Raw genomic sequence first — 56,090 nt, forward strand, 5'->3', positions numbered from 1 at the left:
CGAGGAACGCGACTACATGTACGCGGAGTACGCCAAGGACCCGCGGATGCGCGCCAACATCGGCATCCGCAGGCGGCTGGCCCCGCTCCTCGACAACGACCGCAACCAGATCGAGCTGTTCACCGCGCTGCTGCTGTCGCTCCCCGGCTCGCCGATCCTCTACTACGGCGACGAGATCGGCATGGGCGACAACATCTGGCTCGGCGACCGCGACGCCGTCCGCACCCCCATGCAGTGGACCCCCGACCGCAACGCCGGATTCTCCTCCTGCGACCCGGGACGGCTGTTCCTGCCCACGATCATGGACCCCGTCTACGGCTACCAGGTCACGAACGTCGAGGCGTCCATGGCGTCGCCGTCCTCGCTCCTGCACTGGACCCGCCGCATGATCGAGATCCGCAAACAGAACCCCGCCTTCGGACTCGGCACCTACACGGAACTCCAGTCCTCCAACCCGGCCATTCTCGCCTTCCTGCGCGAATACGAGGACGACCTCGTGCTGTGCGTGCACAACTTCTCCCGTTTCGCACAGCCGACGGAGCTGGATCTGCGCGAGTTCAACGGGCGGCATCCGGTGGAGCTGTTCGGCGGGGTGCGATTCCCGGCCATCGGTGAGCTGCCGTACTTGCTGACCCTCGGGGGCCACGGCTTCTACTGGTTCCGGCTGCGCAAGGACGCGGCCTGAGAGCCGGGGGGGGGGGGGGGGGGGGGGCCCCCCCCCCCCCCCCCCCCCCGAAACCGCTCAGCTCGTGGCAGCGTTACGCGTCGACCTTCTCCATGATCTCGTCGCTGACGTCGAAGTTGGCGAAGACGTTCTGCACGTCGTCGCTGTCCTCCAGAGCGTCGATCAGCTTGAAGATCTTCTTGGCGCCCTCCTCGTCCAGCTCGACCTGGACGGACGGGACGAAGCTGGAGTCGGCGGAGTCGTAGTCGATGCCGGCCTCCTGGAGGGCGGTGCGGACCGCGACCAGGTCGGTGGCCTCGCTGATGACCTCGAAGGACTCACCGAGGTCGTTGACCTCCTCGGCGCCCGCGTCCAGGACGGCGGTGAGGACGTCGTCCTCGGTCAGCTCGCCCTTCGGGACGATGACGACGCCCTTGCGGCTGAACATGTAGGAGACCGAGCCCGGGTCGGCCATGTTGCCGCCGTTGCGGGTCATGGCGACGCGGACGTCGGAGGCGGCGCGGTTGCGGTTGTCGGTGAGGCACTCGATGAGCACCGCGACGCCGTTCGGGCCGTAGCCCTCGTACATGATCGTCTCGTAGTCGGCGCCACCGGCTTCGAGACCGCCACCGCGCTTGATCGCGGAGTCGATGTTCTTGTTGGGAACCGACTGCTTCTTCGCCTTCTGGACGGCGTCGTAGAGAGTCGGGTTCCCTTCGAGGTCGACGCCGCCCATCCGCGCCGCGACCTCGATGTTCTTGATCAGCTTCGCGAAGAGCTTGCCACGCTTGGCATCGATGACGGCCTTCTTGTGCTTCGTCGTGGCCCATTTAGAGTGGCCGGACATCTGCCTGTCTCCTTCGCGTAACCCATCTATGAACGAACGCCAGAGATCCTACAAGGACTCCGCTGTCCGGTTCGCGCGCACCATGTCGGCGAACAGGCCGTGCACGCGGTGGTCGCCGGTCAGTTCCGGGTGGAACGACGTGGCCAGCGCGTTGCCCTGGCGGACCGCGACGATGTGACCGTCGTGCTCGGCGAGGACCTCGGTCTCGGCGCCGACGGACTCGACCCAGGGGGCGCGGATGAAGACGCCCTCCACAGGATCGCCCGCCACGCCCTTGATGTCGACCGCCGCCTCGAAGGACTCGTTCTGCCGTCCGAAGGCGTTGCGGCGCACGATCATGTCGATGCCGCCGATCGTCTCCTGGCCCGAGCGCGGGTCGAGGATCTTGTCGGCGAGCATGATCATGCCGGCGCAGGTGCCGTAGACGGGCATGCCGCTCCGCACGCGCGCGCGTAGGGGCTCCATCACGCCGAACAGGACGGCCAGCTTGGAGATGGTCGTGGATTCGCCGCCGGGGATGACCAGGCCGTCGATCTCGGCGAGCTCTTCGGGGCGCCGCACCGGCCTGGCCACGGCGTCGACCGCGGCCAGGGCGATGAGGTGTTCCCGTACGTCGCCCTGGAGGGCCAGGACGCCTATGACAGGAGTGTTCATGGGGCGGGTTACCTGTGCTTACCAGCCGCGGTTGGCGTAGCGCTCGGCCTCGGGGAGGGTGTCGCAGTTGATGCCGACCATGGCCTCGCCCAGGTTGCGGGACGCGTCCGCGATGATCTTGGGGTCGTCGTAGAAGGTGGTGGCCTTCACGATGGCGGCGGCGCGCTTGGCCGGGTCGCCGGACTTGAAGATGCCGGAGCCGACGAAGACGCCCTCGGCGCCGAGCTGGCGCATCAGGGCGGCGTCGGCCGGGGTGGCCACGCCACCGGCGGAGAACAGCACGACCGGGAGCTTGCCGAGCTCGGAGACTTCCTTGACCAGCTCGTACGGAGCGCGCAGCTCCTTGGCGGCGGCGTACAGCTCGTTGTTGTCGAAGCCGCGCAGCTTGGCGATCTCGTTCTTGATCTGGCGCAGGTGGCGGACGGCCTCGACGACGTTGCCGGTGCCGGCCTCGCCCTTGGAGCGGATCATGGCCGCGCCCTCGGCGATGCGGCGCAGGGCCTCACCGAGGTTGGTGGCGCCGCAGACGAAGGGGGTCGTGAAGGCCCACTTGTCGGAGTGGTTGACCTCGTCGGCCGGGGTGAGGACCTCGGACTCGTCGATGTAGTCGACACCGAGGGACTGCAGGACCTGGGCCTCGACGAAGTGGCCGATGCGGGACTTGGCCATGACCGGGATGGAGACCGCGTCGATGATGCCCTCGATCATGTCCGGGTCGGACATGCGGGCCACGCCGCCGTCCTTGCGGATGTCGGCGGGGACCCGCTCCAGGGCCATGACGGCGACCGCGCCCGCGTCCTCGGCGATCTTCGCCTGCTCCGGAGTGACGACGTCCATGATGACGCCGCCCTTGAGCTGCTCGGCCATGCCGCGCTTGACGCGGGCGGTACCGGTCTCGGGAGCCTGGTTTTCGGAGATGGACACGGGTGACCTCACACGGTGTAAAGAGGGTTACTGCAAGCACCGAGGAAACGGGAGTGGACCAGGCCACAGCAAGGGCCAATGGAAAGCCGGTGGATCCTTTTCCCGTTGCGTGGCGCGAACGTGCTGGTCAGGCGGCCCGGTCGACCAGTGCCGCGGGCGGCTCGTCGTCCATCTCGAAGGCCATCGGGAAGGGTGCGTGACCGGCCAGCCGGAACCAGCGGACCTTGCGGTGCCGGCGCAGTGCGCGGGCCGCGCGTACGGCGTCGTTGTGGAAGCGCCGGGCCATCGGCACCCGGCGGACCGCCTCGGTCAGCTCGCGCGCGGCCTCCTCTCCCCCGGGTGCCTCCCGTACGACCTCCACCTGCGGCGTCTCGGCGAACACGGCGCGCAGCGCCTGGCTCAGCTCGCTCTCGGAGACCTCCCGCTGCTCCTCCTCGGCCTGCCGGGCGGCGTGAGCGGCCTCGTACAGGACGATCGAGGCCGCCGGATCCAGTACACCGGAGGTGGCCAGCTCCTGGGCCACGGAGGCGCGGCGCAGCAGCTGGGCGTCGAGCGCGGCGCGCGCCGCGTCGATCCTGGCGTGCAGCCGGTCGAGGCGGCCCGCGGTCCAGCTGAGGTAGAGGCCGATCGCGACGAGGGCGACGAGGATCCAGATGAGAGTTGCGGTCACGGGCCGCACACTAGCGACGCGGGGTCAGCCCCGTGTCGCGCGGGGCGGTCGGTGTGGCTGTCGCCGACGTGGCTGCCGCCCTCGGACGGGCCGAGCGATGCCGACCGGCACCGGGTGACACGAGCCGGTGCGGCGGCGGCGAAGCCCTCTGGGGCGAGGCCTGTCGAGGCTCTCCGGCCTCAGTCCCGCGCCAGCCCCAACCGGGCCCGCAACCCGCTCCCGCCACCCCCGGCGCGCTCGTCGGCCGCCACGGCCGCCGCGCCCGCCGTCACCGTCTCGTACACCGACAGGATGTCCGCGCCCACGGTCGACCAGTCGAAGCGGCGCACATGCACGCTCCCGCGCTCCCGCAGCTCCGCCAGGCGGGCCGGGTCCTCCAGGAGGCGTACGGCGGCCTCGGCGAGGGCGTCGGCGTCCTCGTTGGTGAAGAGTTCGCCGGCCGCGCCCTGGTCGAGGACCTGGGCGAAGGCGTCCAGGTCGGAGGCGAGGACCGGGGCGCCGGCCGACATCGCCTCGACCAGGATGATCCCGAAGCTCTCGCCGCCGGTGTTGGGGGCGACGTACAGGTCGACGCTGCGCAGGAAGCGGGCCTTGTCCTCGTCGCTGATCATGCCGAGGAACTCGACCCGGGAGCGGAGCTCGGCCGGGAGGGACGCCACCGCCTCCTCCTCGTCGCCCCGGCCGGCCACCAGGAGCCTGGTCTGCGGGCGGGCGGCGAGGATCTTGGGCAGGGCCCGCATCAGCACCGGCAGGCCCTTGCGGGGCTCGTCGATGCGGCCGATGAAGCCGATCGTGTCGCCCTGCCACTCGGGGTTGGGCTCGGCCTTGGCGAAGAAGTCGACGTCGACGCCGTTGGGGATGACGACCGCGTCGCCGCCCAGGTGCTCCACCAGCGTGCGGCGGGCGTACTCGCTCACCGCGATCCGGGCGCTGATCTTCTCCAGGGCCGCCTGGAGGATCGAGTACGCGGCGATCATCGCCTTGGAGCGGGGGTTGGAGGTGTGGAACGTGGCGACCATCGGGCCCTGTGCCGCCCAGCAGGTCAGCAGGCCGAGCGACGGCGAGGCCGGCTCGTGGATGTGGACCACGTCGAACCGGCCCTCGTGCAGCCAGCGGCGCACCCGGGCCGCCGACAGGAAGCCGAAGTTCAGACGGGCCACCGAGCCGTTGTACGGCACCGGGACGGCGCGGCCCGCCGAGACCACGTACGGCGGGAGCGGGGTCTCGTCGTCGGCGGGGGCCAGGACGGACACCTCGTGGCCGAGCCGGATGAAGTACTCGGCGAGGTCGCGGATGTGGAACTGGACGCCGCCCGGGACGTCCCAGGAGTACGGGCAGACGATGCCGATCCTCACGGACGCTCACCTGCCGGGCCGTCGGACGGCCGTGGTTCGAGGTCGGCGAGCCACAAGCGCTGGAGCATGTGCCAGTCCTCCGGATGTTCGGCGATTCCCGAGGCGTAGGCATCGGCCAGCGCCTGTGTCATGACAGACGTCTTCTCGGCCCGGGTGCCTGTCTCGGGTACCTCCACCGGGGGGTGGACGCGGCCCTTCATGACGGGTGAGTCGTCGTACCAGAGCGTGACCGGCAGCAGCAGCGCGCCGGTCTGCTGGGCCAGCAGGGCGGGTCCCGCGGGCATCCGGGTGGCCTCCCCGAAGAACTTGACCTCGACGCCGGAGGCGGACAGATCGCGTTCGGCGACCAGGCAGACCAGGCCGCCGTCGCGCAGCCGCCGGGCCAGCGTGCCGAAGGCGGTGCCGCCGCTGTGCGGCAGGACCTCCATGCCGAGGCCCTCCCGGTAGGCGACGAAGCGGTCGTAGAGGGTCTCGGGCTTGAGGCGCTCGGCGACCGTCGTGAACGGCGTCCGGAGCTTGGTCGTGACCCAGGCGCCGGCGAGGTCCCAGTTGGCCATGTGCGGCAACGCGAGGATGACGCCCTGGTCGGAGGCGATCCCGTCGGTCAGGTAGTGCACGTCCTTGGGCTCGAAGCCGCCCTTTATCCGCTCGGCGCTCCACGCCGGGAGCCGGAAGGACTCCATCCAGTAGCGCAGGTACGAGCGCATGCCCGCGCGCGAGAGCTCGGCGAGGCGCTCCGGGCTCGCGTCGGGCACCACGCGCGCGTAGTTGCTCTCCAGGCGCTGGACGCCCTTGCCCCGCTGCTTCCAGGCGAGGTCGGCGATGGTGCGGCCGAGCCGTACGGCGGCGGGCTCGGGGAGCTTCTTGACGGTGCCCCAGCCGAGGCCGTACAGCGCGTCGGTGAGCCGCTCCTGGGCACTCACTTCGCTGCCTCGCTCCCATGAGAGGCGTTCTGCTGAGAGGCGTTCTGCGACTGCTCCTGCGCGGCCGCGGCCTCCGCCTCGGCCGACTCGCGGCGGACCGTGACGACGCGCTGGATCAGTGTCACCAGGCTACCGACCGCGACGATCCACAGGGCGACGGGCAGCAGGTACTGGATGCCGGGTACGCCGAACTTGTGCAGGCCCGCGAAACCGGCCGCGACCAGCGAGATCACCAGCCGCTCGGCGCGCTCCACGAGGCCGTTGACGGCGACCGGCAGGCCGATCGACTCGCCCCGGGCCTTGGTGTACGACACCACCTGGCCGCTGACCAGGCAGAAGATCGAGACGGCGCACAGCACGAGGTCGTCGCCGCCGCCGGCGTACCAGAGGATGAAGCCGCCGAAGATCGCGCCGTCTGCGACCCGGTCCAGGGTGGAGTCCAGGAAGGCGCCCCAGCGGCTGGAGCGGCCGAGCTGGCGGGCCATGTTGCCGTCGACGAGGTCGGAGAACACGAAGAGTGTGATCACGACCGTGCCCCAGAAGAACTCGCCCATGGGGTAAAAGACCAGCGCGCCCGCCACCACACCGGCCGTGCCGAGGAGCGTGACGGTGTCGGGGCTGACGCCCCGCCGGATCAAAAACGCGGCGAACGGTGTGAGGACACGCGTGAAGAATGCACGCGCGTACTTGTTCAGCATGGCCTTCCCGAGGGTCGGTGTGGCGCCGTGCGGCCCTGCTGGCCACCGGCTGGCCCATCGTAGCCACGCGCGCGTGAGTGCGACCGCCGGGCACTCGTACACAGGCTGAGCGGCCTGTTCCACCGGCGCCGGAAGGCAGGATCACGTCCGCCGTATGGACGCACCGTGACGGGAGTGGAAAGCTCGAAGGACCGCGGGCGTCACCGGAGCCGCCATCGCACGCGGATCGGTATGTCCGCGCCCACAGTGACCTCACCGTGCACGGGAGGCAGGATCATGGGCGACAAGGCGAACGCACACCCCGGAGCCGCCGGCAGGGCTACAGCGGCCGACCACCCCGCGTCCGTACGGAATGTGGTGCTGGTCGGCCACTCCGGATCGGGCAAGACGACCTTGGTGGAAGCTCTCGCGCTGACCGCGGGGGCAGTGAACCGGGCGGGCCGGGTGGAGGACGGCGGCACCGTCTCGGACTACGACGAGATCGAGCACCGGCAGCAACGTTCGGTGCAGCTCTCCCTGGTGCCGGTCGAATGGGACGGCATCAAGGTCAACCTTCTGGACACCCCCGGATACGCCGACTTCGTCGGGGAACTCAGGGCCGGTCTGCGAGCCGCGGACGCGGCCCTTTTCGTCGTCTCGGCCTCGGACGGCGTGGACGGCTCGACCCGCATGGTGTGGGAGGAGTGTGCGGCCGTCGGCATGCCGCGCGCGATCGTCGTCACACACCTGGAGGCCGCGCGGGCCGACTACGAGGAGATGACGCGGATCTGCGCGGAGGCCTTCGGCGGGGACGACCCCGACGCCGTGCTCCCGCTGTATCTGCCACTGCACGGCCCGCAGGGCCCGGACGGGCACGCGCCCGTGACCGGACTGACCGGGCTGCTGTCGCAGAAGCTGTTCGACTACTCGTCCGGGGAGCGCAAGGAGGCCGAGCCGGGCGACGACCAGCTGCCGGAGATCGAGGAGGCCCGTAACCGGCTGATCGAGGGGATCATCGCGGAGAGCGAGGACGAGACCCTCATGGACCGGTATCTGGGCGGCGAGCAGGTCGACGTCAAGACGCTGATCGACGACCTGGAGCGAGCCGTCGCGCGCGGCACGTTCTTCCCCGTCCTGGCCGCCGCCCCCGCGGCCGACGGTGCCCGCCACGGCCTCGGCACGGTCGAGGTGCTGGAGCTGGTCACGCGGGGCTTCCCCACCCCGCTGGAGCGCGAGGCGCCCCGGGTCACCACGGTGGACGGCAAGCCGCGCGAGCTGAAGCCGTGCGATCCGGACGGGCCGCTGGTCGCGGAGGTCGTGAAGACGGCGTCCGACCCGTACGTCGGCCGGGTGTCGATGGTGCGCGTCTTCTCCGGCACGCTGCGCCCCGACGAGACGGTGCACGTCTCCGGGCACGGGCTGGCCGACCGCGGGCACGAGGACCACGACGTCGACGAGCGGATCGGCGCCCTGTCCGCGCCCTTCGGCAAGCAGCAGCGCACCCTCACCCACTGCATCGCCGGTGACCTCGCGTGTGTGGCGAAGCTGAGCCGCGCCGAGACCGGGGACACGCTGTCGGCCAAGGACGACCCGCTGCTGATGGAGCCCTGGCAGATGCCCGACCCGCTGCTGCCGCTGGCCATCCAGGCGCACAGCAAGGCGGACGAGGACAAACTGTCGCAGGGTCTGTCCCGGCTGGTCGCCGAGGACCCGACGATGCGGCTGGAGCAGAACCAGGCCACCCACCAGGTCGTGCTGTGGGCCCTGGGCGAGGCGCACGCGGACGTCGCCCTCGAACGGCTGCGCAGCCGGTACGGCGTGCAGGTCGACGTCGTACCGCACAAGGTCTCCCTGCGGGAGACGTTCGCGAGCAGGTCGGCGGGCCGCGGGCGGCATGTGAAGCAGTCCGGCGGGCACGGACAGTACGCGATCTGCGAGATCGAGGTGGAGCCGCTGCCGGGCGGCTCGGGCATCGAGTTCGTGGACAAGGTGGTCGGCGGGGCGGTGCCGCGGCAGTTCATCCCGTCGGTGGAGAAGGGCGTGCGGGCGCAGGCGGCGAAGGGGGTCGCGGCCGGCTATCCGCTCGTCGACGTCCGGGTCACGCTGCTCGACGGCAAGGCGCACTCGGTGGACTCCTCCGACGCCGCGTTCCAGACGGCCGGTGCGCTGGCGCTGCGGGAGGCGGCGGCCGACGTGAAGATCCATCTGCTGGAGCCGGTCGCCGAGGTGTCCGTGCTCGTCGGTGACGACTACGTGGGCGCCGTGATGAGCGACCTGTCCGGGCGGCGCGGCCGCGTCCTGGGCACCGAGCAGACCAGCGGTGGCCGCACCCTCATCAAGGCCGAGGTGCCCGAGATCGAGGTCGGCCGGTACGCCGTCGATCTGCGGTCGCTGTCGCACGGCACCGCGCGGTTCAGCCGGTCCTACGCCCGGCACGAGCCGATGCCGCCGCAGATCGCGGAAAGGATTCGTGAAGAGGCGTGCGACGCCTCGTAGTTGGCGCCCGGCGCCACCAAGTGACGTTTGGCGACGTCACCCAGCAGCTGTTGCGGAATGCTCCCCTCCGCGTCGGCGGGCGGCTTCGGCCGTCCGCCGACGGTTGTCGGTGGCGGAGGATACTCTGATCATTGATCAACAGGTGTGCACAGCGCGGAAGTCGGGAAGGCCGCAGAAGCGACAGTGCGGCGATCGGGGGCGGGAATGACCGTTGAGGGCGGTTACGCGGACATCTTCGGTCCGCAGGTGCCTCGTACGGCCGGCGAGGGCCAGACGGCGACGTTCGCGCTGGCCTCGGCGGCCTATCGGGACAACCCGTACGAGGACATCAAGAAGGCCGACAACGAATGGCACAAGACCGACGTCAAGGCCGGCCGCAAGTGGGCGAAGATCTTCCGGCCCAACCTGGGTGAGGCCTACTCGCGGGCCGTGGTCGACCGCATGCTCGGCCCCGGCCGCAAGCCCCTGATCCAGTCCTTCGGCACCGAGCCGCAGGTCGTGGTCGAGCACGCCCTGGCCGCCAACAACATCCGCAAGACCCGCGACCGGATGCTCAGCGCCATAATGGTGATCTGCGGCGTGCTGTTCCTGCCCGGCCTGCTGGTGTGGCTGCTGATCTTCCAGCTGCGCACCATCGTCGCCAAGGCGGACCAGAAGCGGGGCGGCGCGCTCGCCTCCGCGCTGCTCATCGGGGCAGGGGCGCTCGCCGTGCTGTTCCTGGTCCGGATGCCGTTCACCGGCTTCTGGGCCTGGTATGCGCGGGCCTGCGTGGTCATGCCCGTGATCGGCTGGTTCTGGGCCAAGCAGGTCTGTGAGCGCACCGCGAAGGACCTGCGGGGCCGGTGGGACAGTCTGCTGGCCGGCAGCAGCGTCGGCGCGAAGGTGCCGGAGGCGGTGCCGACCAGCCCCACCGAGACCCAGGCGGAACAGCTGCGCCAGTCCCTCGCCAAGCTGAGCGCCGAGCAGCAGTCCAACTCCGTGTTCTACGCCGGGCCCAAGGGGATACTCGGCATGGGCACCCGCTGGGGCAGCTGGCAGCTGGCCGAGGACCTGGTACCGGCCGATCCCACCCGGGAGATCCACCCCTTCCGCAGCTGGGACGTCATCCGCTCGATCCACGACCAGCTGCGCATGCTGGAGCGCGGTCCCCTCAACACCGGTGGTTTCCCCAAGCCTTCGATACGGCACTGGGTCGTCACGCCGATCGCCGAGGGAGCGAAGGCGGTGTCCCGGCCGGAGGGCACGGACGTCGAGGCGTACCAGGTCAAGTCGCACGCGATACAGGACATCTGCAACAAGCAGCAGTTCGGCAGCGGTGACCGGCACTACCTGGGGGTCCAGTGGACGCTCTGGGACGGGCAGTTGATCATCACGATGCTGATCACGGTGACCGTGCTGCACGAGACGCTGCGCATCGAGGTGACCGGGCATGCCCTCGGTCCGGTGAACGGGCTCTTCCAGGAGAAGCCCGAGGCGCCGACCAAGGAGGTCTCCAAGTCGCTGAAGCCGTGGGAGACCCGCAAGATCAAGCTCCCGCTGGTCAACAGCGACGAGGTGGTGCGGCTGGCGGTCCGGGCCCCGATCTCCTGGTATCCGCCGCTGCTCAACTGGCTCGGCGGGACGATTGGGCTGCCCGAGCCGTTCGGCCTCCGGCACGCCTGGGCGGATCAGCCGTGGCGGCACCGGTTCATGGCCGACGACGCGCTGCGGGCTGCTACGCCGGTGCTGCGGGTCGTGCACGCTGCCGCGATCAAGGTCCTGGACGAGAACGGCGTGAACACCGAGAAGTTCGGTACCCGGTCGTCGTTCCTGAGCACGGCCGTGCAGGATGCGTCGCCCCGGAAGGCAGACGTGTACGACGCGTAGGGCTCCGCCGGTCGAGCCGCATGAGGTGGGTCTGGGCGACCGTCCCTGGGGGCTGTGCCCCCAGACCCCCCATCGGCCTCAACGGCCTCGTCCTCGAACGCCGGACGGGCTGATCACCGGCTTCTCAAGCCGTCGGCCAAGCCTCCGCCAGCATCTTGCGTGTGTCGGCGAGGAGCTGCGGCAGCACTCGTGTGTGCCCCACCACCGGCATGAAGTTCGTGTCGCCGCCCCAGCGCGGAACGATGTGCTGGTGCAGGTGGGCCGCGATGCCGGCGCCGGCGACCGTGCCCTGGTTCATGCCGATGTTGAAGCCATGGGCGCCGGAGGCGGTGCGCAGGGCCGTCATCGCCTGCTTGGTCAGCGCGGCGAGCTCGATGGTCTCCGGCTCGGTGAGGTCGGTGTAGTCGGCGACGTGACGGTAGGGCACCACCATGAGGTGGCCGCCGTTGTAGGGGTACAGGTTGAGGACCGCGTAGACCTGCTCCCCGCGCTTGACGACCAGGCCGTCCTCGTCGGACTTGGCCGGGATCGAGCAGAAGGGGCAGCCGTCGTCGGCGCCGGGGCCGGTCGGCTTGTTCTCACCCTGGATGTAGGCCATCCGATGGGGCGTCCACAGGCGCTGGAACGCGTCCTGGATCCCCACTCCCCACTGCTGCTCCGGCTCACTCGTCATGCGTGCAGCATATGGCTTCGTCCGTTCGTGGCGTGTCGCCGGGGCTCGCACTCGGTCGGCCGGGGCCAAGCTGGGTCGGTGGACGATGACGCTCGTTTGGCCCGCTGGCGGCGGCACACCGAGATCCCTCTCGTCGTGGCGTCGTTCGTCTTCCTCGCCTCGTACGCGGTCCGCGTGCTGGGCGACGGTCATCTGTCGGAGAGCGCACTCGACCTCTGTCTCGCGCTGACGTTCACCGCCTGGGCCCTGTTCGGCGTCGACTACGCCGTGTGCTGGCGGCTCAGCGGGCAACGGCTGAGCTTCGTACGGACCCATCTGCTGGACACCGTCGTGGTGCTGCTGCCGCTGCTGCGGCCCCTGCGGATCGTGAAGCTGTACGAGACCGTCCAGCGCCGGCACGGACGACCCCGCCTCAGTCTGTACGCGCGGGTGATCGTCTACGCCGGGATGGCCGCCCTGCTGCTCGGCTTCACGGGTGCCCTCGCCCTCTACCAGCAGGAGCGCGGGGCGCCGGGCGCGACCATACGGACCTTCGGGGACGCGGTGTGGTTCACCTGCTCGACCCTCTCCACGGTCGGCTACGGCGACGTCACCCCCGTCACCGAGCGTGGACGCGTGATCGCGGTCGGGGTCATGGCCGTGGGGCTGGGCCTGCTGGGCGCCGTGACCGGCACGTTCGCCTCGTGGCTGCTGCAGGTCTTCTCCCGGGAGGACGACAAAAGGCCCCCGGGGAACTGAACTCCCCGAGGGCCTTCGACGATCAGGGCGCCGGATCAGACCTGCGCCCGCTCCTCGACGACCTGCGCGATCTTCGCGATGGCGTCGTCGAACGGGATGCCGTTCTCCTGCGAGCCGTCGCGGTAGCGGAAGGAGACGGCGTTGTTGGCCATGTCCTCGTCGCCCGCGATGACCATGAAGGGCACCTTCTGCTTCTGGGCGTTGCGGATCTTCTTCTGCATACGGTCCGAGGAGGAGTCGACCTCGACACGCAGGCCCTTCTTCTTCGCGGCCGCGGCGAACTTCTCCAGGTAGTCCACGTGCCCGTCGCCGATCGGGATGCCGATCGCCTGGACCGGGGCGAGCCAGGCCGGGAAGGCGCCCGCGTAGTGCTCCAGGAGCACCGCGAAGAACCGCTCGATGGAGCCGAACAGCGCACGGTGGATCATGACCGGACGCTGCTTGGAGCCGTCCGCGGAGGTGTACTCCAGGTCGAAGCGCTCCGGCAGGTTGAAGTCGAGCTGGATGGTCGACATCTGCCAGGTGCGGCCGATGGCGTCCTTGGTCTGGACGGAGATCTTCGGCCCGTAGAAGGCGGCGCCGCCCGGGTCCGGGACCAGGGGCAGGCCCTGCTTCTCGGCGACCTGGCGCAGCGTCTCGGTCGCCTCCTCCCAGACCTCGTCTGAGCCGACGAACTTCTCCGGGTCCTTGGTGGACAGCTCCAGGTAGAAGTCGGTCAGGCCGTAGTCGCGCAGCAGGCCGAGGACGAAGGTGAGCGTCTTGTCGAGCTCCTCCGACATCTGCTCACGCGTGCAGTAGATGTGCGCGTCGTCCTGCGTGAAGCCACGCGCACGCGTGAGACCGTGCACGACACCCGACTTCTCGTACCGGTACACGGTGCCGAACTCGAAGAGGCGCAGCGGCAGTTCACGGTAGGAACGGCCGCGCGCGTCGAAGATCAGGTTGTGCATCGGGCAGTTCATGGGCTTGAGGTAGTAGTCCACGCCCTCGTCGAGCTGCATGGGCGGGTACATGCCCTCGGCGTACCAGTCCAGGTGCCCCGACGTCTCGAAGAGCTTCCCCTTCGTCGCGTGCGGGGTGTAGACGAACTCGTAGCCCTCTTCCTCGTGCCGGCGGCGCGAGTAGTCCTCCATGACCCGGCGGATGATGCCGCCCTTGGGGTGGAAGACGGCGAGGCCGGAGCCGATCTGCTCCGGGATGGAGAACAGGTCGAGCTCGTTGCCCAGCTTGCGGTGGTCGCGCTTCTCGGCCTCGGCCAGGAAGTCCAGGTACGCCTTGAGCTCGTCCTTGGACGGCCAGGCGGTGCCGTAGATGCGCTGGAGCATCGGGTTCTTCTCGCTGCCGCGCCAGTAGGCGGCGGCGTTGCGCATCAGCTTGAACGCCGGGATCGCGCGGGTCGACGGCAGGTGGGGACCGCGGCAGAGGTCCTTCCAGCACAGGTCGCCGGACTTGGCGTCCAGGTTGTCGTAGATCGTCAGCTCGCCGGCGCCGACCTCGACGTCCGCGCCGTCGTCGGACGAGGCGGAGCCCTTGAGGCCGATCAGCTCCAGCTTGTAGGGCTCGTTCGCGAGCTCCTCGCGGGCGGCCTCGTCGGTGACGACGCGGCGGGCGAACTTCTGCCCCCGCTTCTGGATCTCCTGCATCTTCTTCTCGATGGCCTTGAGATCCTCGGGCGTGAACGGCTTCTCGACGTCGAAGTCGTAGTAGAAGCCGTCCTTGACGGGCGGGCCGATGCCCAGCTTGGCCTCGGGGAACAGCTCCTGCACGGCCTGTGCCATCACGTGCGCGGTGGAGTGGCGGAGGATGTTGAGACCGTCCTCGGAGGAGATCTCGACACCCTCGACCTCCTCGCCGTCGGCGAGCACGTAAGACAGGTCCTTGAGCTCGCCGCCCACGCGCGCGGCGATGATCGAGCGCTCGCCGGCGAAGAGGTCGGCGGCCGTAGTGCCCGTCGTCACCACGCGCTCTTCCCGCTCGGAATCGCGTTGGATGATCACACGGACGTCTGACACCGGTCTCTCCTGACTGAAGGTGGGCCGCACTACCCCGTACGGCATGGCACTGCGATGCCTAAGGATCCTACCGAGCGCAGCACACCCTCCGCGAAACCGCTGCTGTCAGTCCCCGTCGTCCTCCCCGCCGCAAGCCTCCTCGAAGAAGTCCAGATCCTCCTGCAGCGACTTCATCAGCCGGTCCCGCTCGGCCTCGTCCACCTGTACCGGTACGACCCCGCAGGCCCCGGTGACCTTGCGGAAGCCGCCGCGGCTCTCCAGTCGCCCGTGCACGCGCACCGGCAGTCCGACGAGGTGGGCGTGCCCGGCGATGCGGTACGCCTCCTCGTCCAGGGTCAGCCGGACGTGCGGAATCTCGGCGCCGGCGAGGACGCGCAGCCGTACGCTGCCCTCCCCGCGCGGCCCCGACCTGCGCATCCGTACGACCGTGCCGGTGATCCGGACCGGCACGGACGGTTCCTCGCGCAGATAGCGGGCCCCTGCCTCGCGCAGCACGGGCAGGTCGCCCGGCGAGAACTCGACGGGCTCGACACCGGCCGCGCAGTCCTCGGGCACCCCGGCGGCGGGCGCCCACTCGACGGCGATGCGCGCGCCCTCCGTACCCCGCACCAGGGCGATCAGCGCCTCGGTGAGCTCGCGGCTGACGCCCGCCTCGACGGCGCCGTCGAAGGCGTCCATGCCACCGGTGGCCCGCTGGTAGTCGATGGCCTCGCGAGCGGCGTACAGGGCCTGATGGAGGCGGACGGCAAGCGGGCGCCCCGCGCCGACGGGCACGAAGGCGGCGAGTCGGCGGCCGCCCGCCCCGGAGCCGACGAGGACGCTCTCCAGCATCGCGGCGGCCGAGCGGCGGTGCCGGGCACCGTGATAGCCCGCACGCGCCCGCGTGGCGAGCGCCGCGGCGAGAAGCATCTGGCGGGCGGCGGTGCGCAGTTCCTCCTCCACCGTCCAGGGCGCGGCGCCGGCAGGCCCGCTCGGCGCGTCCCGCCACCAGCGGACCTCGTCGCTGGGCACCGCGAGCCCGACCAGCACCTCACGCGCGGAGGGCATGCCGCTGCGGGAGAGGGCGACGAGCGCCTCGCCGAGCAGGTCGTCGCTGTCGGGGAAGGCGCGGGACTCGGGGACCAGCAGGCTGGTGCCGTTGCCGCCGGGCCCGGGCGGGGTCCAGCGGCCGTAGCGACCGGCCGCTCCCCCGCGTCGCTGCCAGCCGTGCCGGCGCAGCAGGGCGCTGAGCACGGCGGGGTCGACGTCGCCGGGCTCGGGAGGACGGTCCCAGGACGCGTCGACCGGGTGCGGGCGCACTGGCCGTACCGGTTCCTCCAGGGGGCGGTGCGTCATGGTCTGCCTCCCGTCCCGACCCGCGTCATGATCTCGCAGAGCGCCCGGTCGTCGAAGATGCGTGAGGTCGGTATCCGCACGCTGGTCCGCCGCCGCCCGGTGATCGCGTGGCCGGCCAGGTTGACCCAGTAGCAGCAGTGCCGCAGGTCGAGCCGGTCGTGGCCGGCACGCAGCCACTGCTCCTGCGACCGGGGAACGATCATCACGACCAGGATCTTGTGCACGGAGACAGGGGTACGGGCGAGCTTCGCCAGGTGGTCGTTGTCCAGCGTGAAGGAGAAGAAGCGGCCGGGCGGGTTCGGCGGGAGCTGGTACGTCGCCTTGAGCTGCACCTTGATGGTGACCTCGTCGTCGACGGTGTGCCCGGGCGCGCTGTGGCTGACGTGCCAGTCGATGCCGTTGTCCGGAAATGGCTGGGACAGCGAGCATCCCGCCGCCGCCGCGACGGCGTGCAGATAGCCCACCTGCAGTGTCTCCATGCAGGCGGTGGTGGCGAGTGAACCGCGATGGGGGCCCGTGCGCTCGGGCAGCAGCCCGCCCCGCTCGGGCTGCGCTATCGCCATGACCAACAGCCTTCCAAGCAAAGTGAATCCCCGAACCGGGCCGCTGAACTGCAAAGACCCGCACTCCTGTTGTGTCCTTCCGGCGTACGGCGCAAACGGCCCGGGTATCACCAAACGGGCAGAAGACGGTACGTCAGCTGCCGTGGGTGAACGAGGGGTTGTGTGGATATGGCGTGCTGGTACGAAGGCCCGCTGGCGGCATTCGACACGGAGACGACAGGCGTGGACGTCGAGACCGACCGGATCGTTTCGGCGGCCGTCGTCGTCCAGGACGCGCCGGGCACCCGGCCGCGGGTGACCCAGTGGCTGGTGAACCCGGGTGTGCCGGTGCCGGAGGCGGCGACGGCGGTGCACGGACTGGCGGAGGATCATCTTCAGCGCAGTGGCCGCTGGCCGGCGCCGGTGATGCAGGAGATAGTCGAGGAACTGGCGGCGCAGGCCACGGTGAACCGGCCCATAGTGGTGATGAACGCGCCGTTCGATCTGACGCTGCTGGACCGCGAGTTGCGCCGTCATCGCGCCTCGTCCCTGGACCAGTGGTTCGAGACGACGCCGATGCGGGTGCTCGACCCGCGTGTTCTGGACAAGCATCTGGACCGCTATCGCAAGGGCCGCCGCACCCTGACCGACCTGTGCGCGCACTACGGCGTCACGCTGGACGGCGCGCACGACGCGGCGGCCGACGCGCTGGCCTCACTGGAGGTCGTCCGGGCGGTGGGCCGGCGTTTCGCGGCCCGCCTGGAGCGGCTGTCCCCCGCCGAACTGCACACGCTCCAGGCGGTGTGGCACGCGGCACAGGCACGCGGCCTGCAGGCGTGGTTCGCGCGCAGTGGCAGCGAGGAGGCGGTGGACCCGGCGTGGCCACTGCGCCCGGATCTGCCGGCGGCGGCTTGAACAGCGGAAAAGCCGGTCCGCATCAAGCGGACCGGCTTTCTCCCGGTGGGCGATACTGGGTTCGAACCAGTGACCTCTTCGGTGTGAACGAAGCGCTCTCCCACTGAGCTAATCGCCCGGGAACGCACTGAACAATACAGGTCCCCGCGCGTTTCCTTCAAACCGCTTGATGACCGTCGGCCAGGTACGCCAGCAGGCCCCGCCGCCCGGCGCGCATCATCAGCCAGTGGTTGGCCCGGAAGACCGGTCTCCCGGGAACGGCAAACCGCCTGAGCAACGGTTTGTTCACATCGACGACCTGGTCGTAGCGAGCCAGGGTCCCGCCGCCCTGCGGGGTGACAAACCACCGCGCCCACCCGTCGATGTCCCCGGACATGGCGATCTCCAGCACTCCGGCCTCCCGGTCCCGCCGCACCTCCCGCGCGGTGAAGACGATGTCGTACGGCAGGACGGAGCGGATCCGGATCACACCGGTGGTGTCGCTGAGCTTGGTCACCTCGCGCACCTGGGGCCACCAGCGGGGGTAGTCCTCGGGCTGTTGCAGCACGTCGTAGACGGTGGTCGGCGGTGCGGGCAGCGCCCACAGGCTGCGGAAGCGGTAGTGGCTCCAGTCCATGGGCCGAGTCTGCCCCGGGGCAGCGGGTTTCCCCCGCATCTGAGTACGTTCTGAGTACGTGCACTCATGCCGTGCGGCGTGACGCGGACCACACTCCAGGCATGACGCACTTTCCGCCGCCGGCCGAGGAGTTGCGGCTCCTCGACCTGGAGCTGCACCAACTGGACACCCGCCGGGCCCAGTTGCTGCATCGCCGAGCCTGGCTGGTCACCGCCCTGCAAGCGGCGTCGGCCCAGCCGGCCCCGTCCCCCTTCGCACCGCCGCATCCCGAGACCGCGCCGCGCCCCGAGACCTCGGCGCCGCGGGTCCAGAACGTCCTGCTGGTGCTCGGCGGCGTCCTGCTCACCATCGCCGCGATCGCGTTCACGCTGGTCAGTTGGGGGCACATGGGGATCGCCGGGCGGGCTCTGGTGCTCGGCGGGCTCACGGTGACGGTGCTCGCCGCGCCGGTCGCGCTGCTGAAGCGCGGGCTGCGGTCGACGGCCGAGTCGGTGGCGGGCCTCGGTCTGGCGCTGACCGTGCTCGACGCGTACGCGCTGCACGAGGTCCGGTTGGCCGACGTCGACGCGACGGGCTACATCGCGGCCGTCTCGGCGGTACTGGCTGCCGTGTGGGCGGCGTACGGCCTGCTGCCGCGCGCCTCCGAGCTGCGTCTCCCCCTGCCCGCCGCACTGGTCGCCGCCCAACTCCCGCTCGTCCTGTGGGCGGTGGCGGCCGACGCGGACCTGTTCGGGATCACGGCCGCCCTGCTCGCGACGGCCGGGATCGACACGGGTGTGGCACTCCGGGTGCCCGTCAGGACCGTACGGATCACCGCCATGATCGGTGCGTACGGCATGGGCGCCTGGGGTGTGTGGGCCGCCGGCTGGCTGTCCTGGACGGCCACCGGCCCGAGCGCCGCCGCCGGGGCGGCGGCGCTCCTCCTCTTCGCCGCGGGCATCGCGGTCACGGCGGCCTGGCAGCAGGTCGCCGAGAAGCAGGCGGGCGGCCTCGCCGTCGCCGCCGGTCTCCTCACGGTCGCCGCGCTCGGCGGCACGGCCCGCTCCGTGCTGCCGGAGGCGTGGACGGTTCCGGCCTATCTGGTGTGCGGGATCGCCCTGCTGGCGGCGGTGCGGGTGGACCGGCTGCCGCAGGCGGTGCGGAGCGGACTCGTCCGGGCCTCCGCCGCCGTACAGGGGCTTGCTCTGCTGTGGACGTTGCCCCTGGTGGGGATCGCGCTGCTGGGTCCGGTCGGGTGGGTGGAGCGGGTGTGGTCCGGGGTGCCGGGTGACGTGCGTCAGGCGGTGACGGTGGACGCGCCGTGGCCGTCGGATGCGGAGACCGTTCCCGTCGTCCTGGCACTCGTCGCCGTCGTACTGCTCCTCGCGGCACGTGACACGGTCTGGCGGCCGCGGGCCCTGACCGGTGTGCTGGTGCCGGCCTGGGCGACGGCGCTGGTTCTTCCGGCGGTGCTCGAAGTCCCGTACGCCGTGGGCCTGGTGGCGCTCGGCATCACGACGGCCGGCGCCCTGGCGGCGGCCGCGTGGATACGACCGGCCGAGCACCCGGAGGCGGAGGAGCCCTCAGAGGCAGCGGCCTCACCTCAGGCACGGCCCCCCGTCGACTTCCCCACCGCCCGCCTGACCGCCACGGTCCTGGCCCTCCTCACCTCCCTCCCCCTCGCCTTCCTCTCCCTGACCGCCGAGCCCGCCACCCTCACCGTGCTCTGCGCCCTCACGGCGCTCTTCGCGGCGGCCTCCTGGAAGCCGCATCTGGCCCCGGCCACGGCCCCGGCCACGCTCGCGTACGCCGCCGCGCTGGCCTGCGCGACAGGTGCCGCGGCCGGTTGGGGACCGCAGTACACCGCCCTGCTGGTCCTGGCGGTCCCGGGGGCGGCGGCCCTGCTCGCGGCACGGCTCGGTGACGCGCGGGCGACGATCCCGGTCGAGGTGGCGGGCGCGCTCGCCGCACTGCCGGCCGTCGGGCTGGCGGCGGCCTCGGCCGACCTGCCGATGGTCGCCCTGGTCCTGGCGCTGTGCGGCGTGATCACCGCCGGGGTGGCGATCCGCCCCGACCGCCGCCCCGTCGCCTACGCCTCCGCCGCGCTGTTCGTGCTGGCCACCTGGGTGCGCCTGGCGGCCTGGGACATCGGGACGCCCGAGGCGTACACGGTGCCGGTCAGCGTCCCGGCCCTGCTGGTCGGCGCCCTGCGCAGGCACCGCGATCCGGAGACCTCGTCCTGGACGGCGTACGGCCCCGGCCTCGCCGCCACCCTCGTCCCCAGTCTCCTCGCAGCCTGGAGCGACCCGCACTGGACGCGCCCCCTCCTGCTGGGCATGGCCGCCCTGGCGATCACCCTGCTGGGAGCCGGCCACCACCTCAGGGCACCCCTCCTGCTGGGCGGCACGGTCCTGGCCCTGGACGCCCTGCACGAACTGGCCCCGTACATCGCCCAAGTGACCGACGCACTCCCCCGCTGGGTCCCCCCGGCCCTGGCCGGCCTCCTGCTGCTCGCTCTCGGCGCAACGTACGAGCAGCGCCTCAGGGATGCCCGAAGGATGCGGAACTTCTTGGGCAACATGCACTAGAACGCCGCCCAGGGGCGCGGGGAACTGCGCGACCAGCCACAACCGGCCCGCAGTTCCCCACAAACCGTCACAGCCCGTTACGGCATTCGATCCCCAAGCAGCGCCAGATTCTCGATAGCAGCCAGCCCATACAGCGCCGTGTCGTTGGTGGACACCCAACTCGCCTCGCTCCCCGCCACAAGCGCCACCGGCCCGCTCAGCTTCTGGGTCGTCCAGGGCGCCGACTCCTTGTAGCCGTCGGAGTTGTAGAACTTCTCCCACGCACGCTTGGCCAGCTTCTCGTCCCCCGTCTTCACGGCGGCGTACGCGTCGAGCCGCGAATGCCCCTGGAAGAGCAGCAGCGAACCGAAGTCGGCCCCGTACCGCGCCGCCTGCTCCGCCTTCGTCGCGTTGAAGTAGCGGCAGTAGTCGAAGTACGCCGCGTTGAACTCGGGCATGTCGACGAGATCGATGAGCTCGGCGCACAGTTCGTTGAGACCGAACACGGCGGACAGGTGCGAGACCCCGACGACCGCCTTGTCGGCGATGGCGAACTTGCCCGTGTCGAGGTCGTAGAGCCCGTTCCCCTGCACGAATCCATTGGGCTGGGCGGCGATCGTCTCCATCGTGGACAGCACACGCGCGCGTGCCTTCTCCCACTTCGGCCCCTTGCGCTCCCACTCCGTCAGCCACGCCGACACCAGTCCGCTCCAGTCCGTGCCGAAGCCGATCGACAGCGCGTGCCGGTCGGGCGTGTACGGCTCGGTGCGGATCTTGCGGATCGGGTCGAGGACGAGGAAGGTCTCGTCGGAGTCGACGTTGGCGTGCATGAGGTCGCCGACCCGCTCGTCCGCCGTGAGGAAGTAGTAGTAGCGCCGGTACGTGGTGTTGGCGATGCGCTGCTGCTTGGCGCTGTCGGCGTAGTGCTGGACGCCGTGCCGGGTGCCGAGGCCGGCCCACTTGCCCAGGTGGTAGACGTCGACCTCACCGGTGTGCCGGGTCATCGCCTCGGCGAAGCGGAAGATGTCCGCGCGACCGGAGCGCAGATACGCGAACCACAGCCACAGATCCGGCGAGAGCTCGGAGTTGTCCCAGGCGTAGCCGCCGACGTCGTACCGCCACTGGTGCCTGACGGTGTCGTAGCTGTGCATGATGTCGCCGTAGTCCCAGAAGCCGTACCAACGGCGTTGCTCCACCTGGTCCTTGTAGTAGGTGAAGAGGAAGTCGAGATGGTCCTCGATCTTCGCCTTGGCGGGCGTGGACCGGTCCGGCTCGGAGTACAGACCCGGCCCGAACACCTTCGCCTTGATGAGCTGCCTGGGCGGCGCGGCGAGCTGCGGCAGTACCCGTACGGCGTCGACCTGTCGGGCGAGCGCCTCCGCCGAGGGCGTCGACTCGTTGGCCCAGAACAACAGCTCCGACGTACGGGCGATGCCGTAGGGCGTGCCGAACTCCGGCTCGTAGTCCTCATAGGTGATGTTGAGGCCTTCGAGTTGCTCGGGGTAGGTGTCCTGGCCCATGCCGTCGTGGTAGAAGCGCAGGTCCATGGGCTGCGCCTCGGGCGACCAGAGCCACATGGTGACCTCGGCCGCGTCGGTGTGGGCGCCGCGGATGTCGAGCTGGGCGGGGAACTTCTCCCAGAAGTCCCGCAGCCCGAACGAGAGCCCGCCGCCGACCCCACCGACGTAACCGAATCCGGAGGCCCGCCTGCCCCCGCCGGCGCCGATCCAGCCGTGGCCCTTCTTGGTGCGCTTGCGCAGGGTGAAGCCGTCGGCGGAAAGCTGGGAGAGGGTGTAGTCGCCCCACTCGGGGATGTACTGCAGCCGGGTCGTCACCCGCTGGTCCCAGGTGGCCGGGTCGGGCAGCTTCTCCCCCGCGAACTGCGCCGCCTGTACGGCAGCCCCCGGGTCGCGGCGCAGTCCGGTGATGCCCTTGACGGCCTCGCGGAGCAGGCCGGTGCCCTCGCCGCCGATGCGGATGTGACGGTCGTAGGACTCGTCGCGCATCGGCACGGTGAAGCGCACGCCGATGCCCCGGATGAAGTCGCCGCTCGCCCTGCCCGGCTCCTGTGTGCCGTCGTAGGTGATGGTGTGCACCATGCGGAAGGAGTCGGCGCCCGCGTAGAAGTAGAGCCGGATGGAGAAGGGCAGCCAACTGCGGCTGCCCTTGCGGTGCTTGCCGTCGATGCGGACGACCGCGCGGACCGGGCCCTCCTGCTCGACCGTGACCTCGGAGATCGCACCCTCGAAGCGCTCGGTCTTCACGGCGCCCTGGTCCTCGTCCTCGATCTCGGGCTGCCGGATCAGCACGAGCCGCCCGTTCCTGGCGATCTCCGTGGAGCCCCGGGTGACCGACTTGACGAGGGTCGCGCCCGACTTGCCGATCTTCGCGGTGATGACACCGGTCGAGACGTCGATGGTGCCGCCGCTCTTGTCGACGGTGACCTTCCTGTCCGGTACGGCGGCCTCACCGGCGGCGAGCGTGAGCTTGCCGCCGCCCGAGCTCACCGCGTGGGCCGTCCACTTCAGGGAACCGTCCGGCCAGTAGGCGATCGGCCAGGACTGCACGGGCACGGCCTTGCCCCCCGCGTCCGTCACCGCGAACTTCTGGTCCGCCTGGTACACGCCCTTCGGCCAGGGGACACCGACGGTGGAACCGGGCGCGGCGCCCAGACCGCCGTCCTCCAGCCAGTCGAGGGTCACGGGATCGGCGTCGGCCGCCTCGGCTCTCGGCGCGGCAGAAGCGTCCTTCGCCCCCAGCGCCCAGCTGAACTGCGCTGCGGCTCCGGCGACCGCGGCCGCCTTGAGGAGGGACCTTCGGGGGATGGGAGACATGAGAGTTCAGCCTTTCCTTTCCGTGCGGGAAACATTTCCTTGCAACCGGGCAGGGGCATGACAGACAGAGGTGCGGCGCTCAGGGCGCCGGCCTGGAGAAGGAGCACCGCCGGTCAACGGTGCCGGTACCGCTCCTCGACGGCGACGGCCGCCGCCGCGACGGCCCCGAGCACGGGGACCGCCAACGGCGCGGCGAACCAGGCGGACGCGGCCACGACCGCCAGTCCGCCGATGATCAGGAAGGACCCGGCGGGGTCGAGCACGGCACGCCGCCCGGCACCGGCGAGCAGCGCCCGCCAGTCGGCGTCCGGTGTCCAGGAGGCCGCCGCCCGCAGCAGTGCCACGACGCCCCCGATCAGCGCGAACAGCCCGATCGCCCCGACGAGCGGCCCACCGGGAATCCCGGCCTGCGCGGCCTGGACGTCCACCCGGACCGCGGCGGCCACGGCCCATCCGGCAAGCCCGACGAGCCATCCCCGACGCACGGCGACCCGGAAGTCGGCGACGAACTCCCGCAGACCACCGCCCTCATGAGCGATCCGGCGACGCAGATGCCGCGCCCCGGCGGCGAAGGCCGCCGGCCAGGTCACCACGCCGAGGGAGGCCACGCCGATCCACACCCCGGTGAGCAGGCACTCGGCGAACACACCGAACCGCTCGGCGAACACCGACTCCCCCCGAGCCGTACGAGCCTTCACCCGCGCTTCGGCCATCGTGACCGCCCCTCAGCCCTTCAGTCCGGACGTCGCCATACCGTCGATCAGATACCGCTGGAAGGCCAGGAAGAAGGCGAGGACCGGCAGCAGGGCGACGAGCGACATGGCGATCATGCCGCCGTAGTTCGCGAGCCCCTCCTGGTCGACGAACATCTTCAGGCCGAGGGAGACGGTGTACTTGTCGGGCTCGTTGAGGTAGATCAGCGGGCCCATGAAGTCGTTCCAGGAGTTGATGAAGGTGAAGATCGCGCTGGTGATCAGGGCCGGCCGGCACAGCGGCAGCATGATCGACCAGTAGATCCGGAAGTGCCCGCAGCCGTCGAGACGCGCGGCCTCGTCCAGTTCCTTGGGCAGGTTCCGCATGAACTGCACCATCAGGAAGACGAAGAACGCCTCCGTGGCGAGGTACTTCCCCAGCAGCAGCGGGGTGTAGGTGTTGATCATCTCCATGTTGCGGAACAGCACGTACTGCGGGATCAGCAGCACGTGGTACGGCAACAGGAGCGTGCCGATCATCAGCGTGAACAGCAGGTTCCGTCCCGCGAACCGGATCCTCGCGAAGGCGTACGCCGTCAGCGAGCAGGACACCACGATCCCGATGACCGAGCCGACCGCGAGGAAGAGCGAGTTGAAGAAGAAGGTGGAGATTGGGATGTCGGCGATGCCGTCGGCGAGGCTCGTGTAGTTGGAGAAGGTCGGGTCGCCCGGGAGGAGATCCAGGCTGCCGACGATGTCCTCGCTGCTCTTGAACGAGCCGCCCAGGACCCACATCACCGGGTAGAGGATCACCGCGAGAATCAGCAGGGACCCGATGTGCCAGGCGACGGATCCGGGCAGCCTGCGGCGCAGTGCCCCGGCCCGGGCGGAGGGGGACGGCTCGATGTCGGTCGCGCTCATCAGGCGCCCTCCTCGTAGTGCACCCAGCGCTTCTGGGACCAGAACAGCACCGCCGTCACCAGGGCGACCGCGACGAGCAGCATCCAGGCCATGGCGGAGGCCAGACCCATCCGGCTGTTCTCGAAGCCCTGGACGTACAGATAGCAGGTGTAGACCATCGAGCCGTCGGCCGGACCGCAGGCGTTGCCTCCGGCGCCGCCGCCGACGATGTACGCCGAGCTGAAGATCTGGAAGGAGTGGATGGTCTCCAGCAGGACGTTGAAGAAGAGGACCGGGGAGATCATCGGCAGGGTGATGTTCCAGAACCGCCGGAACTTGCCCGCCCCGTCGACTTCGGCGGCCTCGTACAGCTCGCGCGGGACCTGCTTGAGCCCGGCGAGGAAGATGACCATCGGGGCGCCGAACTGCCAGACGGTGAGTGCCACCAGGCTGTAGATGATCAGGTCCGGGTCGCCGGTCCAGCCGCCGACGCCGATCCCGAAGATCTTCTGGGTGCGGTCAACGATCGCGTCGTCCGAGAAGATCGCCTTCCACACGATCGCGATGGAGACGCTCGCGCCGATCAGCGACGGCGCGTAGAAGGCGGCCCGGTAGAAGGCCTGCCCCCGCCGCTTCTGGGCGAGCAGCAGCGCCACACCGAGCGCCGCGAGCAGCTTGAGTGGCGTGCCGACGACGACGTACCAGAGCGTCACCTGCACCGAGTGGCGCCAGCGCGGGTCGCCGAACATCTCGGAGAAGTTGTCGAGCCCGATCCACTTGGGCGCGTCGAAGAGGTTGTAGTCGGTGAAGGCGAAGTAGAGCGAGGCCACCATCGGGCCCGCTGTGAGCAGCAGGAATCCGGCGATCCAGGGGGACATGAAGAGATAGCCGGCCAGGTTCTCCCGACGGACCCGCCGCTTGAGGGCGGGGGGCCGCTCGGGCTTGACCGGTCCGTGCCGCGGCTCGGAGTCCTTGGTCATGCCCTCCATCGCGGGGGCGTGTGTCACGGCGGTTCCCATCAGCTCGCGAGAGCCGTCTTCGACTCGGTGAAGAACTGCTTGACGGCGTCGTCGACCGAGCGCTTGCCCAGGCCCAGCTCCTCACCGATGCGCAGGAACGCGGACTCGCAGATGTCCGCGCCCGCCGGGTGCGGGGTGATGGGCTCCAGGACGCCCGCCTCGACAAGGGACGTCTCATAGGCGGCGATCGCCTTGTTGACCTCGTCCGTGGGCTGGAAGGCGTCGAACTGGGCCTGCGTCGCGGGCACCCCGCGGTCGTAGCCCATGATCTTGGCGACCTCGGGGTCGTGCACCATGAAGTCGATGAACTGGGCGACTTCCTTCGCGTGCTGGGTGCGCTTGGAGGCGCTGAGCATGAGGGAGCCGAGGTACTGGCCGGTCTTCTTGCCGTCCGTGGTCGGGATGGGGGCCAGCCCGTACTCGCTCTTGCCCTCCGACGTGTAGCGGATGGTGAAGTTGTCCCAGGTGAACTCACCGGCGGAGAGTTCCCCGGTGACGGCCGACTTGGGCTTGATCTGAGCGACCTTCTTGACGTCGGCGTAAAGACCTTCGTCCACGCTCTTCTTGGCCTTCGTCCACCAGTCCGTCAGATCCGCCTCTGTGAAGCCGAGTCCGTCGACGGTGAAGAACGCCTTGCCGTTCTGACGCAGGAAGAGATCGTAGAGATACATCACGTTGTACGGGCCGGTGTCCCCGGCGCGCCCCGCCTTGTCGCGGATCTTCTGCATCGCCGCGTGGTAGTCGTCCCAGGTCCAGCCCTGTTCCGGCTTCACACCCGCCTTGGTGTAGACGGGCTTGTCGATGACCAGGGACATCGAGTTGGAGCCGACCGGGACACCGAGGAGCTTGCCGTCGATCTCGCCGAACTTCTCCAGGCCCGCGCGGAAGCCGTCCATGGAGAGGTTGCCGGCCTTGACCTGCTCGCCGAGATCGAGCAGCACATTCCTCGCGTCGTATTTACGCAGAAATCCAATCGCATTCTGGAAGACGTCCGGCGGATTCCCGCCGGAGGCCTGGGTGTTGAACTTCTTCCAGAAGTCGAGGTACGGCTGAAAGTCCGTCTTGACCTTGATCTTCGGATACTTCTTCTCGAAGAGCGCGATGGTCTTGTTGATGCGCTGGGCGCGGTCCTCGGCACCCCACCATGCGTAACGGATCGTCACCGTCCCGTCGGCGGAGGTCCCTCCGTCGCCCCCGCATCCGGTGGTCGCGGCCAGCCCGAGCGTGGCCGCCGAGACGCCGGCCGCCTTCAGGATCGTGCGCCTGTCGACATTCCTGTTGGTTCCCACAGTCGGGCCCTCCCCGCAGCGTCGATGCCGTCTGCATGAATCGTTTCAAGTAAGCGCTTGCTGGCACAAGTTACGGAGGGCCTCGGAGTGCGTCAATGATTCGGACAGGAATTTCTTGTGGGCCTGCGCGGCGAGTTGACGACGTGTGAGGTCAGGTCGACCGGCACGGCTGGGCGATGTCGCAGGTGAGGGGCGCGCGGTCGGCGGACCGAACGGAGAGCTGCCATCCGCGGGGGTGCGTGGTCGACGCGGAAACGACGGCGGCCCGCCTGCGCTGTCGCAGGCGGGCCGCCGGTCCGGGTGGGCGATACTGGGTTCGAACCAGTGACCTCTTCGGTGTGAACGAAGCGCTCTCCCACTGAGCTAATCGCCCGGACGCAGGAAGAACATTACCCCATGTCAGGGGGTGCGTGTGACCAGCGCGAACCCGCACCGGCCGACGCCCGCACCCCCGTCGCGGATCACTGGTCCTTGATCTTCCAGGGCATCACGATGCCGAACTTCCACACATAGATACCGACGAGCACGGCCACGATCACCAGGCCGATCGACGTCAGGATGATGTTGCGGCGGCGCACCCTCGGATCGAGCGCCTTCTGGGCGGCCTCGGTGACCTTGCGCTTGGTCCAGCGAAGCACCAGCTGGGCCCAGACGAACTCGGTCGCCCAGACCGCCATGCCACCGAAGATCACGACCCACCCGGGGCCGGGCAGCGGCAGCATGATGATGCCGGCCACCACGATCGCCAGGCCGATGATGAAGACACCCACCTGCCAGCTCAGATGCAGGGCCCTGCGCGCCTTGATGAACTCCGGCGCTCTTGAGCCGAGCCCCTGCTCGCCGTCGTCCTTCACACCGTCCACTTCGGTCTCGTCAGTCGCCACGGCAACCTCGCCAGGCTCGTTACTCCCCGTGTTCATACGGCCAAACCCTACCGGACCGAAACCAGTCACCGGAATGGGCGTACCTCGCGAACAGGTTCTCGGCCGGAAGAGTTACGTAAAGACACGCAAAACACTCAGAGGGGTTTACAACGGCACCGTAGGTGGCATGTCGATTTCGCCGACGTGCGAATCCCCGAGCGCACACTGAGCGAAAGGCCCTGGCGCTTATGAACACCACGGTCAGCTGCGAGCTGCACCTGCGCCTCGTTGTGTCGAGCGAGTCCTCCCTGCCTGTCCCCGCAGGCCTGCGGTACGACACGGCCGACCCCTACGCCGTGCACGCCACCTTCCACACCGGAGCCGAGGAGACCGTCGAGTGGGTGTTCGCCCGCGACCTTCTCGCGGAGGGCCTGCACCGGCCCACCGGAACCGGCGACGTCCGCGTCTGGCCGTCGCGCAGCCATGGCCAGGGCGTCGTCTGCATCGCCCTGAGCTCTCCGGAGGGCGAGGCGCTGCTTGAGGCCCCGGCCCGGGCTCTGGAGTCGTTCCTGAAGCGGACGGATGCCGCTGTGCCTCCCGGCACGGAGCATCGCCATTTCGATCTCGATCAGGAGCTCTCGCACATCCTGGCGGAGAGCTAGGGCGAGACTCCCGCAAGCCGCCCGGCGCCGTCGACTCGGGGTGACGGCTCGGGCCAGGACAACCGCATACGGCATGCATCAGCGCCGCCTCCGCACCACCGGAGGCGGCGCTGATGTGCGCGCGTGTGCGGCGACCCCGGGACGGCGGCGGAACGGACCCCGTGGGTCGGCCCACGCACACCGGGCCGTCGGGCCCCGCGGGAACCGTCGGCCCTCCCCCGGCGTTGTAATCGACGTCACCAGCGGGGGCGGGGACGGTGCGGCCCCGGCGGATGGCACTACCATCGGCCAGCATCGGCGGGCGCCCGCCCGACCCCCCAGGCCAGGGAGCGAAACGTGCTGATCACCCATGACGCCCGGTGTGCGCTCGATGCCGTGGTGGATCTGGTGAACACCGCACCGGAGGCAGACGAGACTCCGGACGGGCTGCCGGACGTCGCGGCTCTCGAAGGTTTCGTACAAAAGCACGAAATCAGCGATGTCGGGGTTCTCTCGGAGTTCGATCTGTCGGCGGTCCGCAAGGTCCGCAGCCGGTTCTCCGCGATCTTCGCGGAGCCGGACCCCCGGCGCGCGGCCGGACTGATCAACGAGCTGGTCGCCAACGCGGGCACCACGCCCCGTCTCACGGACCACGACGGCTACGACTGGCATGTGCACTACTTCGCCCCCGGTGCCTCCGTGGCCGACCATCTGGCGGCCGACTGCGGCATGGCCCTCGCGTTCTTCGTGGTGGCCGGGGAGCAGGAGCGGCTGCGGCGCTGTGAGGCGCCGGACTGCCGGCATGCCTTCGTGGATCTTTCCCGCAACCGGTCGCGGCGCTACTGCGACAGCCGCACCTGCGGAAACCGTCTGCATGTGGCCGCCTACCGAGCGCGCCGCAAGGAAGCGGCCGGCTGAGCGACGTTCGTCGGCGGGCCGACACGACAGGTCCGTCAACGCGGACCCCGGCGGGTGGCGCCGGGGACCGCGGGTACGGCTCACAACAGCAGCAGGTCGTGCAGCGCAGCCATGAGCAGCAGACACCCGATCACCGCAAGGAAGATCATCAGCGGTGGCTGGGAAAGGGCGAAGAGGCACCCGCGAGGCTCGTCCTGAGGTGGAGCGGCCTCGCTTTGAGTCGTGTCCAGCATCTCGCGCCGATGATGGCGCAAATACCGCTTGCCGCGCGATCAACACGCCCGGAATGAGCGGGAGTTCGCCGGATTCCGCGATGTCCGGTTCGAGTGATGATCACTTACGGACGTGCGGCGACCCACTGTGTCGTTTCAGTCCGGCACACGCAGGTCATATGCCGTGCTTCTTCAGGATGGCCTCGATGTCGCTGAAGTCGTCGCCGGCATCGGCTCGGGGTGCGGTCGCGGGCCGGGTCGACCGCCGGGAGCCCGGACCCAGCGAGGGCGCCGAGGCCTGCGGGGCCACCGCGTCGCGCTGCGGGGCGGAGCGGGTCCCCTTGCGCTCCTTGCCGGTGCCGCCCCGGCGGCGCTCCACGGCGCGGGTGGTCGAGAACAGCAGCCAGGACAGGCCGAGGACACCGAAGCCCGCCCAGGCGGTCGGGCTGAAGGCGGTGTCCGCCAGCCAGTCGACGACACCGGTCATCACCAGCCCCAGAGGGACCAGCGAGTACGCGGCGATGCGCGTGGCCGCGAGGAAACGCTTGCGGTACGCCGTGACCGCCGCGATGCCCAGGCCGGCCGCGGCGACGGCGGAACAGACGGTCTCGGCAATCATCCGGTCCTCCAGGCAGGCTGGGTCGGGTCAGGGGCACTTCGTCCCTTCCATCCTGCACCGTGGCAACCCCGCGCGGCCATGCCTGGCCGGGACATCAGGGACATCTCCGGGTCGCCTCCTCCGAAGGTGCCGGTGGAAGGCGTACGCCCCGGGCGACGCGCACCGAAGCCGGGAGCCCCTCTCGCCTCGAACCCGAACCCTGAACCGAAACCGACCGAACCCGAACCCGACAGCGACGGCGACGGCGACGGCGACGAAGTGCCAGGTCGGATTGGGGCGTGCGCGCCGGGGCTGGGAGACTTGGGCCATGAGCGACTCCTCCCCCGACCGTCCCGCCGCCGTCCTCGACGTCTGGTGCGAGCTGCAGTGCCCCGACTGCCGCGCCGCCCTGGACGATCTCCGTGCCCTGCGCGCCCGCTACGGCGACCGGCTGGAGCTGCGGCTGCGGCACTTCCCGCTGGAGAAGCACAAGCACTCCTTCGCCGCCGCGCAGGCCGCGGAGGAGGCGCTGGAGCAGGGGCAGGGCTGGGCGTACGTCGAGGCCGTGCTGGGCCGGGTCGAGGAGCTGGACCGTAAGGGGGAAGCCTTCCTGGTCGAGGCTGCCCGGGAACTCGGCCTGGACGCCGAGGAGTTCGACACCGCGCTGATCGACGGCCGGCACATCCTGATCGTCGACGCCGACCAGGCCGAGGGCAAGGCGATCGGCGTGACCGGCACCCCGACCTATGTGATCGGCGGCGAGCGCCTCGACGGCGGCAAGAGCCAGGAAGGGCTGCGCGAGCGCGTCGAGGAGATCGCGGACCGGCTGCTGGCCGAGCAGCCGGGCTCCTGACCGTCCGCTACAGCAGCGTCTTGTAGAAGGCGTACAGCGTCGTCTCGTAGCCGAGCGACTCGTAGAGCCGCTCGGCCGGGGTGTTGCCCGCGAAGACGTTGAGCCCGATGTCCCGGTGCCCGGCGAGGATCGCCTGCACCTCGGCCAGCAGCATCAGGGTGCGGCCGTGCCCCTTGCCCCGATGGGCCGCGGCGGTCTCGACGTCGTAGACGTAGGCAAGGTCCTCGCGTGCGCCGACCCACAGGGTACCCACCGGCGTCGCCTCGTGTTCGAGGACGCTCAGGAACGTGTCCGGCGTGCGAAGGCCCTCCGGCAGCAGCGCTGCATGGTCCCGCTCGGACTTGGCCCGGGCCTCGGCCTCCGGAACCCCGCGCTCGACCCAGCTGCGGATGTAGTCCTCATGGCTCTTGTCCAGCCAGGCCCCGTACTCCGCCTCCGTCATCGGCCGCGCCCGGCTGCCCGGCGGAAGATCGGGCGGGGTCTCACCGAGGGCCTTCGCCATGCCGCGGTTGCGTACGGCGTACCCGAGCGCCGTGACGAGACGCAGCGCGGGTACGGCGTCACCGGGCACGGTCGCCTCGATGCGCCGGCAGCCCCAGCCGCGCGCCACCTCCTCCGCGGCGAGGGCGGCCACGGTGCCCCGGCCGCGACGCCGGTCCGGTTCCTCGATCCGCAGCTGCGCTATCCGGGCCACCCCGTCACCGAAGACGGGATGCGTCCCGAGGTGAAGATCGCCCACGGGACGGCCGTTCACGCACACCTGATAGCGGCGCGAACGTGTCCCGTCGTCATTGTGCTGAAGCGGCTCGGTCGGCCGCAGGGTCGTGGTCATCAGGGGTGTTCTACCCACCGCGCCCGGCCTACGGCAGCTGATTTTCCCCCGCTCCTACGGATCCAGGTCCTCCCCGGACCGCTCGTCGAAGATCCGCATCGCCTTGGCGGTCACCGGGCCCGGCGCGCCCGGCAGTTCGCGCTCGTCGACACGGTGCACGGCCTGGACGTCCCGCAGGGTGGAGGTGAGGAAGACCTCCTCGGCCCGCGCCAGCACGTCCAGCGGCAGGTCGGTCTCCTTGGCGCCGGTCCACTCGATCGCCAACGCGCGCGTGATGCCCGCGAGGCAGCCCGAGGGGAGCGGCGGGGTGTGGATCTCGCCGTCCAGGACGACGAAGACGTTCGAGCCGGTGCCCTCGCACAGCTGCCCGACCGTGTTGCCGAACAGGGCCTCGGTGGCGCCCTGTTGGCGGGCGCGGGCGAGGGCGACGACGTTCTCGGCGTAGGAGGTGGTCTTCAGGCCGCTGAGCGCGCCCCGCTCGTTGCGCGTCCAGGGGACCGTGACCACGGCCGTGGAGTCGGGCCGGCGGGTGGTCTCGCCGAGGGCGACGACCAGGGTCGGGCCGTGTTCGCCGCGGTCGGAGCCGAGCGGGCCGTGGCCTCCGGTGTAGGTGATGCGCAGTCGGCCGAGCGGCATCGGATTCGCTTCCAGGACGGCGGCGCAGGCGCGGCGCACCTCGTCGTGGTCGGGCTCGGGCAGCCCGAGGCCGTGCGCCGAGCGCGTCAGCCGGTCGAGGTGCCGGGTCAGCGCGAACGGACGGCCGTCCACGGCCTTCACCGTCTCGAAAATGCCGTCCCCCACGGTCAGCCCGTGGTCGAAGACGGAGACACGGGCGGACTCTATGTCCTGCAGCCCGCCGTCGAGCCAGATCCTCACGATTGCAGTCCCTCTCCACTCACCACGTTCACCCCCGACGCTACCGCGAGCAGTCGCGACGCCTTCAGTTCGGTCTCCCGCCACTCCCCCTCGGGGTCCGACCCCCAGGTGATCCCCGCGCCGGTACCGAACCGCAGCACGCCATCGCCCCGGTCGATCCAGAAGGTACGTATCCCGACGGCCAGCTCGCCGACACCCCGGTCGGCGTCGACCCACCCGACGCCACCGCAGTACGGCCCACGGGGCGCCGTCTCCAACGCGTCGATGATCCGCAGGGCACTGGACTTCGGCGCACCGGTCACGGACCCCGGCGGGAAGGCGGCGTCGAGCAGCTCGGGCCACCCGGCGCCGGAACGCAGCTCGCCGTGCACGGTCGACACCAGATGGACGAGCCCCGGATGCTTCTCCACCGCGCACAGATCGGGCACGGTCACAGTCCCGGTGGCACACACCCGCCCGATGTCGTTGCGCACCAGGTCCACGATCATCACGTTCTCGGCGTAGTCCTTCTCCAGCAGGTCCGCCTCGGTGCGTCCGGTGCCCTTGATCGGTCCGGACTCGACGACACGCCCGTCACGCCGCAGGAAGAGCTCGGGAGAAGCGGTGGCGATCTCGACGCCGTGTTCCGGTAGCCGGATCGTTCCTGCGTACGGCGCCGGGTTGCCCCGGGCCAACAGCGCGGTCAGGGCGTCCACGTCGGCGCCGGGCCCGATCGGTGCGCTCAGCACCCGGCACAGATTCGCCTGATAGACCTCGCCGGCCGCGATGTACTCACGGATGCGCCTTACGCCCGCCGTGTACGCGGCGCGGTCGAGCGAGGACGTCCAGTCACCGGCCGCCGGGCCCACCCACTCCCCCGGCACCGGGGCGGGCACGGGCTCCTCCCGTACGTCCTGGAAGCGGGCGCAGGTCAGACCGCCCTCGAAGTCGGCGCAGACAGCCCAGAAGCCGCCGGAGTCCAGTGCCGCGGGGTCGCTGGTGACATCGAGGAGGCCGGTGGCGACTCGGGCGCCGAATCGGGCGAGAGGAGGGAGGTCGAGCACGCAGTCGAGTCTATGGCGGGTGTCCCGCGAGTGACCTGGCCATGTCCCTTCGAGGACCTTCATCGGGTCCCTGAGCAGGTGCAGCGCAGCACGCTGCACAAACGCGTTTTTGTGCTGGCCCCGGAATCCGCTAGAGTTCAACTCGTCGCCGGGCCGCGGGAGCGGATCGAAACGACAAGCGGACGTAGCTCAGTTGGTAGAGCGCAACCTTGCCAAGGTTGAGGTCGCGAGTTCGAGCCTCGTCGTCCGCTCGATGGAAACAGGGGATCTTCCCGAGCCCCTGCACTCCTGGTGGAGTGGCCGAGAGGCGAGGCAACGGCCTGCAAAGCCGTCTACACGGGTTCAAATCCCGTCTCCACCTCCAAGGACGATTAGCTCAGCGGGAGAGCGCTTCCCTGACACGGAAGAGGTCACTGGTTCAATCCCAGTATCGTCCACTGGATCTTCGACAGATCATCGAAGGTCTGACCCGCGCGATTAGCTCAGCGGGAGAGCGCTTCCCTGACACGGAAGAGGTCACTGGTTCAATCCCAGTATCGCGCACGCAGCATCCCGTGATCGTCCGCTCGACGGTCGATCACGGTCCCGAGGACGATTAGCTCAGCGGGAGAGCGCTTCCCTGACACGGAAGAGGTCACTGGTTCAATCCCAGTATCGTCCACACACCGAAGCCCCCGGTCGATGACCGGGGGCTTCATCGTGCCTGGCGCGGCTCAGCTGGAGAACAGCATGTGGCCGAAGCTCTTGTGACGCTTGTGGCCGTAGTGACCGCCGTGGTGGCCGCCGTGCTGGGCACCCCAGGCCGGGGCCTGCGGAGCGGCCGGGTACGCCTGCGGGGCTGGCGGGGGCGGCGGGGCGGGCTGGGACCACTGGGACTCCATACGGGCCAGCGCCTCCAGCTCGCCGTAGTCGAGAAAGATCCCGCGGCAGCCACTGCACTGCTCGATCTGAACGCCGTTGCGGTTGTACGTGTGCATCGGCGCATGGCACTTCGGACACTGCATGGTCGGCTCAACTCCTCGCCGGTCGGTCCTGCTTCGCGTATCGCCAGGACAGACTCTGTCCGGCGGCAGTCGGTTGCACCCTACTTTGCGTATCCGTGAGCCAACTCAGGGGGGACGGACCGCATTCGGTCACAGGCGTCGACGAGAGACTGCTCGACCTCGTCGAGGAGCCGGCCCTCCGCCGCCGCCTTGGTGATCGCCCGGGCCGCGGTCTGCACGGTCAGCGCGCGGGCCGGCACGTCCAGCGCGGGCCAGGGGTCACCCTCGGCGGGGACAGCCGGACCTCCGGCGGCACGGTACGCGGCCAGGAAGCGGTCCCACTCCTCGGGCGAGAGCAACCCACAGGCGTACCAGGCGGCCGGTCGGCCCAGATCCCAGGCCGGTACGCCTACGCCGAGATCGTCGACGTCTATGAGCAGCCAGGGTCCGTCCGGGACCGGGTGACGGACGAGTTGGCCGAGGTGCAGGTCGCCGTGGCAGAGGGTGACGGCGTCGGGCTGGGGGGCCTCGGCGCGGGCCCAGGCGGGGAGGTCGTCCCAGGCGCGGAGCACGGAGGCGGTGCCGACGGTCCCCGCTGCGTCGGCGGCGGCCCGGAGACGGGAGACGGCGAGGGCGGCCTTGACGGGGCCGCGCATCGGGGGCAGCGGAGCGGGGGCGGGGGTTCGGTGGAGGCGGGCGAGCAGGGTTGCGGCCGCTTCCCAGGGGGCCGCGTCGGGATCTTCCGGGTCCACCGGGGTGCCGTACGGCCAGAAGGTCACCAGGCGGCCGTGCAGGTCGACGGGGTTCGGGCTGAGCGGGGGCAGGAGGAGGCCGGGGAGGTGTGCGGCGGCGGTGAGGCGGGGGGTGAGGTCGGCGGCGGTGACGTCCGGGGCGTGAGCCTTGGCGACCGTGTCGACGTGCCGGACGACGGTGACGTCGGGGCGGTCGGCGAGCGTGACCGTTGCTCCGCAGGGACAGGCGGACGTGCGTGAGTGGGCCGCGACCTCGGCTCGTGCGGTGAGGTCGGGCAGGAGGGGGTTGGGGGTCACTGGGGTCCCTTGGGTGCGGATGCTTTGCGGCGAGAGTACGCGGGGCCCACGACCGGCGGGATGACTCCGTCGACCGGGGTGGATCACCAGGCGCCGCTCTCGGGCACTCCGGCGTTGAGGCGGGCGCAGCCGGGGCCTGCAGCCCTCGGCCTCCCCGCTTGGGCCCTGATGGGGCCCCGCCCTCAAACGCCGGACGGGCTGAATGATGCAGGCCGCCGCCAAGACATGCTCGTAGCATGAGCGGCCCCCGCGGACAGGAACGAGCGCCCGCAGGCATCCCCGGCCCAAGCGCCGGAGGCACCCGCACAGGCGCCGCCGGACAAAAACAATGCCGGCGCAGCTCCCCAGCTGCGCCGGCATCTGTGCCGTCCGCCGCACCCCCGTCCCCACGGGGTTTCATGGGTGGATGTCCCCGCCCGGACCGCTCTTCCGGGCCTGGGGTCGCCGCTCAGCGCCCCAGCATCACGCCCACGGACGACGCCTGTGTGGCCACTGTCTCCCAGCCGTCGAAGACGAGGAGGAGAAGGGCCGCCAGGGGAAGGGCCATGAGCGTCGCCACCAGGGGGTGGCGGCGTCCCTGACGGCGGGGGCGCAGCAAGGTGCGCTCCTGCATGCGGATCATCGTCCGCGGTGCCGTCTGAGCCATGGTCCCTCTCCTGACCTGTGTCAGTTGTCGTTGGCAGCGGCGGGTGTCTGACCTCGGGGGACGAGTGCTGCACCCGCCGCTTGACTTCAAATCTAGGCGTGCGACCACCCCGGCACGTCATGCCCTCGTACCGATTACCGGGCCTCCCGGAGGATGAGCCGTCACCTGCGAAGTACTCCCCTGGGTGGAGACGAGGTCCTAGGTCTCGGGGTCTTCCCGGAGGGGAAGCCCGGTGTGCCCTGCTTTCTCCGGGATCCCCTCCGGGCCCTCTCGGCGCTTCTCTAGGCGCCGGTTTCCGAGCTGTCCTCCCGCGGCACGGGCTGCTCGACCAGGGCCAGCACCCGGTTCGCCATGAAACGGGCCGTACGCACGACGGACCCGTTTCTCGTGACTTCGCTCACTTCCACGACACCACGCCGTACCGCCGTCTCCACCCGGCGGCCCGCCCTGCTCGCCACCACCTCATAGGTACGCGTCGTGTCCCCGGCGTCCACCACTATCTCCACGCGATCACCCTTCACGGGCCCAATCCCCCTTCTGTGACGGCTGGTTGGGAGCCCGAACAGGCATAAGTCGCCCTGCTCACCCACCCTCTGACCACCCTTCAAGTCTCCCACCCACCACTGACAATCCATCGGCCCGAGAGGGCGCGGCCTCTGCGCACGGCGGCCCGTGGAAACGTAAGCTGTGGCTCGTCAGACGGACCGGGCAGCGGGGATGAACATGGCGATGATGCGCCTGAGGCGCGAGGACCCGCGCGTCGTCGGCTCGTTCAGGCTTCACAGACGGCTGGGCGCGGGCGGCATGGGCGTCGTCTACCTGGGCTCCGACAAGAAGGGGCAGCGGGTCGCGCTGAAGGTGATCCGGCCCGACCTGGCGGAGGATCAGGAGTTCCGGTCGCGCTTCGCCCGTGAGGTCTCGGCGGCGCGGCGGATTCGCGGTGGCTGCACGGCCCGGCTGGTCGCCGCCGACCTGGAGGCGGAGCGTCCCTGGTTCGCCACGCAGTACGTGCCCGGCCCCTCACTGCACGACAGGGTCGCCGACGCGGGTTCGCTCGGCGCGGCGGAGGTCGCCGCCATCGGCGCCGCCCTGTCCGAGGGGCTGGTCGCGGTGCACGAGGCCGGCGTGGTGCACCGGGATCTGAAGCCCTCCAACATCCTGCTGTCCCCCAAGGGCCCGCGGATCATCGACTTCGGCATCGCCTGGGCGACGGGGGCCTCGACCCTCACCCACGTCGGCACGGCGGTCGGCTCCCCCGGCTTCCTCGCCCCGGAGCAGGTGCGCGGCGCCGCCGTCACCCCGGCCACGGACGTCTTCTCCCTCGGCGCCACCCTCGCCTATGCCTCGATGGCCGACTCGCCCTTCGGGCACGGCAGTTCAGAAGTCATGCTGTACCGCGTCGTACACGAGGAACCTCAGCTGAACGGCGTACCGGACGCACTGGCTCCGCTGGTACGGGCGTGTCTGGCGAAGGACCCGGAGGAGCGGCCCAGCACGCTGCAGCTGTCGCTGCGTCTCAAGGAGATCGCGGCCCGGGAGGCGCAGGGCCTCTCCGACGTACGCCCGCCCGCGCCGCGCTCCGCCGAGACGGACCGCCCGACCGGGCGGCTCGCCGACACGTTCGGGGACCAGCAGCGCGTCCAGCGACGCGGTCAGGGCGCTCCCCCGCAGCGCGGCATCGGCATGCCCCGCAACGGCGGCGCCTCGCGTGGGCCCGGTCCCGCGCGCGACGCGGCGGCGTCCAGGGGCGGTGGCCCTCCGCAGAGCGGTACGGCGTCGTCCCGGTCCGGGACCCGGCCGGTGCCCCCCGCACGGTCCGGCCCGCGCTCGGGCAACGGCAACCGACCCGCCCCGCGCAGCGGCACCGCCCGTCCGGCGCCCCGGAACACGGGGACCGGCCGACGGCCCGCCAACCCGCAGCTGCTGCGGCAGCGGCTGTTCGTGTTCGTCGTGGTGACCCTGCTCGTGGCGCTCGGCATCGCCGCTGCTCAGGGCTGCCAGGGGCCGGACCGTGGGCTCGGCGACGACAAGGATGTCGTGCGGCGGCAGGAGAACGTGGAGCAGGGCTACTCGCCGGCGGACGGGGATCTGAAGTCCGATCGGTACGAGACGACGTTCGACATCTCGGATTAGCCGTCATCTCCGAGTAGCCGCCATCTGCGAGTGGCCGTCCGGCCGCACAGCCGCCCCGGCGTCACAGGGCGGGCAGGATCCGTTCGAAGAACTCCCGGTCGCCGTCGAAGACGGGGTCCAGGGTCTGGAACTCCTCCGGTGTGACCCAGCGGGCCTCGGCGACCTCGTGCGGGTCGGGGACCAGCTCTCCGGTGTCGGCGCGGGCCGTCCACCAGTGGAGCCGGAAGCGGCCGTCGTCCGTCTCGGACTCCCAGACCTTCGCCAGGGGCACCACGGTGAGGCCGACCTCCTCGTGGACCTCGCGGACGACGGCCTCCCGCTGGGTCTCCCCCGGCTCGACCTTGCCGCTGAGCGGCTGCCAGTAGCCGGGGCGTGCGACGGCGGGGCCGCGGCGGATGGCGAGGACGCGGTCGGCGCGCAGCAGGACCGCGACGATCGCCTCGCGCTGCGCCATCGCCGCGGGCCCTAGATCTGGGGGCGGCCGGTGGCCACCGCGTAGAAGGCGACCGCGGCCGCCGCCCCGACGTTGAGGGAGTCGACGCCGTGGGACATCGGGATGCGCACCCATTCGTCGGCGGCGACCAGGGCCTGGGTGGAGAGGCCGTCACCTTCGGCGCCGAGCATGAGGGCGACCCGGTCCATCCGGTGCGGGGCGGCCTCGTCGAGGGTCTTGGCCTTCTCGTCGGGGGTGAGGGCGAGAAGGTTGAAGCCTGCCTCGCGGACCGATTCGAGGCCCTTGGGCCAGGTGTCCAGGCGGGCGTACGGCACGGAGAAGACCGCGCCCATGGAGACCTTGACGCTGCGGCGGTACAGCGGGTCGGCGCAGTCCGGCGAGAGCAGGACCGCGTCCATGCCGAGGGCCGCCGCCGAGCGGAAGATGGCGCCGATGTTGGTGTGGTCGTTGACCGACTCCATGACCACCACCCGGCGGGCGGAGCGAAGCAGTTCGGTGGCGGTCGGGAGCGGCTTGCGCTGCATCGACGCGAGGGCGCCGCGGTGCACGTGGTAGCCGGTGACCTGCTCGGCGAGGTCCGGGCTGACCGCGTACACCGGGGCCGGGAGCTCGTCGATGACGTCGCGCATGACGTCGACCCACTTGGCGGAGAGCAGCATCGACCGCATCTCGTAGCCGGCTTCCTTGGCCCGTCTGATGACCTTCTCGCCCTCGGCGATGAACAGGCCCTCGGCCGGTTCGCGCTTGCGACGCAGGTCGACGTCGGTCAGGCCCGTGTAATCGCGCAGGCGCGGGTCGGCGGGGTCATCGACGGTGATGAGATCGGCCACAGGGTGATACTGCCTTGTCCTGGGTGCGGTGCCAACGGCTTGGCACGGTCGGGTTACCCGCGGTTACGCGGCGGGCTCAGGCGGAGGGGTTCGGTCCGACGTTCACGACCTGGCCGATGACGATGACCGCCGGCGGCTTCACCTCGTGGGCGAGCACCGTTTCGGCGACCGTGGCGAGGGTCGCGTCGACCCGGCGCTGGGCGGCCGTCGTGCCCTCCTGGACCAGGGCGACCGGTGTGTCCGGGGACTTGCCGTGCGCGACGAGCGTCTCGGCGACCTTCCCGATCGTGCCGACGCCCATGAGGATCACCAGTGTGCCGGTCAGCTTGGCGAGCGACGGCCAGTCGACCAGGGAACGCTCGTCGTCGGGGGCGATATGGCCGCTGACCACGGTGAACTCGTGGGCGACGCCCCGGTGGGTGACCGGGATGCCCGCAGCACCCGGGACCGAGATCGAGCTGGAGATGCCGGGCACGACCGTGCACGGGACACCGGCCTCGGCCAGCGCCTGGACCTCCTCCATACCCCGTCCGTAGACGAAGGGGTCGCCGCCCTTGAGCCGGACGACCGACTTGCCCTGCTGGGCGTACTCGATCAGCGCGTTGTTGATGGCCTCCTGGGCCATGAAGCGGCCGTACGGCAGCTTTGCCGCGTCGATCACCTCGACGCTGGAGGGCAGCTCGGCGAGCAGGTCGCGCGGGCCCAGGTGGTCGGTGATGACGACATCGGCCTCGGCGAGCAGACGCCGGCCGCGCACGGTGATCAGGTCGGGGTCGCCGGGGCCGCCGCCGACCAGGGCCACTCCGGGCGTACGGGTGCGGTGGTGCGGGGCCACGAGGGTGCCGTCGCGCAGGCCCTCGACGACCGCGTCGCGGATGGCGGCGGTGTGGCGGGGGTCGCGGCCCCGGGCGTCCGTGGTGAGGACGGCCACGGTGACGCCCTCGCTGTGGCCGGTGGCCGGGGTCCAGGCGGTCGCGGCGTCGGCGTCGTCGGAGCGGACGCACCAGACGCGGTGCTGCTCCGCCTCGGCCGAGGCCCGGGTGTTCGCCTCCGTGTCGCCGGTGGCGATCAGGGCGTACCACGCGTCCGAGAGGTCGCCTTCCTCGTACGTCCGCTTCTGCCAGGTGATCTCGCCCGCGTCCGCCATGGCCTGGACGGAAGGGGTGACCTCGGGGGACACAAGGAGGACGTCCGCGCCCGCCGCGATCAGGGCCGGGAGGCGGCGCTGGGCCACCTGGCCGCCACCGAGTACGACGACGCGGCGACCGGTGAGACGGAGGCCCACGGGGTAGGCGGGGTGTTCGGCCATGAGGTGCGGCTCCTCGGACAGGCGTGCGGTGGGCGCTACGGCTCTGGAGCGGCCCTGACGTGCGGATTTTAGATTGCGTTCAGCGTAAGGCGGGGGTGGGGTGGGCGCGACGGTGCGCGTATCCACCCCACCCCCGGTCCCGGTCTACTTCTCCGTGACGCCCGCGGAGTCGAACGTCGCCACCTCGTGCATCGCCCGCGCCGTGCTCTGCACCAGCGGCAGGGCCAGCAGCGCGCCCGTGCCCTCGCCGAGGCGGAGGTCCAGGTCGACCAGGGGACGCAGGCCGAGCTTGTTCAGGGCGGCCACATGGCCGGGCTCGGCGCTGCGGTGGCCCGCGATGCAGGCGGCCAGGACCTCGGGGGCGATGGCGCGGGCCACCAGGGCGGCGGCGCCGGCGCTGACGCCGTCCAGGATCACCGGCGTCCGCAGGGATGCGCCGCCCAGCAGGAGCCCGACCAGCGCGGCGTGTTCGAAACCGCCGATCGCCGAGAGGACGCCGATGGGGTCGGCGGGGTCGGGCTGGTGGACCTCGATGGCGCGGCGGACGACCTCGGTCTTGCGGGCGAGGGTCTCGTCGTTGATGCCGGTGCCACGGCCGGTGACCTCGGCCGGGTCCGTGTCCGTGAAGACGGAGATGAGCGCGGCCGACGCCGTCGTGTTGGCGATGCCCATCTCACCCGTCAGCAGCGCCTTGTTGCCGGCCGCCACCAGGTCGCGGGCGGTCTCGATGCCGACCTCGATGGCCTGCTTGGCCTCCTCGCGGGTCATCGCGGGGCCGGTCGTCATGTCGGAGGTGCCCCCGCGGACCTTGCGGGGCAGCAGGCCGGGGGTGGCCGGGAGGTCGGCCGCGACGCCGACGTCCACCACGCACACCTCGGCGCCCACCTGGCCCGCGAAGGCGTTGCAGACCGCTCCGCCGCCCAGGAAGTTGGCGACCATCTGGGCCGTCACCTCCTGGGGCCAGGGGGTGACGCCCTGGGCGTGCACGCCGTGGTCGCCGGCGAAGATCGCGACGGCGGCGGGCTCGGGGATCGGCGGCGGGCACTGCCGGGACAGGCCGGACAGCTGCGCGGAGATGATCTCCAGCATGCCGAGCGCACCGGCCGGCTTGGTCATGCGCTTCTGCCGCTCCCAGGCCTCGCCGAGCGCCTTGGCGTCCAGCGGGCGGATCTGGGCGACGGTCTCGGCGAGCAGGTCGTGCGGCTCTTCGCCGGGCAGGGCGCGACGGCCGTACGTCTCCTCGTGGACGACCCACGACAGCGGGCGGCGCTTGGACCAGCCGGCCTGCATCAGCTCGGGCTCGTCCGGGAACTCGTCGACGTACCCGACACACAGGTAGGCGATGACTTCGAGGTGCTCGGGCAGCCCCAGCGCACGCACCATCTCGCGCTCGTCGAAGAAGCTGACCCAGCCGACGCCCAGGCCCTCGGCGCGGGCGGCGAGCCAGAGGTTCTCGACGGCGAGCGCGGCGGAGTACGGCGCCATCTGCGGCTGGGTGTGCCGGCCGAGGGTGTGGCGGCCGCCGCGGGTCGGGTCGGCGGTGACGACGATGTTCACGGGGGTGTCGAGGATGGCCTCGATCTTCAGTTCCTTGAACTGCTTGGCCCGGCCCTTGGGGAGGGACTTCGCGTACGCCTCGCGCTGGCGCTGGGCCAGTTCGTGCATCGTGCGCCGGGTCTCGCCGGAGCGGATGACGACGAAGTCCCAGGGCTGCGAGTGGCCCACGGAGGGCGCGGTGTGGGCTGCCTCCAGGACGCGGAGCAGCACCTCGTGCGGGATCGGGTCGCTGCGGAAGCCGTTGCGGATGTCGCGGCGCTCGCGCATGACCTTGAGGACGGCCTCGCGCTCGGCGTCGTCGTATGCGGGCGCGGCGGGGCCGGTGGACTGACGTGCTTCTTCCACTGCGGCCGTGCTCTCTTCTTGGGGGTCTTCCTGGTCGGCGGCCCGGGTGTCCAGGTCCTCCGCGTGCTGTACGACGTCGGGGTCGCCCTCGCGCGGTGCGGGCACCGTGGCGACGGCGGCCGGTGCCTCCTCCACGGGGAGGACGATCGGCTGCGGCGGGGTCGGCGCGAGGTGCGGCGTGGTCGGCACCGAGCCCTCGACCGGCACGAACTGGCCCACGGGCGTGGGCTCCAGGGGGGCGCCGGACGGGAGGGCGTCCGGCTGGGCCGGTGCGGCCTGGTCCTCGGGGGCCGGCGCCGACTGGGCCGCGGGCTGGAGCTGCGGCCCGGCGGGCTCGGCGACGAACGGCTCGGGGGCCTCGGCCGGTACGGCGTCCGCCGGGACCGGCTGCGGGGCGGGGCTGGAGGCGTCGGGGCCCGAGGGGTCCGGGACGGCGGCCACGGCGAGCGGCTGAGGGGCCTCGGCCGATTCGGCGGTCACCTCCTGGGGCTGCTCTGCGTCCGGCATCTGGGCCGCGGGTTCCGCCATGTGGGCCTCCGCTTCGGGGGCGGTCGCACTCGCGGCCACCGCCTGTGCCGCGACGGCCGCGTCGGCGGGGACGACGGCGGGAGCGTCGTCCTGCGCCGGCTGCTGGGATTGCGCGAGTTCCGGGGCCGCCACGGCGTCGGGAACCGGCTGCGGGTCCTGAGCCGCCGCCTCCACCGGAACGGAGGGCTCGGGCTGCTGCTGGGCGGCCTCGGCCTGCTCGACGTCCCCGGCTTGCGGAGCCGGTTCGGGGGCTACGGCGACGGAGGCGTCCTGAGTGGGCTGCGGGGCCTGGCCGACGGGCTCGGCGTCCGCGGGCCGGGGGGCCTGCGCTGCTTCGGGGGCCGTCGGGTCGGGGACGGCTTCCGGGGTCGGCTGGACCTGAGCCGGGGCGGCGACGACGTCCTGGGCCGCAGCCTGGGGGACCTCGGCGACGGGCAGGGCCTCAGGTGCCTGGGGGACCTCGCCGACGGGGAGCGCCTCAGGTGCCTGGGCGACCTCGGGCGCGGGCGCGTCGGCGACCTGGGCGGGGGCCCCGGGCGCGGCTGCGTCGACAACCGGGGCGGCCTCGGGGGTCTGCTCCGCGTCGGCGGCGGGCGCCTCGGGCAGCTGCGCGGGCTCGGGAGCGGGCGCTGCCACGGCCTCAACGGCTTCCGGAACGGGCACCGCCGCAACCTCAACAGCCTCAGCCGCAGGCACCGCAACGGCCTCAACGCCCCCAGGAACCGGCACCGCCGCAACCTCAACAGCCTCAGCCGCAGGCACCGCAACGGCCTCAACAGCTTCCGCAACGGGCACCGCCGCGACCTCAACAGCCTCAGCAGCGGGCACCGCAACGGCCTCAACGCCCCCAGGAACCGGCACCGCGACAGCCTCAACGGCCTCGGCAGCGGGTGCCTCGGCGACCTCCGCCGCCTCAGCAGCAGCAAGTTCGGCATGCTGTGCGGCCTCAGGGGCAGGCACGGCCTCGCCGGTCTCCGCCACGGGAACCGCGGCGGCCTGGTCGCCCGCGACGGGAGCGGCCTCGGGGGCCTGCTCGGCCTCGGGCGCAGTGCCCTCAGCGGCCGTCGCGCCCTCCGTGACCGGAACGTCTTCCGCAGCCTGCTCGGGCTCGACGCCCTGGCCGGCCTCCGGGTCGGCCCCGTTCACCGGGACCTCCCCTCCCTCAGCACCGGGCGGATCGGCTGCCGGTACCTGTGCAGCGTCCGGCATCTCCCCGGCGCTCACGGCATGCCCCGTACCCGGAGCGTGACCGGCCGCCACGGCCGGGTCCACGGCGACGGCCGGCGCGGCGTGGGCGGCCTGCGGCACCTGGCCGCCGGGCACACCTTCGTGCGGCACCGGCACCTCGGCCACGGCAGCCTGCGGTACGTCGGAGTCGGCGGCCTGTGCGTCCGCGTCAACGGCCGGCGCGTCCGCCACCACGGCCGGAGCCGCCTGTGCCACACCCGCCGACTGCCCGGCCGGGACAACCGTTTCCGCAGTCTGCACCCCCGCGCCCACCGGCGCCGGAGCCTGAACCTGGGCGGCCTGCGCGGGCGCGCCCCACGGCGAGGCCGCCTGCGGAGCCGCCGCCTCGCGGTGCTGCGGGACGTCGAGGTACTCGGGGCCGGTCGCGCCGGGATGACGTGCGGGGACGCCGACGGCGCCGCGGTCGGCGAGAGAGCGGACCGGGCTGGCGGAGGCGTCCGGGATGGGCGGGCCGAGATGCAGCGGACGCCGCGGAGTGATCGGCGGGATCGGCGTCGTAGGAGCCGTCGGTCCCGGCACGCGGACGGCGCTGAGGTCGACCGAGCCGCTGTCGCGGCCGGAGATCTCATGGGCGTCCGGCTCGTGCAGGGTCTCGACGACCGGCTCCGGGGCGGGCGGGGCGACCTCGTTGCCCCAGGCACCCTGGGAGCCGGGCATCAACAGGTCTTCGTCCTCGGCGGTGGTCTCGGAGAGGTAGGTGTACGCACCGGGCGCCGCGGGGACGCCGGGCTGCTCCACCATGCCTGCGCTCTCCGGCAGTCCCTCGCCCGGGACCTGGCCGGTGTCGGTCATGCGTACCCCTCGCCCATCGGTTAGTGCTTCTACGACCAGCTCACCCGGGGACGGCGCACCGACCGCCCCGTAGTGAAGAACGAGCGTGCGTGCCCAGCGGCACGAACGACCCGTCCCAAAAAGGCGACAAAGCCATTGAGTGGCATTGTCGTGGCCATTCGGCCGTCGCGACAGGTTGATCCGCGACAGGTCGCTGTGGACTGCGCCACGTTGCGCGTCCTCCGGTTTCGCCGTACCACACGTACCCCAAACGGGGCGTGTTTTTCCGGACATTGACCGACGAAAAGTCGGGTGACCGAGTGCGGTACAACGATCGGCCAGCCTACCGCGCGCGGTACGACAACAGGATCACGGGGACGGGCGCACGGTCATACCGTGCGGTCGGGCAGCACGCCGCTGAGCAGGAAGGAGACCGTGCGCTCGCGCTCCGTCCAGGCCCGCGTGTCGAGTTCGACGGACTGCAGGAGGGCGCACTCGACGTCGTACCCGTGCGAGGTGAGGTCGCGGCCGATGAGTTCGGCGGCGTCACGGGTCGCGGCGTGGGTGACGATGCGCTGCGGGCGCCGGTCGGCGACGGCGGAGACGACGGCCGCTCCCCCGCCCCCGACGCGTACGACGTCCGGTTCCGGGAGGTTCTCCAGGATGTGCGGGGCGGCGCCCTGGACGATCTGCAGCTGGACCCCGAATTCGCGCGCGTTGGCCTCGGTGCGCTCGCAGGCCCGGGGGTCGTTGTCGACGGCGATGACGGCGGCGCCGGCCCGGGCGGCCTCGGTGGCGAAGGCGCCGCTGCCGCAGCCGATGTCCCACACGAGGTCGCCGACGCGCGGGCCGAGCCGGGTGAGTTGGGCGGAGCGCAGGGGTTCCAGTTCGCCCTCGCCCATGAGTCCGCCGTAGGACTTGGCCGGCAGGGTCCAGCCGCGCGGCGCCGCGGACGGGTCGCGGCCGGCGATCCATCCGCCGCCCTCCACCGCGGCCGCCTTGCCGCCGATGACGATGACGACGTTCGGGTCCCGCCAGATGTGGTCGGCGGCCTTGTCGGAGGTGACGACGGTGACCTGCTCGCGCTCGGTGCCCAGTTCCTCGCAGATCACGAAAGTGCGGTGGACGCCCTCAAGGAGCAGACCGAGTTCGGCGGGTCCGGCGCCCGGTGAGGTGAGGACGGCGACCTTGGTGTGGGCGCGGCACACGTTGACCGCGCGTCGCAGGGTGCGGCGGTGTGCGACGACCACCTGGGCGTCGTCCCAGGGCATGCCGGCCCGGGCGAAGGCGGCGGCGACCGAGGAGACGGCGGGGACGACCTCGACCTCCAGGCCGAACTCGGGTGCGCGCAGGGTGCGTACGACTCCGAAGAAGCCGGGGTCGCCGTCGGCGAGCACCACCGCGGTCCCGCGGTGGCCGGCGATACGACGCGCGGCGAGGGCGACGCTGCCGAGGCGGATGCGCTCGGCGGCGGGCGGCAGCTCGGGGAGCGCCAGGTGGTGGGCGGCACCGGCCACCAGCGTGGCGGCACCGAGGGCGGAGCGTGCCGCGGCGGTCAGTGGCGAGCCGTCCCAGCCGATCACCGTGACGCGGTCGGCCATCGTCGTCAGTCTCCAGGGTCAGCGCAGGTCGTCGTGGGGTCAGCCCCAGGGGCGGGCTCCGTGAGGGTACCTGGTCGCCGGGGTGGCTCCCTCGGTCCTCGTGGGTTGGATTCCCGTCAGTTCCACTCGCCGAACGAGGTGAAGCCGCCCGATTGGTCGCCGACGCCTTCCAGGTCCTCGGGCAGCAGGCTCCAGACGATGAGGTCGGTGCGGACGTCGGTCCACTCGCCGCTCCCGGTCCTGGTTCGGGCTATCCAGGCATTGCGCAGCACGCCCTCGCTGATACAGCCGATCTTCTGCGCCACCTGCTGGGAGGCGGTGTTGTCGGCGGCCGTGCGCAGTTCCAGGCGTTCGAACTTCTGGTCGTGAAAGAGCCACTGGGCGGTGGCCAGGGCGGCCTCGGAGGCATAGCCCTCGCCGCGGGCCCAGGGGGCGATGACGTAGGCGATCTCGCTGGAGCGAACGCGCCAGTTCGTGTTCTGCAGGTGCACGATGCCGACGAGGCGCTGGGTGAGGAACTCGCTGACGGCGAAGACGATGCCGCGGCCCTCGCTGCGTTCGGCCGGGGCGAGCCGGGTGATCCACTCGCGGGAATCCGCCTCGCTGTAGGGCTGCGGAGCGGATGTCCAGGCGGTGACCTGCTCGTCGTTCATCATCTCCGCCAGCTCGGGCACGTCGTCCTCGTCGAGGGGGCGCAGCACCAACCGCTCCGTGCTGATGGAGATGTTGGGGAAGGTGCTAGTCATGCGCCGCTCCGTAACCTTCGGAAAACCCGTCAGGGCCTGCTGAACTGCCCAGCATGCAGCATGAAAGCACTGAACTGCACCACGGGGTCCACACCAGGTGAAGGAGTGGACCCCGTGCGTGGCGATACGCGTTAAACGCACCGTCAGATAACGGTTGACCTCTTAGAACGCCGCGACGACCGCGCCGTCGTACTTGTCCTCGATGAACTTCTTCACCTCGGGCGAGGTGAGCAGCTTCGCGAGCTTCTTCACACGCGGGTCGTCCTCGTTGCCCTTCTTCACGGCGAGGAAGTTGCCGTACGGGTTGTCCTTGGGCGACTCGGCGGCGATGGCGTTCCTGGCCGGGCTGAGGTCGGCCTCCAGGGCGTAGTTGCCGTTGATGACGGCGGCGTCGACGTCGCCGAGGGAGCGCGGCAGCTGGGCCGCCTCAAGCTCCTTGAACTGGAGGTTCTTGGGGTTGGCGGCGATGTCCTTGGGGGTCGCCGAGTAGCCGGCGCCCGCCTTGAGCTTGATCACACCGTTGGCTTCGAGCAGCTTCAGCGCGCGGGCCTCGTTGGTGGTGTCGTTCGGCAGGGCGATCGTGGCGCCCTTCTCCAGGTCCGCGAGCTTCTTGACGCCCTGGGAGTACACGCCGAGCGGCTCCAGGTGCACCGTGGCGTTCGGCACGGCGACGATGTCGGTGCCGTTCTTCTTGTTGAAGTCGTCCAGGTACGGCTGGTGCTGGAAGTAGTTGGCGTCGACCTCACCCTGCTGGACGGCCGTGTTCGGCGTCACGTAGTCGGTGAACTCCTTGACCTCAAGTTCGAGGCCGGCCTTCTTCGCGAGGTTGTCCTTGACGTAGGCGAGGATCTCGCCCTGCGGGGTGGGCGTGGCGGCGACCTTCAGCGGGGCGCTCGCGTCGGAGCCGGAGTCCTTGTCCGAGCCGCACGCGGTGAGCCCGAGGGTGAGGGCTCCGGCGGCGAGGACGGCAGTGGTGATCTTGGCGGTGTTACGCACGAAAAGTGCCTTTCCTGATGGGTGGTGCGACCCCGACTTGGGTGTGCGGGGAGTACTGGGGGCCCTGGGGGCTCTGGGCGTCCGTCCGGGATGGTTCAGACGGTCTTGGTCGTCGCCGTGGACGCCTTCAGCAGCCGCAGCTTCGGTGCCGGGCCCGACTGGCCGCCGCGGCGGTGCAGGGAGCGGGCCGCGTAGTCGCCGGCGAACTGGATGAGGGAGATGACGACGGCGAGGATGGCGACGGTGAGCCACATCAGCTCGGTCTCGAAGCGCTGGTAGCCGTAGCGGATGGCGATGTCGCCGAGGCCGCCCGCGCCGACCGTGCCGGCCATGGCGGAGTACCCGATGAGGGCGACGATCGTGGTCGTGGTGCTGGCGATGACGGACGGCAGGGACTCGGGCACGAGCACCTTGCGGACGACGGTCCAGGTGTTGCCGCCCATCGACTGCACGGCCTCCACGAGCCCGCCGTCCACTTCCCGGACAGCCGTCTCGACGAGGCGGGCGAAGAACGGGATGGCCCCGATGGCGAGCGGCACGATGGCGGCCTCGCGGCCGATGGTCGTGCCCGTGATCCAGCGCGTGAAGCTCATCAGCGCGACCATCAGGATGATGAACGGCATCGAGCGGGCGACGTTCACGATCTGCCCGATGACCTTGTTGGCCAGGACGTTCTGGAGCAGGCCGCCCCGGTCGGTGAGGACGAGGAGGATGCCGAGCGGGAGACCGCCGACCACGGCGATGAGGGTGGACCAGCCGACCATGTAGAGGGTGTCCCAACACGCCTGCTCCAGCAGGGGCTGCATCTCGGACCAGGTCACTTGGCACCTTCCTTGAGCAGAACGGGCTCCTGGCCCAGCACGTCGATCTGGAGACCCTGTTCGCGCAGGAAGCCGATCGGCACGACGTTGTCCTCGTAGCGGCCGGGCAGTTCGATGCGCATCCGGCCGATCTGGAGGCCGCCGACGGTGTCGATGGCGGCGCCGAGGATCGATATGTCGATGTTGTAGGTGCGGGAGAGCTGGGAGATGACCGGCTGGGTGGCGGCCTCGCCGTGGAAGGTGACGTCGATGACCGTGCGGTCGTCGCCGGAGGCCTCACCGCCCACCGGGAAGAGCGCGGAGGCCAGTTCGGAGCCGGGTGTGGCGAGCAGTTCGCTGACCGTGCCGGACTCGACGATGCGGCCCTGCTCCATGAGCGCGGCCGAGTCGCAGATCGACTTCACGACGTCCATCTCGTGGGTGATCAGCAGGACGGTCAGGCCCAGCTGCCGGTTCAGGTCGCGCAGCAGCTGGAGGATGGAGCGGGTGGTCTCCGGGTCGAGGGCGCTGGTGGCCTCGTCGGAGAGCAGCACCTTGGGGTCGCCGGCCAGCGCGCGGGCGATGCCGACGCGCTGCTTCTGACCGCCCGAGAGCTGGGCGGGGTAGGCCTTGGCCTTGTCGGCGAGTCCTACGAGGTCGAGCAGTTCGAGCGCCTTGCCCGACCGCTCCTTGCCCGACTTGCCGAGGATCTCCAGCGGAAGCTCGACGTTGTCCTGGACGGTCCGCGAGGACAGCAGGTTGAAGTGCTGGAAGACCATGCCGATACGGCTGCGCGCCTGGCGCAGTTCCCGGCCGGCCCGGGTGCCGCGTCCGGCGAGGGCGGTGAGGTCCTGTCCGGCGACGGTGACCGTCCCGGCCGTGGGGCGCTCCAGCAGGTTGACGCAGCGGATGAGCGAGGACTTGCCGGCGCCGGACTGGCCGATGACGCCGTACACCTCGCCTTCGCGGACGTGCAGATCGACGCCGTCGAGGGCGGTGACCTCTCGGCCGTGTGAGCGGTGAGCCCGGTAAATTTTCGTCAGGCCCGTTGTGGTGATCACTGGGGTTTCCATCACTGTCGAGTACGCGGGCGTGGGTGTGCCCTGGTACGGGAGGGAAGGCATGCGCGGGCAACTCGGTCACGTACGGCATCGGCGTACGGACGTGCCACGGCGGCTCGCTTCGGGGCGCGAGCTCAGGGAGTGGTGCGAAGGCCCTCTAGAAGGCACACATTCGGCACATGTGACACATACAACGAGCACCGGGCGTCATCGTCGCCTCGGTCGCAGGAGTGCGGTAGCTCGTCGTGGTCATGCGATCAGTAAACCAGACCTACGGTCCTTACCAGCCGCCGCTGTCCGCATCCTGGACAGCGGCGGACAGCTCTCAGCGGCGGACGGAGATCTCCACGCCGCCGTCGCTGACCAGTGCGGACAGGGCCGACAGGTCCTTCACCACCAGGTCGGCGTCGAGCTCGTGGGCCTGGTGGGTTGTGGTCAACGCCACGGTGGTCATTCCGGCGGCGCGACCGGCCGCGAGACCGGCGGGGGCGTCCTCGAAGACGACGCAGTGGGCCGGGTCCACGCCGAGTTCGCGGGCGGCGAGGAGGTAGGGCTCGGGGTCGGGCTTGCCGCGGGTGATGTCGTCGGCGGTGACCATCGTCTTGGGGAGGATGCCGACGGCGTCGAGCCGGGCCTCGGCGAGCCGGCGGGTGGCGGAGGTGACGACGGCCCAGCGGTCGGCGGGCAGCGAGTCGAGGAAGTCCTTCGTGCCGGGCAGCACCTGCACACCGTCGTTCGGTACGTCCTCCACCTCCAGCGTCTCGATCCGCGCGAGGGCCTGCGGAACGACGTCGGCGGGCAGCAGCTCGGCGACTATCTCGACCGCCGGACGTCCGTGCAGCTCGACCCGGCCGAACTCCTCCGTGATGCCGTACTCCTCGGCCCACCGCGCCCAGCAGCGGTCCACGGAGGCCAGGGAGGAGACGAGGGTGCCGTCGTTGTCGAAAAGGAGGGCCTGTGCACGGATCTTCATGCCACCGACCCTACGGTGCCGTCCGGGGGCGGCCGCATCAGGCCTTTTGGGCCGTAATAGGCTCGCCGCATGTTTGATGCCCTGACGCTGGTGACCGGTGTCGCCGCGCTGCTGCTCGCCGCGTGGTGCGGCTGGGCGGCCTACCGTGACCAGCCGACGAAGGACTGGCACTTCATCGGGATGGCCGTGGTGACGGTGCTGGCCCTGGTGCAGCTGGTGGTCGGGATCGTGCAGCTGGCGCGGGGCGAGAAGCCGGAGCAGGGCACGACGATCTTCGTGGCGTATCTGCTGGGGTCGTTCGCGTGCATCCCCGCCGCGGGCTTCATGTCGCTGGCCGAGCGCTCCAAGTGGGGTTCGGTGACGGTCGCCGCAGGCGGTGTGGTGCTGGCCGTCCTTGAGGTGCGGCTCTATGACATCTGGGGAGGCTGAGGTGGCCGAGACGCAGGAGAAGCCCACCAGGACGCGGCTGATCAGCGGGCCCGGGATTCTGCTCGTGTGGCTGTACGGCGTGATGGTCGTCGGGGCCGTGTCGCGCTCGGCGTACCAGATCGCGACGGAGTTCGACCGGGCGCCGCTCGCCTATGCGCTGTCGGCGGTGGCGGGGCTCGTGTACGGGTTCATCACGTACACCCTGGTGCGGGGCGGCGAGACGGCCCGCAAGGCGGCGCTGGTGTGCTGCGCCGCCGAGCTCGCGGGCGTTGTGGTCGTCGGCACCTGGACCCTGGTGGAACCCTCGGCGTTCCCCGACGCGACGGTCTGGTCCGACTACGGCATGGGGTATCTGTTCATCCCGGTACTGCTGCCCCTGTCGGCCCTGTACTGGCTCCGCAAGGCGCGAACCGTCAAGCAGTAGCGGCGTACGTCCCCGCCGACTTCTCCAGGACGACCATCTCGACGCCGTCGGCGCCCCTCGACGTGCCGACCGCCTCGTAGCCCACCTTGCGGTAGAGGCGCAGGTTGCCCTCGCTGCGGTGGCCGGTCTGCAGGCGGAACCTCGTGGCGCCGCGCTGCTCGGCCAGGGCCGCTTCCGCCGCGCGCAGCAGCCTGGCGCCGATGCCGTGGCCCTGGAGACGGGGGTGGACGCAGAGCTTGCCGATGGCGGCCGAGCCGTCCTGTGTGACGCTGCCGCGGACGGAGCCGACCACCTCCTCGCCCAGCCGGGCCACGAAGACGCAGTCCGCGGCGACCTCCGCGCGGACCGAGTCCAGGGTTTGGACCAGCGGGTCGATGCGGTAATTGCCGTACAGCGCCGCTTCGCTCTGGAAGCACAGGTACTGAAGCCTGAAGATCTGCTCCGCGTCCTGCTCGGTCGCTGCCGAGATGGTCACGCTCATGCCCATGTGCGCACGCCTCCCGCTCACCTGATCGCCTGTTGTCCCTCACTCCTATCCCCGGCCGCTGCGGGCCGCAACCTCCGGTGCGAGCAAACGACGGAGACATCCCAGGCATCTGGAACGTTCCGGGCCGAGACTGCCCTGTGAGATACCCAACTCCCCCGCGATTTCCCGGTATGTCAGGTCCTCGGGCGACAGGAGAGCCTCCACGAGGCGGGGACAGCGCCCCGGCAGTCGGCGTACCGCGTCACGCAGGGCCCGGCGGCGGGCGGCCGCGAGGGCGAGGTGCTCCGGGTCGTGATGGTCGCCGTCGGCGGCGGGCTCGTTCTCGTACGGCCGTTCCCGGCTCGTCGTACGGCGGCTGCGGCGGGCCTCGGAGCGGACGGCCCGGCGCAGCCAGCCCGGCGGGTCGACGGGCGGGCCGTCCGAGTCGAGGTGCTCCAGGAGGCGCAGCCAGACCGCCTGTTCCAGGTCGCCCGGCTCGGCGCCGGAGGCGGGTGCCTCGGCGGAGGCCTCGGCGATGAGCAGCGGGCGAAGGGTGGAAACCAGGTCGTCCGTCATATGCGGCACGACGCGGCCGCCCGGGCGCGAGGTTGCCAGGGCGGCCGACAGTCACCCCAACCGGGGCGCGGGTCTCAGGTGTTGACGCTCAGCCGTTGACGAAGTCCTCGCGGGCCAGCACGCCCGTGTCCGGGTTGTCGGTGAAGACACCGTCGATGCCGGTCGCGAAGTACGTCCTGTAGGCGCCGAAGACATCCCCGTAGGCGTCCGCGTCGGTGCCCTTGCGGAAGTCCGCGGGGAGGAAGGGGTTCTCGTTGCGCATGGTCCAGGGGTGCAGGATCAGACCGACCTTGTGCGCGTCGCTCACCAGCGTGGTGGGCGTGGTGAGGTTGCCGTTCGCGTCCTTCGGGATGACCAGGTCCAGGGTGGGGCCGATGCCCTGCGCGTAGGAGGCGATCTCCCTGAGGCCGGCCGGCTTGACCAGGTCGGCGACGGTGCGCGGGTCGCCCGTCTCGACGAAGTCCCAGGGGCGGGTCGTCGGACCGGACAGCAGGACCGCCAGCGGGTTGTCCACCAGCTTGTTCAGGCGCTGGATGCTGGTCGGCTCGAAGGACTGGATGATGACGGGCGAGTTCCGCCGGTCCTTGCCGTGCTTGTGCAGCACCTTGGCGACCCGCTCCTCCAGGGCGAGGCCCTGCTTGCGGAAGTAGGTGGGGTGCTTGAGCTCGGGGTAGATCCAGACCTGCTTGCCGCGCTTGCGGGTCTGCTCGTCCTGCCACTTCAGGACCTCTTCGAAGGTGGGGATCTCCCAGCGGCCGTTGTAGAGCGTGTTGTGCGGGCGGTTGGCCGGGATGCGCTCGACGGCGCGCAGGGTCTTCAGCTCGGCGAGCGTGAAGTCCTCGGTGAACCAGCCGGTGGTGGCGACACCGTCGAGGGACTTCGTCTTCTTGCGGTCGGCGAACTCGGGATGGTTCGCGACGTCGGTCGTGCCGCCGATCTCCGGCTCGTGGCGGCAGACGAGGTGACCGTCCTTGGTGGGCACCAGGTCGCCGGCCTCGACGATGTCGGCGCCCATGTCGAGGGCCAGCTGGTAGGAGCCGAAGGTGTGCTCGGGCCGGTAGCCGCTGGCGCCGCGGTGGCCGATGATCGTCGGCCTGGGCAGGCTCCGCACGCCGCCGCCACCGGTCCGGGCCTCGGCCGCCTTCGCCGTGCCGGACAGCCCGAGGACCGCCCCGCTCGCACCGAGCACCGCCGCGCCGAGCAGCATCCGCCGTCCGGTCCCGCCCGTCTGCTCGTTCTCCTGCGTTCCCATGAGCGCCCTCCCTGCCCGTCCGTTCATCAGTGCGGGCCGATCCTAGGTGCGTGTACATGACCGAGGGGAGACCGGCCCCCGAACACGCGGGTGACGCTGGATGTCGTACGGGAATGGAGTGGTGACGGCCCGTCGGATTGGGCCGGGCGGTGCGGGGAACGCGTCCGGTATGCCCCGGAGGCGATGTCCGTCACATTGTGGCCGGCGCGTTACGGGCCGCCAGGGGGACGCCACCGCAGGTAAACCTGCGTCAACAGTGAGTAAGACGTCGGTGAAGTCGGCTCCCCCGATGTGCGGGACCCCCTGGCCCGCGAGTATCGTCCTCACCTGCACAGACTCATACAGTTTCCCTCGCCATCCTCTTGACCCCGGAGGGCCCGTTGTCCCGCTTCGCGCTCATCAAGGCAGTGCTCGGACCGATCATGCGCCTGATGTTCCGCCCACAGGTGGAGGGCGCGGAGCACATCCCGGGCGACGGTCCGGTCATCCTGGCCGGCAACCACCTGACCTTCATCGACTCGATGATCCTGCCGCTGGTCTGCGACCGTCAGGTCTTCTTCATCGGCAAGGACGAGTACGTCACCGGCAAGGGCCTCAAGGGCCGTCTGATGGCCTGGTTCTTCACCGGCGTCGGCATGATCCCGGTCGACCGGGACGGCGGCCGCGGCGGTGTCGCGGCGCTGATGACCGGGCGCCGGATCCTGGAGGAGGGCAAGGTCTTCGGCATCTACCCCGAGGGCACGCGCTCGCCCGACGGACGGCTGTACCGGGGCCGTACCGGCATCGCTCGCCTGACCCTGATGACCGGGGCGCCGGTCGTCCCGTTCGCCATGATCGGCACGGACAAGATCCAGCCGGGCGGGGCGGGCATGCCCCGCCCGCGCAAGGTG

53 protein-coding genes and 7 tRNA genes (1 of these 60 running past the window's edge) are annotated in these 56,090 nt (G+C 70.7%); 18 read left to right on the forward strand and 42 right to left on the reverse strand.

The window, feature by feature from the left end; genetic code table 11:
• Positions 1–685 (forward strand): alpha-glucosidase C-terminal domain-containing protein (locus tag POF73_RS12080; RefSeq protein WP_272114642.1); only part of this gene is annotated, 685 nt, incomplete at its 5' end.
• A gap of 73 nt (positions 686–758) precedes the next feature.
• Here the strand turns inward: POF73_RS12080 and POF73_RS12085 are convergent.
• The 7 genes from POF73_RS12085 to pgsA all read right to left on the reverse strand — a co-directional run bounded on the left by POF73_RS12085 (position 759) and on the right by pgsA (position 6,735).
• Complete coding sequence (locus tag POF73_RS12085; RefSeq protein ID WP_062707727.1) at positions 759–1,511, reverse strand: YebC/PmpR family DNA-binding transcriptional regulator; 753 nt, start codon at positions 1,509–1,511, stop codon at positions 759–761.
• 48 nt (positions 1,512–1,559) lie between these two features.
• A complete protein-coding gene (gene pdxT, locus POF73_RS12090; protein ID WP_272114643.1) occupies positions 1,560–2,165 on the reverse strand; it encodes a pyridoxal 5'-phosphate synthase glutaminase subunit PdxT in 606 nt (201 codons plus the stop codon).
• Between the two features lie 18 nt (positions 2,166–2,183).
• A complete protein-coding gene (gene pdxS, locus POF73_RS12095; protein ID WP_062154397.1) occupies positions 2,184–3,089 on the reverse strand; it encodes a pyridoxal 5'-phosphate synthase lyase subunit PdxS in 906 nt (301 codons plus the stop codon).
• Between the two features lie 127 nt (positions 3,090–3,216).
• Complete coding sequence (locus tag POF73_RS12100; protein WP_272114644.1) at positions 3,217–3,759, reverse strand: hypothetical protein; 543 nt, start codon at positions 3,757–3,759, stop codon at positions 3,217–3,219.
• Positions 3,760–3,938: 179 nt separating this feature from the next.
• Positions 3,939–5,114 (reverse strand): glycosyltransferase family 4 protein, encoded by a 1,176-nt coding sequence (locus POF73_RS12105; RefSeq protein WP_272114645.1) that lies wholly within the window; start codon positions 5,112–5,114, stop codon positions 3,939–3,941.
• Complete coding sequence (locus POF73_RS12110) at positions 5,111–6,037, reverse strand: phosphatidylinositol mannoside acyltransferase (RefSeq protein WP_272114647.1); 927 nt, start codon at positions 6,035–6,037, stop codon at positions 5,111–5,113. Before POF73_RS12110 ends, POF73_RS12105 begins: the two co-directional genes overlap by 4 nt.
• A complete protein-coding gene (gene pgsA, locus POF73_RS12115; RefSeq protein ID WP_272114648.1) occupies positions 6,034–6,735 on the reverse strand; it encodes a phosphatidylinositol phosphate synthase in 702 nt (233 codons plus the stop codon). The genes POF73_RS12110 and pgsA overlap by 4 nt, the downstream gene beginning before the upstream one ends.
• A 276-nt stretch (positions 6,736–7,011) precedes the next feature.
• Between pgsA and POF73_RS12120 the strand changes: the two genes are divergently transcribed.
• Together POF73_RS12120 and POF73_RS12125 are read left to right on the forward strand one after the other, a co-directional pair.
• Entirely contained in the window at positions 7,012–9,210 is a 2,199-nt protein-coding gene (locus tag POF73_RS12120) for an elongation factor G-like protein EF-G2 (protein ID WP_272114649.1), read from the forward strand.
• Positions 9,211–9,414: 204 nt separating this feature from the next.
• Complete coding sequence (locus POF73_RS12125) at positions 9,415–11,076, forward strand: hypothetical protein (protein WP_272114650.1); 1,662 nt, start codon at positions 9,415–9,417, stop codon at positions 11,074–11,076.
• A 124-nt stretch (positions 11,077–11,200) separates the two neighbouring features.
• On the opposite strand, the gene POF73_RS12130 is transcribed toward POF73_RS12125, so the two are convergent.
• Positions 11,201–11,749 carry an HIT family protein gene (locus POF73_RS12130; RefSeq protein ID WP_217214540.1) on the reverse strand — a complete coding sequence of 183 codons (549 nt, stop codon included), beginning with the start codon at positions 11,747–11,749 and terminating at the stop codon, positions 11,201–11,203.
• 78 nt (positions 11,750–11,827) lie between these two features.
• On the opposite strand from POF73_RS12130, the gene POF73_RS12135 reads away from it, so the two are divergent.
• Positions 11,828–12,487, forward strand: coding sequence for a potassium channel family protein (locus POF73_RS12135; protein WP_272114652.1), 660 nt, complete (start codon positions 11,828–11,830; stop codon positions 12,485–12,487).
• Between the two features lie 35 nt (positions 12,488–12,522).
• Here POF73_RS12135 and thrS read toward each other — a convergent pair whose 3' ends face one another.
• The 3 genes from thrS to POF73_RS12150 all read right to left on the reverse strand — a co-directional run bounded on the left by thrS (position 12,523) and on the right by POF73_RS12150 (position 16,397).
• Positions 12,523–14,499, reverse strand: coding sequence for a threonine--tRNA ligase (thrS, locus tag POF73_RS12140; RefSeq protein WP_272114654.1), 1,977 nt, complete (start codon positions 14,497–14,499; stop codon positions 12,523–12,525).
• Positions 14,500–14,604: 105 nt separating this feature from the next.
• Positions 14,605–15,834 (reverse strand): hypothetical protein, encoded by a 1,230-nt coding sequence (locus POF73_RS12145; RefSeq protein WP_272114656.1) that lies wholly within the window; start codon positions 15,832–15,834, stop codon positions 14,605–14,607.
• Positions 15,831–16,397: a DUF4365 domain-containing protein gene (locus tag POF73_RS12150; protein ID WP_272114657.1), complete on the reverse strand. Its 567-nt coding sequence runs from the start codon at positions 16,395–16,397 to the stop codon at positions 15,831–15,833. The genes POF73_RS12145 and POF73_RS12150 overlap by 4 nt, the downstream gene beginning before the upstream one ends.
• Before the next feature lie 168 nt (positions 16,398–16,565).
• Here POF73_RS12150 and POF73_RS12155 point away from each other — a divergent pair, with 168 nt between their 5' ends.
• Positions 16,566–17,291 (forward strand): 3'-5' exonuclease, encoded by a 726-nt coding sequence (locus POF73_RS12155; protein ID WP_272114658.1) that lies wholly within the window; start codon positions 16,566–16,568, stop codon positions 17,289–17,291.
• A gap of 46 nt (positions 17,292–17,337) precedes the next feature.
• Here POF73_RS12155 and POF73_RS12160 read toward each other — a convergent pair.
• Together POF73_RS12160 and POF73_RS12165 are read right to left on the reverse strand one after the other, a co-directional pair.
• Positions 17,338–17,409: transfer RNA gene (locus POF73_RS12160), tRNA-Val, on the reverse strand.
• Positions 17,410–17,448: 39 nt separating this feature from the next.
• Positions 17,449–17,907: an SRPBCC family protein gene (locus POF73_RS12165; protein ID WP_272114660.1), complete on the reverse strand. Its 459-nt coding sequence runs from the start codon at positions 17,905–17,907 to the stop codon at positions 17,449–17,451.
• A gap of 101 nt (positions 17,908–18,008) precedes the next feature.
• Here POF73_RS12165 and POF73_RS12170 point away from each other — a divergent pair, with 101 nt between their 5' ends.
• The gene (locus POF73_RS12170) at positions 18,009–20,474 is read left to right on the forward strand and encodes an SCO7613 C-terminal domain-containing membrane protein (protein ID WP_272114661.1); all 2,466 of its coding nucleotides are present in this window, start codon (positions 18,009–18,011) and stop codon (positions 20,472–20,474) included.
• Positions 20,475–20,551: 77 nt separating this feature from the next.
• Here POF73_RS12170 and POF73_RS12175 read toward each other — a convergent pair whose 3' ends face one another.
• From POF73_RS12175 to POF73_RS12205, 7 genes are all read right to left on the reverse strand, one after another.
• Positions 20,552–23,287, reverse strand: coding sequence for an exo-rhamnogalacturonan lyase family protein (locus tag POF73_RS12175; RefSeq protein WP_272114662.1), 2,736 nt, complete (start codon positions 23,285–23,287; stop codon positions 20,552–20,554).
• A 113-nt stretch (positions 23,288–23,400) separates the two neighbouring features.
• Positions 23,401–24,000 (reverse strand): hypothetical protein, encoded by a 600-nt coding sequence (locus tag POF73_RS12180; RefSeq protein ID WP_272114663.1) that lies wholly within the window; start codon positions 23,998–24,000, stop codon positions 23,401–23,403.
• Between the two features lie 12 nt (positions 24,001–24,012).
• Entirely contained in the window at positions 24,013–24,900 is an 888-nt protein-coding gene (locus tag POF73_RS12185; protein ID WP_272114664.1) for a carbohydrate ABC transporter permease, read from the reverse strand.
• Positions 24,900–25,898: a carbohydrate ABC transporter permease gene (locus POF73_RS12190; protein WP_272114665.1), complete on the reverse strand. Its 999-nt coding sequence runs from the start codon at positions 25,896–25,898 to the stop codon at positions 24,900–24,902. The genes POF73_RS12185 and POF73_RS12190 overlap by 1 nt, the downstream gene beginning before the upstream one ends.
• Complete coding sequence (locus POF73_RS12195) at positions 25,898–27,187, reverse strand: ABC transporter substrate-binding protein (protein WP_272114666.1); 1,290 nt, start codon at positions 27,185–27,187, stop codon at positions 25,898–25,900. Before POF73_RS12195 ends, POF73_RS12190 begins: the two co-directional genes overlap by 1 nt.
• 301 nt (positions 27,188–27,488) lie before the next feature.
• A tRNA-Val gene (locus POF73_RS12200) sits at positions 27,489–27,560 on the reverse strand.
• Positions 27,561–27,648: 88 nt separating this feature from the next.
• Entirely contained in the window at positions 27,649–28,107 is a 459-nt protein-coding gene (locus POF73_RS12205) for a TIGR02611 family protein (protein WP_272114667.1), read from the reverse strand.
• 191 nt (positions 28,108–28,298) lie between these two features.
• Between POF73_RS12205 and POF73_RS12210 the strand changes: the two genes are divergently transcribed.
• Positions 28,299–28,712 carry an SsgA family sporulation/cell division regulator gene (locus tag POF73_RS12210; RefSeq protein WP_004002642.1) on the forward strand — a complete coding sequence of 138 codons (414 nt, stop codon included), beginning with the start codon at positions 28,299–28,301 and terminating at the stop codon, positions 28,710–28,712.
• Between the two features lie 336 nt (positions 28,713–29,048).
• Positions 29,049–29,609: a CGNR zinc finger domain-containing protein gene (locus POF73_RS12215; protein ID WP_272114676.1), complete on the forward strand. Its 561-nt coding sequence runs from the start codon at positions 29,049–29,051 to the stop codon at positions 29,607–29,609.
• An 80-nt stretch (positions 29,610–29,689) separates the two neighbouring features.
• Here POF73_RS12215 and POF73_RS12220 read toward each other — a convergent pair whose 3' ends face one another.
• A complete protein-coding gene (locus POF73_RS12220) occupies positions 29,690–29,842 on the reverse strand; it encodes a hypothetical protein (RefSeq protein ID WP_004002639.1) in 153 nt (50 codons plus the stop codon).
• A 154-nt stretch (positions 29,843–29,996) separates the two neighbouring features.
• Complete coding sequence (locus POF73_RS12225) at positions 29,997–30,440, reverse strand: hypothetical protein (protein ID WP_272114677.1); 444 nt, start codon at positions 30,438–30,440, stop codon at positions 29,997–29,999.
• A 307-nt stretch (positions 30,441–30,747) separates the two neighbouring features.
• Here POF73_RS12225 and POF73_RS12230 point away from each other — a divergent pair, with 307 nt between their 5' ends.
• Positions 30,748–31,272, forward strand: coding sequence for a DsbA family protein (locus POF73_RS12230; protein ID WP_272114678.1), 525 nt, complete (start codon positions 30,748–30,750; stop codon positions 31,270–31,272).
• A 7-nt stretch (positions 31,273–31,279) separates the two neighbouring features.
• Here the strand turns inward: POF73_RS12230 and POF73_RS12235 are convergent, their stop codons facing one another.
• From POF73_RS12235 to POF73_RS12245, 3 genes are read right to left on the reverse strand one after another with little or no spacing between them, the layout of a single operon-like run.
• The gene (locus tag POF73_RS12235; RefSeq protein WP_272114679.1) at positions 31,280–32,104 is read right to left on the reverse strand and encodes a GNAT family N-acetyltransferase; all 825 of its coding nucleotides are present in this window, start codon (positions 32,102–32,104) and stop codon (positions 31,280–31,282) included.
• 54 nt (positions 32,105–32,158) lie between these two features.
• Positions 32,159–32,980, reverse strand: coding sequence for an aminotransferase class IV (locus POF73_RS12240; RefSeq protein ID WP_272114680.1), 822 nt, complete (start codon positions 32,978–32,980; stop codon positions 32,159–32,161).
• Positions 32,977–34,023: a chorismate-binding protein gene (locus POF73_RS12245; protein WP_272114681.1), complete on the reverse strand. Its 1,047-nt coding sequence runs from the start codon at positions 34,021–34,023 to the stop codon at positions 32,977–32,979. The genes POF73_RS12240 and POF73_RS12245 overlap by 4 nt, the downstream gene beginning before the upstream one ends.
• Positions 34,024–34,201: 178 nt before the next feature.
• Here POF73_RS12245 and POF73_RS12250 point away from each other — a divergent pair.
• From POF73_RS12250 to POF73_RS12270, 5 genes are all read left to right on the forward strand, one after another.
• Positions 34,202–34,274, forward strand: a tRNA-Gly gene (locus POF73_RS12250).
• A gap of 39 nt (positions 34,275–34,313) precedes the next feature.
• Positions 34,314–34,387 (forward strand) — tRNA-Cys (locus POF73_RS12255).
• Between the two features lies 1 nt (position 34,388).
• Positions 34,389–34,460, forward strand: a tRNA-Val gene (locus tag POF73_RS12260).
• A 34-nt stretch (positions 34,461–34,494) separates the two neighbouring features.
• A tRNA-Val gene (locus POF73_RS12265) sits at positions 34,495–34,566 on the forward strand.
• Positions 34,567–34,612: 46 nt separating this feature from the next.
• Positions 34,613–34,684 (forward strand) — tRNA-Val (locus POF73_RS12270).
• 52 nt (positions 34,685–34,736) lie between these two features.
• Here POF73_RS12270 and POF73_RS12275 read toward each other — a convergent pair.
• From POF73_RS12275 to POF73_RS12290, 4 genes are all read right to left on the reverse strand, one after another.
• Positions 34,737–35,027: a TFIIB-type zinc ribbon-containing protein gene (locus POF73_RS12275; RefSeq protein WP_272114682.1), complete on the reverse strand. Its 291-nt coding sequence runs from the start codon at positions 35,025–35,027 to the stop codon at positions 34,737–34,739.
• 80 nt (positions 35,028–35,107) lie between these two features.
• Positions 35,108–36,055 (reverse strand): phosphotransferase family protein, encoded by a 948-nt coding sequence (locus tag POF73_RS12280; protein ID WP_272114683.1) that lies wholly within the window; start codon positions 36,053–36,055, stop codon positions 35,108–35,110.
• Positions 36,056–36,503: 448 nt separating this feature from the next.
• On the reverse strand, positions 36,504–36,701 hold the full coding sequence (locus POF73_RS12285) for a hypothetical protein (protein ID WP_272114684.1): 198 nt from the start codon (positions 36,699–36,701) through the stop codon (positions 36,504–36,506).
• A 281-nt stretch (positions 36,702–36,982) separates the two neighbouring features.
• Positions 36,983–37,222 (reverse strand): hypothetical protein, encoded by a 240-nt coding sequence (locus POF73_RS12290; RefSeq protein WP_272114685.1) that lies wholly within the window; start codon positions 37,220–37,222, stop codon positions 36,983–36,985.
• Positions 37,223–37,418: 196 nt separating this feature from the next.
• Here POF73_RS12290 and POF73_RS12295 point away from each other — a divergent pair, with 196 nt between their 5' ends.
• Positions 37,419–38,834 carry a serine/threonine-protein kinase gene (locus POF73_RS12295; RefSeq protein ID WP_272114834.1) on the forward strand — a complete coding sequence of 472 codons (1,416 nt, stop codon included), beginning with the start codon at positions 37,419–37,421 and terminating at the stop codon, positions 38,832–38,834.
• A gap of 61 nt (positions 38,835–38,895) precedes the next feature.
• Here the strand turns inward: POF73_RS12295 and POF73_RS12300 are convergent, their stop codons facing one another.
• The 10 genes from POF73_RS12300 to POF73_RS12345 all read right to left on the reverse strand — a co-directional run bounded on the left by POF73_RS12300 (position 38,896) and on the right by POF73_RS12345 (position 52,053).
• Entirely contained in the window at positions 38,896–39,288 is a 393-nt protein-coding gene (locus POF73_RS12300) for an NUDIX domain-containing protein (RefSeq protein ID WP_272114687.1), read from the reverse strand.
• Between the two features lie 11 nt (positions 39,289–39,299).
• A complete protein-coding gene (locus tag POF73_RS12305; protein WP_272114688.1) occupies positions 39,300–40,118 on the reverse strand; it encodes a TrmH family RNA methyltransferase in 819 nt (272 codons plus the stop codon).
• A gap of 76 nt (positions 40,119–40,194) precedes the next feature.
• Entirely contained in the window at positions 40,195–41,427 is a 1,233-nt protein-coding gene (gene cobA, locus POF73_RS12310) for a uroporphyrinogen-III C-methyltransferase (RefSeq protein ID WP_272114689.1), read from the reverse strand.
• Positions 41,428–41,571: 144 nt separating this feature from the next.
• Positions 41,572–45,897 carry a nicotinate-nucleotide--dimethylbenzimidazole phosphoribosyltransferase gene (gene cobT / locus POF73_RS12315; protein WP_272114690.1) on the reverse strand — a complete coding sequence of 1,442 codons (4,326 nt, stop codon included), beginning with the start codon at positions 45,895–45,897 and terminating at the stop codon, positions 41,572–41,574.
• Positions 45,898–46,265: 368 nt separating this feature from the next.
• Positions 46,266–47,477 carry a precorrin-6y C5,15-methyltransferase (decarboxylating) subunit CbiE gene (cbiE, locus tag POF73_RS12320; RefSeq protein ID WP_272114691.1) on the reverse strand — a complete coding sequence of 404 codons (1,212 nt, stop codon included), beginning with the start codon at positions 47,475–47,477 and terminating at the stop codon, positions 46,266–46,268.
• A 116-nt stretch (positions 47,478–47,593) separates the two neighbouring features.
• The gene (locus POF73_RS12325) at positions 47,594–48,223 is read right to left on the reverse strand and encodes a GNAT family N-acetyltransferase (protein ID WP_272114692.1); all 630 of its coding nucleotides are present in this window, start codon (positions 48,221–48,223) and stop codon (positions 47,594–47,596) included.
• A gap of 162 nt (positions 48,224–48,385) precedes the next feature.
• Complete coding sequence (locus tag POF73_RS12330; protein ID WP_272114693.1) at positions 48,386–49,219, reverse strand: MetQ/NlpA family ABC transporter substrate-binding protein; 834 nt, start codon at positions 49,217–49,219, stop codon at positions 48,386–48,388.
• A 95-nt stretch (positions 49,220–49,314) separates the two neighbouring features.
• Positions 49,315–50,040, reverse strand: a complete 726-nt coding sequence (locus POF73_RS12335; RefSeq protein ID WP_272114694.1) for a methionine ABC transporter permease — start codon at positions 50,038–50,040, stop codon at positions 49,315–49,317.
• A complete protein-coding gene (locus POF73_RS12340) occupies positions 50,037–51,080 on the reverse strand; it encodes a methionine ABC transporter ATP-binding protein (protein WP_272114695.1) in 1,044 nt (347 codons plus the stop codon). The genes POF73_RS12335 and POF73_RS12340 overlap by 4 nt, the downstream gene beginning before the upstream one ends.
• Before the next feature lie 325 nt (positions 51,081–51,405).
• A complete protein-coding gene (locus POF73_RS12345; protein ID WP_272114696.1) occupies positions 51,406–52,053 on the reverse strand; it encodes an HAD family hydrolase in 648 nt (215 codons plus the stop codon).
• A gap of 69 nt (positions 52,054–52,122) precedes the next feature.
• On the opposite strand from POF73_RS12345, the gene POF73_RS12350 reads away from it, so the two are divergent.
• Both POF73_RS12350 and POF73_RS12355 read left to right on the forward strand, forming a co-directional pair.
• Positions 52,123–52,482: a hypothetical protein gene (locus POF73_RS12350; protein ID WP_272114697.1), complete on the forward strand. Its 360-nt coding sequence runs from the start codon at positions 52,123–52,125 to the stop codon at positions 52,480–52,482.
• Position 52,483: 1 nt separating this feature from the next.
• Positions 52,484–52,906: a hypothetical protein gene (locus POF73_RS12355; protein WP_272114698.1), complete on the forward strand. Its 423-nt coding sequence runs from the start codon at positions 52,484–52,486 to the stop codon at positions 52,904–52,906.
• Here POF73_RS12355 and POF73_RS12360 read toward each other — a convergent pair.
• The 3 genes from POF73_RS12360 to POF73_RS12370 form a co-directional block, all read right to left on the reverse strand.
• Positions 52,896–53,393 (reverse strand): GNAT family N-acetyltransferase, encoded by a 498-nt coding sequence (locus tag POF73_RS12360; protein ID WP_272114699.1) that lies wholly within the window; start codon positions 53,391–53,393, stop codon positions 52,896–52,898. The two genes, POF73_RS12355 and POF73_RS12360, sit on opposite strands and share 11 nt — an antisense overlap.
• 45 nt (positions 53,394–53,438) lie before the next feature.
• A complete protein-coding gene (locus POF73_RS12365) occupies positions 53,439–53,948 on the reverse strand; it encodes an RNA polymerase sigma factor (RefSeq protein WP_272114700.1) in 510 nt (169 codons plus the stop codon).
• An 88-nt stretch (positions 53,949–54,036) separates the two neighbouring features.
• The gene (locus POF73_RS12370) at positions 54,037–55,200 is read right to left on the reverse strand and encodes a glycerophosphodiester phosphodiesterase (protein ID WP_272114701.1); all 1,164 of its coding nucleotides are present in this window, start codon (positions 55,198–55,200) and stop codon (positions 54,037–54,039) included.
• A 380-nt stretch (positions 55,201–55,580) separates the two neighbouring features.
• On the opposite strand from POF73_RS12370, the gene POF73_RS12375 reads away from it, so the two are divergent.
• Positions 55,581–56,090, forward strand: the 5' portion of a protein-coding gene (locus POF73_RS12375; RefSeq protein WP_334313595.1) for a lysophospholipid acyltransferase family protein. 165 nt of this gene lie beyond the right edge of the window; the window shows 510 of its 675 coding nt (coding positions 1–510); it begins with the start codon at positions 55,581–55,583; its stop codon lies beyond the right edge, outside the window.

It is taken from the genome of Streptomyces sp. HD (assembly GCF_028369295.1).
Taxonomy (GTDB): Bacteria; Actinomycetota; Actinomycetes; order Streptomycetales; family Streptomycetaceae; genus Streptomyces.

Coding starts and splice junctions, on each gene's coding strand:
- POF73_RS12085 (WP_062707727.1), bottom strand. CDS start 1,511: ATGTCCGGCCACTCTAAATGGGCCACGACGAAGCACAAGAAGGCCGTC.
- pdxT (WP_272114643.1), bottom strand. CDS start 2,165: ATGAACACTCCTGTCATAGGCGTCCTGGCCCTCCAGGGCGACGTACGG.
- pgsA (WP_272114648.1), bottom strand. CDS start 6,735: ATGCTGAACAAGTACGCGCGTGCATTCTTCACGCGTGTCCTCACACCG.
- POF73_RS12120 (WP_272114649.1), top strand. CDS start 7,012: ATGGGCGACAAGGCGAACGCACACCCCGGAGCCGCCGGCAGGGCTACA.
- POF73_RS12125 (WP_272114650.1), top strand. CDS start 9,415: ATGACCGTTGAGGGCGGTTACGCGGACATCTTCGGTCCGCAGGTGCCT.
- POF73_RS12130 (WP_217214540.1), bottom strand. CDS start 11,749: ATGACGAGTGAGCCGGAGCAGCAGTGGGGAGTGGGGATCCAGGACGCG.
- POF73_RS12145 (WP_272114656.1), bottom strand. CDS start 15,834: ATGACGCACCGCCCCCTGGAGGAACCGGTACGGCCAGTGCGCCCGCAC.
- POF73_RS12150 (WP_272114657.1), bottom strand. CDS start 16,397: ATGGCGATAGCGCAGCCCGAGCGGGGCGGGCTGCTGCCCGAGCGCACG.
- POF73_RS12155 (WP_272114658.1), top strand. CDS start 16,566: ATGGCGTGCTGGTACGAAGGCCCGCTGGCGGCATTCGACACGGAGACG.
- POF73_RS12165 (WP_272114660.1), bottom strand. CDS start 17,907: ATGGACTGGAGCCACTACCGCTTCCGCAGCCTGTGGGCGCTGCCCGCA.
- POF73_RS12170 (WP_272114661.1), top strand. CDS start 18,009: ATGACGCACTTTCCGCCGCCGGCCGAGGAGTTGCGGCTCCTCGACCTG.
- POF73_RS12175 (WP_272114662.1), bottom strand. CDS start 23,287: ATGTCTCCCATCCCCCGAAGGTCCCTCCTCAAGGCGGCCGCGGTCGCC.
- POF73_RS12180 (WP_272114663.1), bottom strand. CDS start 24,000: ATGGCCGAAGCGCGGGTGAAGGCTCGTACGGCTCGGGGGGAGTCGGTG.
- POF73_RS12185 (WP_272114664.1), bottom strand. CDS start 24,900: ATGAGCGCGACCGACATCGAGCCGTCCCCCTCCGCCCGGGCCGGGGCA.
- POF73_RS12190 (WP_272114665.1), bottom strand. CDS start 25,898: ATGGGAACCGCCGTGACACACGCCCCCGCGATGGAGGGCATGACCAAG.
- POF73_RS12205 (WP_272114667.1), bottom strand. CDS start 28,107: ATGAACACGGGGAGTAACGAGCCTGGCGAGGTTGCCGTGGCGACTGAC.
- POF73_RS12210 (WP_004002642.1), top strand. CDS start 28,299: ATGAACACCACGGTCAGCTGCGAGCTGCACCTGCGCCTCGTTGTGTCG.
- POF73_RS12220 (WP_004002639.1), bottom strand. CDS start 29,842: ATGCTGGACACGACTCAAAGCGAGGCCGCTCCACCTCAGGACGAGCCT.
- POF73_RS12225 (WP_272114677.1), bottom strand. CDS start 30,440: ATGATTGCCGAGACCGTCTGTTCCGCCGTCGCCGCGGCCGGCCTGGGC.
- POF73_RS12230 (WP_272114678.1), top strand. CDS start 30,748: ATGAGCGACTCCTCCCCCGACCGTCCCGCCGCCGTCCTCGACGTCTGG.
- POF73_RS12235 (WP_272114679.1), bottom strand. CDS start 32,104: ATGACCACGACCCTGCGGCCGACCGAGCCGCTTCAGCACAATGACGAC.
- POF73_RS12275 (WP_272114682.1), bottom strand. CDS start 35,027: ATGCAGTGTCCGAAGTGCCATGCGCCGATGCACACGTACAACCGCAAC.
- POF73_RS12285 (WP_272114684.1), bottom strand. CDS start 36,701: ATGGCTCAGACGGCACCGCGGACGATGATCCGCATGCAGGAGCGCACC.
- POF73_RS12295 (WP_272114834.1), top strand. CDS start 37,419: ATGAACATGGCGATGATGCGCCTGAGGCGCGAGGACCCGCGCGTCGTC.
- POF73_RS12300 (WP_272114687.1), bottom strand. CDS start 39,288: ATGGCGCAGCGCGAGGCGATCGTCGCGGTCCTGCTGCGCGCCGACCGC.
- cobA (WP_272114689.1), bottom strand. CDS start 41,427: ATGGCCGAACACCCCGCCTACCCCGTGGGCCTCCGTCTCACCGGTCGC.
- cobT (WP_272114690.1), bottom strand. CDS start 45,897: ATGACCGACACCGGCCAGGTCCCGGGCGAGGGACTGCCGGAGAGCGCA.
- cbiE (WP_272114691.1), bottom strand. CDS start 47,477: ATGGCCGACCGCGTCACGGTGATCGGCTGGGACGGCTCGCCACTGACC.
- POF73_RS12325 (WP_272114692.1), bottom strand. CDS start 48,223: ATGACTAGCACCTTCCCCAACATCTCCATCAGCACGGAGCGGTTGGTG.
- POF73_RS12345 (WP_272114696.1), bottom strand. CDS start 52,053: ATGAAGATCCGTGCACAGGCCCTCCTTTTCGACAACGACGGCACCCTC.
- POF73_RS12350 (WP_272114697.1), top strand. CDS start 52,123: ATGTTTGATGCCCTGACGCTGGTGACCGGTGTCGCCGCGCTGCTGCTC.
- POF73_RS12360 (WP_272114699.1), bottom strand. CDS start 53,393: ATGGGCATGAGCGTGACCATCTCGGCAGCGACCGAGCAGGACGCGGAG.
- POF73_RS12365 (WP_272114700.1), bottom strand. CDS start 53,948: ATGACGGACGACCTGGTTTCCACCCTTCGCCCGCTGCTCATCGCCGAG.
- POF73_RS12370 (WP_272114701.1), bottom strand. CDS start 55,200: ATGGGAACGCAGGAGAACGAGCAGACGGGCGGGACCGGACGGCGGATG.